General features: G+C 58.9%; 56 protein-coding genes, 5 tRNA genes and 1 pseudogene (1 of these 62 only partly in view). 27 read left to right on the plus strand and 35 right to left on the minus strand.

Translation table 11 applies throughout. From position 1 onward, the window contains the following. Nucleotides 1–15: the beginning of a protein-disulfide reductase DsbD gene (gene dsbD, locus B195_RS08355; RefSeq protein WP_003447258.1), read on the minus strand. It extends 1725 nt beyond the left edge of the window; only the first 15 of its 1740 coding nucleotides appear in the window; the start codon lies at nt 13–15; its stop codon lies beyond the left edge, outside the window. A gap of 163 nt (nt 16–178) precedes the next feature. Here dsbD and B195_RS08360 point away from each other — a divergent pair, with 163 nt between their 5' ends. From B195_RS08360 to cycA, 3 genes are all read left to right on the plus strand, one after another. Further along, nucleotides 179–856 (plus strand): response regulator, encoded by a 678-nt coding sequence (locus B195_RS08360; RefSeq protein WP_003447260.1) that lies wholly within the window; start codon nt 179–181, stop codon nt 854–856. Beyond that, a complete protein-coding gene (locus tag B195_RS08365) occupies nt 853–2178 on the plus strand; it encodes an ATP-binding protein (RefSeq protein ID WP_029612472.1) in 1326 nt (441 codons plus the stop codon). Before B195_RS08360 ends, B195_RS08365 begins: the two co-directional genes overlap by 4 nt. 329 nt (nt 2179–2507) lie before the next feature. Beyond that, nucleotides 2508–3914, plus strand: a complete 1407-nt coding sequence (gene cycA / locus B195_RS08370) for a D-serine/D-alanine/glycine transporter (protein WP_003447275.1) — start codon at nt 2508–2510, stop codon at nt 3912–3914. On the opposite strand, the gene B195_RS08375 is transcribed toward cycA, so the two are convergent. The 11 genes from B195_RS08375 to B195_RS08425 form a co-directional block, all read right to left on the minus strand. Continuing rightward, nucleotides 3911–4825: a metal ABC transporter solute-binding protein, Zn/Mn family gene (locus B195_RS08375; protein WP_003447277.1), complete on the minus strand. Its 915-nt coding sequence runs from the start codon at nt 4823–4825 to the stop codon at nt 3911–3913. The genes cycA and B195_RS08375 overlap by 4 nt on opposite strands. Continuing rightward, the gene (locus tag B195_RS08380; RefSeq protein WP_003447279.1) at nt 4826–5725 is read right to left on the minus strand and encodes a metal ABC transporter permease; all 900 of its coding nucleotides are present in this window, start codon (nt 5723–5725) and stop codon (nt 4826–4828) included. Next, complete coding sequence (locus B195_RS08385) at nt 5725–6477, minus strand: metal ABC transporter ATP-binding protein (protein ID WP_003447281.1); 753 nt, start codon at nt 6475–6477, stop codon at nt 5725–5727. Before B195_RS08385 ends, B195_RS08380 begins: the two co-directional genes overlap by 1 nt. Next, the gene (locus B195_RS08390) at nt 6474–7406 is read right to left on the minus strand and encodes a metal ABC transporter substrate-binding protein (protein WP_003447296.1); all 933 of its coding nucleotides are present in this window, start codon (nt 7404–7406) and stop codon (nt 6474–6476) included. Before B195_RS08390 ends, B195_RS08385 begins: the two co-directional genes overlap by 4 nt. 26 nt (nt 7407–7432) lie before the next feature. Beyond that, nucleotides 7433–7987 (minus strand): DUF6162 family protein, encoded by a 555-nt coding sequence (locus B195_RS08395; protein WP_003447298.1) that lies wholly within the window; start codon nt 7985–7987, stop codon nt 7433–7435. Beyond that, nucleotides 7984–8289, minus strand: a complete 306-nt coding sequence (locus tag B195_RS08400) for a hypothetical protein (RefSeq protein ID WP_369826388.1) — start codon at nt 8287–8289, stop codon at nt 7984–7986. Before B195_RS08400 ends, B195_RS08395 begins: the two co-directional genes overlap by 4 nt. A 26-nt stretch (nt 8290–8315) precedes the next feature. Continuing rightward, nucleotides 8316–8858 (minus strand): hypothetical protein, encoded by a 543-nt coding sequence (locus B195_RS08405; protein ID WP_003447302.1) that lies wholly within the window; start codon nt 8856–8858, stop codon nt 8316–8318. Continuing rightward, nucleotides 8855–10063 (minus strand): PepSY domain-containing protein, encoded by a 1209-nt coding sequence (locus tag B195_RS08410; RefSeq protein WP_003447303.1) that lies wholly within the window; start codon nt 10061–10063, stop codon nt 8855–8857. Before B195_RS08410 ends, B195_RS08405 begins: the two co-directional genes overlap by 4 nt. A gap of 214 nt (nt 10064–10277) precedes the next feature. Further along, nucleotides 10278–11222: a siderophore-interacting protein gene (locus tag B195_RS08415; protein WP_003447304.1), complete on the minus strand. Its 945-nt coding sequence runs from the start codon at nt 11220–11222 to the stop codon at nt 10278–10280. A gap of 115 nt (nt 11223–11337) precedes the next feature. Next, a complete protein-coding gene (locus B195_RS08420) occupies nt 11338–12663 on the minus strand; it encodes an Nramp family divalent metal transporter (protein ID WP_003447307.1) in 1326 nt (441 codons plus the stop codon). A gap of 21 nt (nt 12664–12684) precedes the next feature. After that, on the minus strand, nt 12685–13635 hold the full coding sequence (locus B195_RS08425) for a 2-hydroxyacid dehydrogenase (protein ID WP_003447308.1): 951 nt from the start codon (nt 13633–13635) through the stop codon (nt 12685–12687). Nucleotides 13636–13837: 202 nt separating this feature from the next. On the opposite strand from B195_RS08425, the gene gltX reads away from it, so the two are divergent. The 8 genes from gltX to B195_RS08465 all read left to right on the plus strand — a co-directional run bounded on the left by gltX (nt 13838) and on the right by B195_RS08465 (nt 18305). Beyond that, on the plus strand, nt 13838–15319 hold the full coding sequence (gene gltX / locus B195_RS08430; protein ID WP_003447309.1) for a glutamate--tRNA ligase: 1482 nt from the start codon (nt 13838–13840) through the stop codon (nt 15317–15319). Between the two features lie 264 nt (nt 15320–15583). Further along, nucleotides 15584–15659, plus strand: a tRNA-Ala gene (locus B195_RS08435). Between the two features lie 77 nt (nt 15660–15736). Next, nucleotides 15737–15812, plus strand: a tRNA-Glu gene (locus B195_RS08440). Between the two features lie 50 nt (nt 15813–15862). Then, nucleotides 15863–15938 (plus strand) — tRNA-Ala (locus tag B195_RS08445). A 77-nt stretch (nt 15939–16015) separates the two neighbouring features. Further along, a tRNA-Glu gene (locus B195_RS08450) sits at nt 16016–16091 on the plus strand. A gap of 171 nt (nt 16092–16262) precedes the next feature. After that, nucleotides 16263–16697, plus strand: a complete 435-nt coding sequence (locus tag B195_RS08455) for a thioesterase family protein (protein ID WP_003447310.1) — start codon at nt 16263–16265, stop codon at nt 16695–16697. Between the two features lie 73 nt (nt 16698–16770). Next, a complete protein-coding gene (locus tag B195_RS08460; protein ID WP_003447311.1) occupies nt 16771–17730 on the plus strand; it encodes a tRNA-dihydrouridine synthase in 960 nt (319 codons plus the stop codon). Nucleotides 17731–17852: 122 nt separating this feature from the next. After that, nucleotides 17853–18305, plus strand: coding sequence for an Hsp20 family protein (locus B195_RS08465; protein WP_003447312.1), 453 nt, complete (start codon nt 17853–17855; stop codon nt 18303–18305). A gap of 280 nt (nt 18306–18585) precedes the next feature. Here the strand turns inward: B195_RS08465 and pbpG are convergent, their stop codons facing one another. Next, nucleotides 18586–19524, minus strand: a complete 939-nt coding sequence (pbpG, locus tag B195_RS08470) for a D-alanyl-D-alanine endopeptidase (protein ID WP_029612469.1) — start codon at nt 19522–19524, stop codon at nt 18586–18588. A 330-nt stretch (nt 19525–19854) separates the two neighbouring features. On the opposite strand from pbpG, the gene B195_RS08475 reads away from it, so the two are divergent. Next, nucleotides 19855–20796, plus strand: a complete 942-nt coding sequence (locus B195_RS08475) for a class I SAM-dependent methyltransferase (RefSeq protein WP_003447314.1) — start codon at nt 19855–19857, stop codon at nt 20794–20796. A 126-nt stretch (nt 20797–20922) separates the two neighbouring features. Here the strand turns inward: B195_RS08475 and B195_RS08480 are convergent, their stop codons facing one another. Then, entirely contained in the window at nt 20923–21441 is a 519-nt protein-coding gene (locus tag B195_RS08480) for a Dps family protein (protein WP_003447315.1), read from the minus strand. Between the two features lie 207 nt (nt 21442–21648). Between B195_RS08480 and B195_RS08485 the strand changes: the two genes are divergently transcribed. Together B195_RS08485 and B195_RS08490 are read left to right on the plus strand one after the other, a co-directional pair. Beyond that, nucleotides 21649–22344: an AzlC family ABC transporter permease gene (locus B195_RS08485; protein ID WP_003447316.1), complete on the plus strand. Its 696-nt coding sequence runs from the start codon at nt 21649–21651 to the stop codon at nt 22342–22344. Further along, a complete protein-coding gene (locus B195_RS08490) occupies nt 22341–22652 on the plus strand; it encodes an AzlD domain-containing protein (RefSeq protein ID WP_003447318.1) in 312 nt (103 codons plus the stop codon). The genes B195_RS08485 and B195_RS08490 overlap by 4 nt, the downstream gene beginning before the upstream one ends. On the opposite strand, the gene B195_RS23045 is transcribed toward B195_RS08490, so the two are convergent. From B195_RS23045 to B195_RS08505, 3 genes are all read right to left on the minus strand, one after another. Then, entirely contained in the window at nt 22600–22794 is a 195-nt protein-coding gene (locus tag B195_RS23045) for a hypothetical protein (RefSeq protein ID WP_081481304.1), read from the minus strand. The two genes, B195_RS08490 and B195_RS23045, sit on opposite strands and share 53 nt — an antisense overlap. A gap of 101 nt (nt 22795–22895) precedes the next feature. Continuing rightward, complete coding sequence (locus B195_RS08500) at nt 22896–23090, minus strand: hypothetical protein (protein WP_003447320.1); 195 nt, start codon at nt 23088–23090, stop codon at nt 22896–22898. A 166-nt stretch (nt 23091–23256) separates the two neighbouring features. Next, nucleotides 23257–23607: a hypothetical protein gene (locus B195_RS08505; protein ID WP_010656145.1), complete on the minus strand. Its 351-nt coding sequence runs from the start codon at nt 23605–23607 to the stop codon at nt 23257–23259. 229 nt (nt 23608–23836) lie between these two features. Between B195_RS08505 and B195_RS08510 the strand changes: the two genes are divergently transcribed. Next, complete coding sequence (locus B195_RS08510; RefSeq protein ID WP_003447322.1) at nt 23837–24655, plus strand: shikimate 5-dehydrogenase; 819 nt, start codon at nt 23837–23839, stop codon at nt 24653–24655. 39 nt (nt 24656–24694) lie between these two features. On the opposite strand, the gene B195_RS08515 is transcribed toward B195_RS08510, so the two are convergent. The 6 genes from B195_RS08515 to B195_RS08540 form a co-directional block, all read right to left on the minus strand. Then, nucleotides 24695–25369: a YceH family protein gene (locus B195_RS08515; RefSeq protein WP_003447323.1), complete on the minus strand. Its 675-nt coding sequence runs from the start codon at nt 25367–25369 to the stop codon at nt 24695–24697. A 113-nt stretch (nt 25370–25482) separates the two neighbouring features. Further along, nucleotides 25483–26799 (minus strand): MFS transporter, encoded by a 1317-nt coding sequence (locus B195_RS08520; RefSeq protein ID WP_003447324.1) that lies wholly within the window; start codon nt 26797–26799, stop codon nt 25483–25485. A gap of 203 nt (nt 26800–27002) precedes the next feature. Further along, nucleotides 27003–27641, minus strand: a complete 639-nt coding sequence (locus B195_RS08525; RefSeq protein ID WP_003447325.1) for an N-carbamoylsarcosine amidohydrolase — start codon at nt 27639–27641, stop codon at nt 27003–27005. Nucleotides 27642–27651: 10 nt separating this feature from the next. Then, on the minus strand, nt 27652–28356 hold the full coding sequence (locus B195_RS08530) for an Asp/Glu racemase (RefSeq protein ID WP_165439683.1): 705 nt from the start codon (nt 28354–28356) through the stop codon (nt 27652–27654). 87 nt (nt 28357–28443) lie between these two features. Then, nucleotides 28444–29256, minus strand: a complete 813-nt coding sequence (locus B195_RS08535) for an alpha/beta fold hydrolase (protein ID WP_003447327.1) — start codon at nt 29254–29256, stop codon at nt 28444–28446. After that, nucleotides 29253–30401: an FAD-dependent monooxygenase gene (locus B195_RS08540; RefSeq protein WP_003447328.1), complete on the minus strand. Its 1149-nt coding sequence runs from the start codon at nt 30399–30401 to the stop codon at nt 29253–29255. Before B195_RS08540 ends, B195_RS08535 begins: the two co-directional genes overlap by 4 nt. A 331-nt stretch (nt 30402–30732) precedes the next feature. Here B195_RS08540 and B195_RS08545 point away from each other — a divergent pair, with 331 nt between their 5' ends. The 4 genes from B195_RS08545 to B195_RS08560 all read left to right on the plus strand — a co-directional run bounded on the left by B195_RS08545 (nt 30733) and on the right by B195_RS08560 (nt 36619). Next, nucleotides 30733–31767 (plus strand): 2,5-dihydroxypyridine 5,6-dioxygenase, encoded by a 1035-nt coding sequence (locus B195_RS08545; protein ID WP_003447329.1) that lies wholly within the window; start codon nt 30733–30735, stop codon nt 31765–31767. Nucleotides 31768–31908: 141 nt separating this feature from the next. Continuing rightward, entirely contained in the window at nt 31909–32373 is a 465-nt protein-coding gene (locus B195_RS08550) for a MarR family winged helix-turn-helix transcriptional regulator (protein ID WP_003447331.1), read from the plus strand. Between the two features lie 179 nt (nt 32374–32552). Continuing rightward, entirely contained in the window at nt 32553–33041 is a 489-nt protein-coding gene (locus B195_RS08555) for a (2Fe-2S)-binding protein (protein ID WP_003447333.1), read from the plus strand. 14 nt (nt 33042–33055) lie between these two features. Continuing rightward, nucleotides 33056–36619 carry a molybdopterin cofactor-binding domain-containing protein gene (locus B195_RS08560; RefSeq protein ID WP_003447334.1) on the plus strand — a complete coding sequence of 1188 codons (3564 nt, stop codon included), beginning with the start codon at nt 33056–33058 and terminating at the stop codon, nt 36617–36619. Here the strand turns inward: B195_RS08560 and B195_RS08565 are convergent. Further along, nucleotides 36613–37272 carry a TetR/AcrR family transcriptional regulator gene (locus B195_RS08565; RefSeq protein ID WP_003447335.1) on the minus strand — a complete coding sequence of 220 codons (660 nt, stop codon included), beginning with the start codon at nt 37270–37272 and terminating at the stop codon, nt 36613–36615. The genes B195_RS08560 and B195_RS08565 overlap by 7 nt on opposite strands. 108 nt (nt 37273–37380) lie before the next feature. On the opposite strand from B195_RS08565, the gene B195_RS08570 reads away from it, so the two are divergent. The 3 genes and pseudogenes from B195_RS08570 to B195_RS23055 all read left to right on the plus strand — a co-directional run bounded on the left by B195_RS08570 (nt 37381) and on the right by B195_RS23055 (nt 39715). After that, nucleotides 37381–38577, plus strand: a complete 1197-nt coding sequence (locus B195_RS08570; protein WP_003447336.1) for an XdhC family protein — start codon at nt 37381–37383, stop codon at nt 38575–38577. Beyond that, a pseudogene (locus B195_RS23050) lies at nt 38561–39070 on the plus strand (NTP transferase domain-containing protein); the annotation flags it as partial. The gene B195_RS08570 and the pseudogene B195_RS23050, both read left to right, overlap by 17 nt. A gap of 135 nt (nt 39071–39205) precedes the next feature. Continuing rightward, a complete protein-coding gene (locus tag B195_RS23055; RefSeq protein WP_003447337.1) occupies nt 39206–39715 on the plus strand; it encodes a DUF1993 family protein in 510 nt (169 codons plus the stop codon). Between the two features lie 92 nt (nt 39716–39807). On the opposite strand, the gene sstT is transcribed toward B195_RS23055, so the two are convergent. Then, nucleotides 39808–41031, minus strand: coding sequence for a serine/threonine transporter SstT (gene sstT, locus B195_RS08580; RefSeq protein ID WP_003447338.1), 1224 nt, complete (start codon nt 41029–41031; stop codon nt 39808–39810). A gap of 368 nt (nt 41032–41399) precedes the next feature. Here sstT and B195_RS08585 point away from each other — a divergent pair, with 368 nt between their 5' ends. Then, nucleotides 41400–42557, plus strand: coding sequence for an MFS transporter (locus B195_RS08585; RefSeq protein WP_003447339.1), 1158 nt, complete (start codon nt 41400–41402; stop codon nt 42555–42557). Here B195_RS08585 and nhaR read toward each other — a convergent pair. Next, nucleotides 42554–43459: a transcriptional activator NhaR gene (gene nhaR, locus B195_RS08590; RefSeq protein ID WP_003447340.1), complete on the minus strand. Its 906-nt coding sequence runs from the start codon at nt 43457–43459 to the stop codon at nt 42554–42556. The two genes, B195_RS08585 and nhaR, sit on opposite strands and share 4 nt — an antisense overlap. 129 nt (nt 43460–43588) lie before the next feature. Here nhaR and B195_RS08595 point away from each other — a divergent pair, with 129 nt between their 5' ends. Together B195_RS08595 and B195_RS08600 are read left to right on the plus strand one after the other, a co-directional pair. Continuing rightward, entirely contained in the window at nt 43589–43828 is a 240-nt protein-coding gene (locus B195_RS08595; RefSeq protein WP_003447352.1) for a hypothetical protein, read from the plus strand. A 30-nt stretch (nt 43829–43858) separates the two neighbouring features. After that, nucleotides 43859–44614 (plus strand): TerC family protein, encoded by a 756-nt coding sequence (locus B195_RS08600; protein WP_003447353.1) that lies wholly within the window; start codon nt 43859–43861, stop codon nt 44612–44614. A gap of 96 nt (nt 44615–44710) precedes the next feature. Here the strand turns inward: B195_RS08600 and B195_RS22980 are convergent, their stop codons facing one another. Further along, a complete protein-coding gene (locus tag B195_RS22980; RefSeq protein ID WP_003447354.1) occupies nt 44711–44878 on the minus strand; it encodes a hypothetical protein in 168 nt (55 codons plus the stop codon). Nucleotides 44879–45101: 223 nt separating this feature from the next. On the opposite strand from B195_RS22980, the gene B195_RS08605 reads away from it, so the two are divergent. Further along, a complete protein-coding gene (locus B195_RS08605) occupies nt 45102–45782 on the plus strand; it encodes a peptidase C39 family protein (RefSeq protein ID WP_177412992.1) in 681 nt (226 codons plus the stop codon). Between the two features lie 109 nt (nt 45783–45891). On the opposite strand, the gene B195_RS08610 is transcribed toward B195_RS08605, so the two are convergent. Continuing rightward, nucleotides 45892–47175, minus strand: a complete 1284-nt coding sequence (locus B195_RS08610; RefSeq protein ID WP_003447356.1) for an FAD-binding oxidoreductase — start codon at nt 47173–47175, stop codon at nt 45892–45894. Between the two features lie 184 nt (nt 47176–47359). Between B195_RS08610 and B195_RS08615 the strand changes: the two genes are divergently transcribed. Then, nucleotides 47360–47436, plus strand: a tRNA-Val gene (locus tag B195_RS08615). Nucleotides 47437–47545: 109 nt separating this feature from the next. Here B195_RS08615 and B195_RS08620 read toward each other — a convergent pair. The 7 genes from B195_RS08620 to B195_RS08655 all read right to left on the minus strand — a co-directional run bounded on the left by B195_RS08620 (nt 47546) and on the right by B195_RS08655 (nt 54994). Beyond that, complete coding sequence (locus B195_RS08620) at nt 47546–48682, minus strand: tyrosine-type recombinase/integrase (protein ID WP_003447357.1); 1137 nt, start codon at nt 48680–48682, stop codon at nt 47546–47548. Then, nucleotides 48682–48915 carry a hypothetical protein gene (locus tag B195_RS08625; protein ID WP_003447360.1) on the minus strand — a complete coding sequence of 78 codons (234 nt, stop codon included), beginning with the start codon at nt 48913–48915 and terminating at the stop codon, nt 48682–48684. Before B195_RS08625 ends, B195_RS08620 begins: the two co-directional genes overlap by 1 nt. 550 nt (nt 48916–49465) lie before the next feature. Next, on the minus strand, nt 49466–49738 hold the full coding sequence (locus B195_RS08635; protein WP_003447362.1) for a hypothetical protein: 273 nt from the start codon (nt 49736–49738) through the stop codon (nt 49466–49468). Nucleotide 49739: 1 nt separating this feature from the next. After that, nucleotides 49740–51512 (minus strand): S-type pyocin domain-containing protein, encoded by a 1773-nt coding sequence (locus B195_RS08640; RefSeq protein WP_003447363.1) that lies wholly within the window; start codon nt 51510–51512, stop codon nt 49740–49742. A gap of 809 nt (nt 51513–52321) precedes the next feature. Further along, a complete protein-coding gene (locus tag B195_RS08645; RefSeq protein WP_003447364.1) occupies nt 52322–52705 on the minus strand; it encodes a LuxR C-terminal-related transcriptional regulator in 384 nt (127 codons plus the stop codon). Nucleotides 52706–53124: 419 nt separating this feature from the next. Beyond that, a complete protein-coding gene (locus tag B195_RS08650) occupies nt 53125–54213 on the minus strand; it encodes a type I restriction endonuclease (RefSeq protein ID WP_003447365.1) in 1089 nt (362 codons plus the stop codon). Nucleotides 54214–54238: 25 nt separating this feature from the next. After that, entirely contained in the window at nt 54239–54994 is a 756-nt protein-coding gene (locus B195_RS08655; RefSeq protein ID WP_003447366.1) for a S24 family peptidase, read from the minus strand. Between the last annotated feature and the right edge of the window lie 29 nt (nt 54995–55023).

A 55023-nucleotide genomic window follows, 5' to 3' on the forward strand; every position in this document is an offset into this window, starting at 1 on the left:
CATCAACAAACGCATCTTTAAAACCTTAAGCAATCACAAGTGGCGCTACAGTGCTGGCAACCCATTAACTGATTATTAAACGTTGTACAGTCAGTTGGCCCGCCATCGGCCCTTTAACGGCATAATCGGGCCTTAATCCTGTCGCCTTTTAATCGGCCACATTTACGCGGGTATCAGCATGCATGTACTGGTTTGCGAAGATGACGAACTGATCGCCAGCGGCATTGTGGCCGGGCTCACGGCTCAGGGCCTGACGGTGGAGCACGTAGGCACCGCAGCAGCGGCTAGGGCCATGCTCAAAGTGGCGGAGTTCGATGTGATGGTGCTCGACCTCGGCCTGCCGGATGAAGACGGCCTCAAGCTGTTGCAACAGCTGCGTCAGCAAGGCTTCGAGCTGCCGGTACTGGTGCTCACCGCACGGGACTCGGTGACTGACCGGGTCGATGGCCTGCAGGCCGGAGCCGATGATTACCTGCTCAAGCCCTTTGATCTGCGCGAGCTCGCGGCCCGTTTGCACACCCTGTTGCGCCGGGTGGCCGGGCGCAGCGTCAATCTGATCGAGCATGGTCAGCTGAGCTATGACCCCAGCAGCCGCGTGACCCTGCTTGCCGGTCAGCCGGTGGACTTGTCACGCCGGGAGCAGGCGCTGCTGCAAGCCTTGCTGCACAACCGTGGTCGGGTGCTGTCCAGCGAGCAGCTCAAGGACAGCATCTATGGCTTTGGCGACGAACTGGAGAGCAATGCCCTGAACGTACATATCCATCACCTGCGCCGAAAGCTGGGCAATGGCATTGTCGAAACCGTCCGTGGTCTGGGCTATCGCCTGGGCCCGGCCGATGGTGTCGGGCAGCCATGATGAGTATGCGACTGCGTTTGAGCCTGACCATCGGCTCGGCGTTCGTGCTGGTCTGGGCCCTGGCCGCCGCCTGGATGCTCAGCGACCTGCGTCAACAAATGATGTTCTCCCTTGATCAGCGGCTGGTGGCATCGGCGCGGATGGTGGCGGGGTTGCTGGAGCAGCTGCCGCAATTACCGGTCAAAGGCGAGGGCACCCATTTCAGCGCTGAACAACTGACCATTCCGGGTGGCATGGCCTGTCAGGTCAGCTCCCTGCGCGGCGAGATTCTGGCCCGCAGCCACAACAATCCGGACCAGCCAATGCAGTCCGAGGCGGCCGGTTTCCATGATCAGGTAATCGATGGTGCCGTGTGGCGTACTTTCACCCTGGACCGCGGCGATGTACGCATCACCACCGCTGACCGTCAGGTCGAACGCGAAGCGCTGAATCTCTCGGTATTGCTTGCGGCCTCGGTGCCGGTGGGCATGGCGTTGATGGTTTGCCTGCTGTTGTTGTGGCTGGGTATCGGTCAGGGGCTGGCGCCTCTCAAGCGCATGCGTGAAGCCTTGATGCGCCGCGATGCCGATTCGTTGCAGCCCTTGCAGATCGAACCGCTGCCCAGTGAACTGAAACCGCTGCTCGACTCCCAGAACCAGCTATTGTCGCGCATCGCCAAAGCCATCGAGCGCGAGCGTCGCCTCACGGGGGATGCTGCCCATGAACTGCGCAGCCCGTTGACTGCGATCAAGACCCATCTGCAAGTGGCGCGCATGACCGAAGGCGCCGCGCGTGACAAGTCCCTGGCCCACGCTGAAGCCGCCACTGACCGCTTGCATCGAACCCTTGAACAATTGCTGCTGCTGGCGCGGGTGGAGGGCAGTTTGTCGTTCGATGACGGTGTGCTGTGTTCGGCCGAGCAGGTGGCACGCCTGGCCATCCACGATGCCGCGAGCGGGGCGGCCGAGCGCATTGACCTGCAACTGCCAGAAGGGTTGCCGGGCACGGCACTGGAGGTGCCTTCGGTACTGGCCATTGCCGCATTGCGCAACCTGTTGGACAACGCCCTGCGTCACACCCCGGCAGATACCCAGGTCGAACTGCAACTGCGGGTTGAGGGCCGCTCGGTGCATTTTGTGGTGCGCGACCACGGGCCGGGCATCCCCCCGCAAACCCTGCAACACATGACCCAGCGCTTCTGGCGCAATGGCAACAGCAACGGCTGTGGCCTGGGGCTGGCCATTGTGCAGGCGATAGTCGAGCGTTGTGGCGGCGACCTGAACTTCGACAGTCGACCGGACGGGTTGCGGGTTGACTTGCGGATGCCGTTGAAAACCCCTTGAGCTGCCTATGTGAGCCGGCTTGCCAGCGATATTGGCACCTCGGACTATCTGAACGTGCCGGTGACCCCATCACTGGCAAGCCAGCTCCCACAGGGTAAGGGGCTGGCTTTTTTTCAAGGGTTTTATTGATCTGAATCTTGTCGCTCAGCGATTTTTCTGGAACGATCCCTCCCTCCAATAAACGCCCGGGACAGCGCTTTAACAGGCGCTTGTGCAGTGTTTCAGACGCTGCCAAAGCATGCTCTCAGCCCTTCTTTCAGGCCGATAAACACCGTGTTTATCCGGTTTGCGGACCCCGTAAAAGACCAAGAACTCAAGGTAGAAAAACAATGAAGGATTCAACGCTGAATCACCGACCGGACGGGGAGGAGCCTGAACTCAAACGCAGTCTGTCCAATCGTCATATCCAACTGATCGCCATTGGCGGTGCCATCGGCACCGGCCTGTTCATGGGCTCGGGTAAAACCATCAGCCTGGCCGGCCCCTCGATCATTTTTGTTTATATGATCATCGGCTTCATGCTGTTTTTCGTCATGCGCGCCATGGGCGAACTGCTGTTATCCAACCTCAATTACAAGTCCTTCATTGATTTTTCGGCCGACCTGCTGGGCCCCAGGGCCGGCTATTTCACCGGCTGGACTTACTGGTTTTGCTGGATCGTGACAGGCATTGCCGATGTGATTGCGATTTCCGGCTATACCCAGTTCTGGTTCCCGGACATCCCGCTGTGGTTGCCGGCCATCGCTTGCGTGGCGCTGCTGCTGTCGTTGAATTTGATCACGGTGAAAATGTTCGGTGAACTGGAGTTCTGGTTTGCCATGATCAAGATCGTGGCCATTTGCGCGCTGGTCTGCACCGGCCTGTACATGGTGGTTACCGCTTTCCAGTCGCCGACCGGCAACACCGCCTCGGTGGCCAACCTGTGGAATGACGGCGGCATGTTCCCCCATGGCCTGATGGGCTTTTTCGCCGGGTTTCAGATTGCAGTCTTTGCTTTTGTCGGTATCGAGCTGGTGGGTACAACTGCCGCCGAAACCAAGAACCCTGAACGCAACCTGCCACGGGCGATCAACTCAATTCCGCTGCGCATCATCATGTTTTATGTGTTCGCGCTGATTGCGATCCTGGCCGTTACCCCCTGGCGCGATGTGGTCGCCAACAAAAGCCCCTTCGTCGAACTCTTCATGCTCGCCGGCCTGCCTGCAGCCGCGGGCATCATCAACTTTGTGGTACTGACCTCTGCGGCTTCATCGGCCAACAGCGGGGTGTTCTCCACCAGTCGCATGCTGTTCGGCCTGGCGCTGGAGGGCGAAGCGCCGAGCAAGTTTAAAAATCTTTCCCGACGGGCAGTGCCCTCCAACGGTCTGATCTTTTCCTGCATCTGTTTGCTGGCGGGTGCGCTGGTGATCTATCTGGTGCCGAACCTGATGGACGCGTTCACCTTGATCACCACCGTCTCGGCGACCCTGTTCATGTTTGTCTGGACCATGATCCTGCTGTCCTACCTGGCGTACCGCAAAAAAAGCGATCACCTGCACCAGGCATCGCGCTACAAAATGCCGGGCGGCAAGTTGATGGTCTGGGTTTGCCTGACCTTCTTTGTCTTCATCCTGGTACTGCTGGCCCTTGAGGACGACACCCGGCAGGCGCTGTATATGGTACCGGTATGGTTTGTGGTACTGGGCCTGGCCTACCGCTCTGTACGGCGCAACAAGATGCTGACCCAGGACCGCTAGTCTGTAGTCGTTGTCAGTACTTTCACAATTGCGTCGATGTTGCCTTGCAGTTCCGCCACCGGATCGGCGCCATCGGCGCTGACCACCACCAGTTCACTGCCGCCTTCGGTCACCGCAGCCTGCAACGCTGCGGACGCCGGGCGGTGGTCCAGTACCAGGGCTACGTCATTGTCCTCAAGGGTCTGGCTCAAGGCCTTGAGTGCCTCGGGCGTCCATGGCTCATCGCCTTTGTGGTGTACCTCGACACGCTCCAGGTTGAGCCCGCCAATCAAGTAGTCCAGGCGGTCCGACAAGCTCACCACGCTCAAGTTGTCGGCCCCGGCCAGTCTGGCTTCGCTATCGGCGCTGAGTTTGAGCAGGCGCTGTTTGAGGCTCGCCAGATTGGCTTCAATTTGCCCTTTGGCGGACGGCGCCAGGCGCACCAGGTCTGCCGCGATCACGTCAGCCATTCGTCCCATATTGTTACTGGCCAGCCAGGGCTGACTGTTCAGCCCGTCGGGGTGATTGCCCGGCTGCAGGGCGATGCCTGGCAGGCTGCCGTCCACCGGGCGGGCGGCGTCGACCTCAACGATGCGGATATTGCTGCGCCGCGCCATGGGGTAGAGCGGGTCGTCGCTCCACACCGAGCGCAGGCCGATCACCGCATCGGCATTGAGCGCCAGCTGGTGCAGGGCCGATGCGCCGCGACCGCTGAAGTAAGCGCTTTGGCGACTGCCGGGCAAGTTGGCCGCCGCCGCCCGTTCCAGGGCGATGTTGCTGTCCTTGACCAACAGTTGGCCCAGCCCGTAGGTAATCGGCAGGCTGGCGAGGATTTGCAGCGGCGCGCCGCCGCCCGTGTCGGCCGCCTGCAGCGGGGTGCTGAGCAGGCCGGTGATGGCCAGTGCCAGAGTCAGTTTGCGTAGGCTAGACATTTATCCAATATTCCCTTTCAGGCTGGGTACCACGCCACGGGCGATGGCTGCCAGGGCGAAAGCAATACCGGCCACCAGAATGATCGCGGCGCCGGACGGAATGGGCAGGTCGAACACGATGGGCAGCAAGATGCCGCACAAGGTACTGAGGGTTGCGATCAACACCGAAATCCAGAAAAAGCCTTTCAGTGACTGGCTGAGCAAGCGTGCCGCCGCCGCCGGAATCACCAGCAGGGCGCCCACCAGAATGGCCCCGATCACCTTGACCGCCGCGACGGTAATCAGGGTCACCAGAATCACGAACAGATAGTCCAGGGTCTTGACCGCCACCCCGCGCACGGCAGCCAGTTGCGGGTTGAAACTGGCGAGCATGATGCGGTTGTACAGCGTCAGACTCAGGCCAAGAACCAGCGCGCCGACTATGGCCAGCACCAACAGATCGTTGCCGTTGACCGTCAATACCGAGCCAAACAACACGTTTTCGAGGATGTGCACGTTGATCTTGCCCGCCAGAATCAGCAGCAGGCTGGCACCCAGTGCCAGGGACACCGAGAGGAACACCCCGATCAGCGTGTCGGGGGCCAGGCCGGTGCGGTTGCGCAGGTAATTGAGTGAAATGCCGAACAACAGGCAATAGCCGAACAGGCTGCCATAAGGGCCGGTATAGGGTTCGCCGAGCAATATGCCGATGGCCACCCCCGTCAGCGCAGCATGGCCTACGGCTTCGGAGAAAAAGGCGAAACGCTTGACCACCACCAGCGTACCGAGGCCGCCCAGCACCGGGCCGATCAGCAACCCGGCAAGCACGGCGTTGACCACAAAACCGTAGGCCAGAACCTCTGGCAGATACCCGGCCGAAGCCCAGCCCTGAACCATCACACGGAATGCTTCGTAGCTCATCAAAGGGTGCTCCCGCGGGTTGCCGGATGGGTCGAAAACAGGCTCAGCAAGCGCTCCGGGCTGAGGGTTTGTTCCGGTGGGCCATCGAACAGCACCTGGCGATTAAGCCCGGTGACGCGATCGGCCAGACGCTTGACGGCCGCCAGGTCGTGCTCGATCCACAGTACCGTCACCCCGCTGGCGCGCCAGTGCGCCAGCAAGCGTTCAAAGACCTGAGCCCCGGCTTCATCCAGGGCCGACATCGGTTCATCCAGAACCAGCAGTTGCGGGGCCGGAATCAGCCCCTGGGCCAACAACACGCGCTGGCGCTCACCACCGGACAACGCGCCCATGCGCCGCTTGCGCTTGTCCTGCATGCCCACTCGCTCCAGTGCCTCGCCAATGGCCGGGGCGACCTTGGGCGACAGTCCCATAAAGGCCGGGCGCCGCTGGCACATGGCAGCCATAAAGTCGTCGACGGTCATCGGCAAGCCGCGATCAAACTCCAGTGCCTGGGGCACGTAGCCGATCAGCCCCGGCTCACCGGGCCAGTTCAGGCCCAGGCGGCCCTGGTGCGGCATTTGCCCGAGCAGGGTTTTGATCAGCGAGCTTTTGCCGCCGCCGTTGGGGCCGACCAGTGCATGCACGCTGGCGGGGCGAATGCTGAAGCTGACGTGGTCGAGGATCAGGGTGCGCCCCAGGGTCAGGGACACTTGATCAAACTCGATTCCGGGCCCGCTGGCGGTAACACTCAGGTGTTCGGCGGCACTCATGCTCCGGCCTCCTGGATGGCCCTGACCACGGTGTCGAGGTTGCCGGTCATTTCTTTTTCGTACTTGTCGGCGCTGTAGTCGCCATAGGAAATATGCGACAGCGGGTACAGCCTGACCCCGGACTCGCGTTGAATGGTGTCGACATAGCTGGACGGGAAATCCATCTCGGAGAAGATCACTTTCACATCCAGCTCCCGCAGTTGATCGATGGTTTTCTTCAGTTGGCTGGGGCTTGGCTCGATGCCGTGCGCCGGTTCGACCACGGCGGTGACTTCAAGGCCGAATTCGCGCAGCAGGTAGTCATAGGCGGCGTGCACCGTGGCCACCCGCAAATCAGCGTTGGGTGCCTCGGTCAGCTTGGCCAGTGCGTCAGCGCGCATCTGGCGCAGGCGTTTGCCGTAGGCGCGGGCATTGGCGGTGTAGGTTTTGGCGTTGGCCGGGTCGAGCTTGCCCAGTTCGCGGGCGATGTTATTGACCTGGGCAATCGAGGCGCTGATCGAGAGGAAGGTGTGGGGGTTGACCACCTTGCCTGCGCCTCGCGCAGCGTTGCCGGTGGCGGCCAGCAGCGGCACATTCTGGTTGGCTTCGATGACCGCGATCTGGGGTTTTTCGCTGGCTGCAATCATGCGGTCGGCGAAGTCGTCATGCCCCACGCCATTGAGCACAATCACATCCAGTGTGCCGATGCGTTTGATGTCTTCGGCCCGGGGCTCGTAGGCATGGGGGTTGAAGCCGGCGGGAATCAGCGGCACCACTTCGGCCTTGTCGCCGACGATATTGGCCACGTAGCTGTAGTAGGGATGCAGGGTGATGCCGATGCGCAGCGGTTTGGCCAGCGGGGCGTCGGCAGCTGCCAGGGGGGTAATGCAAAAGGCCAACAGGCCGGCCAGCAGCAGGCTGCGGCGGCGCAAAACAGATGCAATGGACATGACAAGCCTCAGGTAAAACGGTGGGTTCAGTGCCGATGCTGGCGAGTAACCCCGGCATCGAACTGCGCGATCACTTGCTGCCAGCCGCTGCGGTTCAGGGCGGCATCGCTGAAGTCGGTCGGGGCGCTGGCGCCGGGATTGCGGTTTAGCCACACATCCGGATCGGTGCCTATGCGCAGCAAAAACGAGCCCGCCACCCCAGGGTCGGGACTGATGCCCAGATAGGCTTTATCCCCCAGCAATTGCCAGGCGTGGCTGCCCCGGCTGACGGAGCTGGCATCGATGGCAAAGGGCGCAAAGCCTTCTGCGCCCAGTTGCTCGGGTTGTGCCAGGGCGCCGGACTCTTCACTGAGCAGCAGAATCTCGTCCAGGGTCACTCGCAGGTCGGCGTAGATGCCCTGTTCGGCGGCGCTCAGATCCCGCCGTGCATCCAGCTGGTGGGCGGCCACTGCAGTCACTTCCAGGGATTCATGACGCCAGGCCACCACTGAGCCGGCCACGACCAGAATCAGCAGGCACAAGAGCAACACATACAGGGTTTCATGCCCGGCCCCTTCGGGGCGTACGACTTGAGTAGTCATGGGGTCTCGATATCGGCTTGATCGATTTCAACGATGTGCCCGGGTCCCGCGTCGAACAGCACGTAAAACTCGGCATCCGGGCGCTTGAAGGTCATGCTCGAGTCCGGCCCCAGCTTGCCCGGTACCAGGATGGTCTCGTCGTAGCCGATCACATCCAGGGTCACTCCCGGCGCGCCGCTGCCATCGGAAAACCCGCCGGTACAGCGGATTTGCCCGTCTTCGACGCTTTTGCACTCGCACATCGGGTTGTGGGCCAGGGCCTGGCCGCTGAGGCCCAGCAAAGCCAGGAGCCCGGCTGTCATGGCCGGGCGTATGAACAGTCGCGAATTCATTGTTTAGCACCTCGTTGGGCCAGCCAGGCCATGGTTGCCGGGGAAGCCTGACTCAGGGGAATGGATGCCTGATGCATCGAGCCGTCCCACCCTTCAAGGGTGATCCACAGCTCGGCGTCGGCCCTGGTCCGCTCGGGGATCGGCAGCGTGGCGCCCATGCGATACGGCGTACCGAAGAAAATCACCCCGGCGGCCCGCAGGCTGCGCGGCTTGCCAATGCGCAGGTAAGCAGCCTTGACCTGATCGATGGAGCTGTCGCTCAGCGCCGCGTTAAAGCTCTTCATGTAGCCTGCCGGGCCATCGGGGCGCGGGCCTTCATTGCGCAGTTCAGCCAGTTGCAGGCTCCACGGCCCTACCTGCACCGTGCCCACGTCACGCTCGCCCAGGCCGCTGTCACCCCGGAACAGCGAAGCATCGGCAAAGTATTTGGGCATAAACCCCAGCGGCACCAACAGCAGCAGGATGTTTATGTGAAAGCGCCATTTGTGCCACAGCCGGCTCAGGGTGGAAGGGGGCTGTGCAGTCACTGTCTTGCTCATGCATTGGCCTCTGCGGGTTGTTTTTTATGGGGGCTGGCGGCCAGGCTTGCTGCCGGGCGCGGGGATTTATGGCTGCGTTTAAGGGCGTTGGCGGTGGCCAGTGCGGTCCGTTTGGTCCAGATCAGCAGGCCGCTCAACACCATCATGCTCAGCACCAGGCCGAAGAAGAACCAGATCAGCTTGACCCACAGGCCGCCGAAGTCGCCGGTGTGCAGCGGCCGCATCGATTCGGTTACCAGTTCCAGGCCGGAGCGGTCGGCGATCATCCGCGAGCCTTCTATCGCGCCGTTGTACGGGTTGATTTCGGCGGTCTGGAACAGCAGCGGATACCAGCCCGGGCCGCCCACTTCAATATGGCCGTAGGCATTGCCCGGCAAGCTGACAAAGCTGGCTTCGAAGCCGGGAATTTTTTCCGCGGCAATCTTCACTGCCTGGTCGAGGCTGATCTGCGGTGCGGGCTGACCGTTGGCCATGATCGGCACATCCTGGCGCGCCACCACGGGGGGGATGCCTTCCGTGGAGATGGAGATCTGGTTATCAAACAGAAAGGCCTGAATCAGAAACCACAGGCCGGTGATGGAAATCACTGCAATAAACCAGATCGACCAGACGCCGCACAGGCGATGGAAGTCGCCCCAGAAAATCCGTGCCCCATGTTTGAAGCGCAGATTGGGTTTGAAAAAACCTTTCCAGAACTTCTTGTAGACCACCAGCCCGGTCACCAGCGATGCCAGCAATGGCAGGCCGAGAAACGACACCAGGTACCAGCCCCAGCTGTAGCCATTGGTAAAGGGCACCAGCCACCAGCCGTGCAGGGCCCGGGTGAATTGTTTGAAGTTGAAACTCGGGCTTTCGCCCTGGATGGCGCCGGTGTACGGGTTGATGTACAGCGAAGGCGAGCGACCGTCCGGGTAGACCACGTCGGCCACCAGTGCGAAATGCGATTCATCGGGACGGCTGATGGACTGCACTGCCAGTTTCGGTTCGGCCTGGTGAATCGCGCTCAGTATCTGCTCGTAAGTGAGCAGCGGCGCATCATCTGACGGTTGGCTGGCGCGGGCTTCAGGGGTGGCCAGCCACACTATCTCCTGGCTGACTACGGCCAGGGTGCCGGTGACACAGACAATCAGGACAAAAAACCAGATGGGCAGGGTTAGCCAACTGTGGACCAGGAACCAGAGCTTTGAACGGGATTTTTTGGACATGGGAAACGACTAACTCGCAGCTGGGCGGGTACTTGATCGCTATTGAGAAGCGATTGCTTATCCATGTAGGACGGATGAGCCGCGGAAAACCCGAACCCCGAGTTGTAATAAATTATTTCTCCGGCCTCTTCCTGTAGGAGCGAGCTTGCTCGCGAGCCGTGTAAATGCCACTGAAGAGCTCGCGAGCAAGCTCGCTCCTACAGGTGTTTGGGGGTTACTCCAGGGAGCGTCCGAGTTTCCAGTACCCCATCAAGGTCAGGCTTTTGCGATCCAGCCCGCATTCATTAATGAAAAACCGCCGGATCGTCATCACTGCTGCCGATTCACCGGCGACCCAGGCATAAAACTCGCTCTGTTTGGCGCTGGCCCGTTCCCACAGGAGCTGGGTGGTCAGGTCGGGCTCTTCGAGTTCGCCCCCGGGTTTTGTTCTGATCAGCGGCAAACTGGCCAGTTCGCGGGCAGCCAGGGTCATGCCGTCGCCGTGCTGCTTGCCGAGGCTGGCGCGGGGCAGCCAGTGGATTTTGGCCTTTGGGCCGCACAACAGGGGCTGGCAGTCCGACTCCTGGGGAACCTCGATAAAGGCTTGCACCTTGGGCGGGTCCGGGTTCAGGGCGAGTTGTTCGAGAATCCCGGCAATCGCCGGCAAGGCGGTTTCGTCGCCGATCAACAGCACTTGGCGCACGCCTTCTGGGGGCTGCCATTCATAGCCGCCGGGGTCGGCGGCATAGGCTCCATTGGGAGCAACGATTTGCAGGCGGTCGCCGGGTGTTGCATGGGTGGCCCAGCGCGAGGCGGGGCCGGTTTCGCCGTGCAGGACGAAGTCGATGTCCAGCTCGCAGGTTTCCGGGCGCAGATTGCGAATGGTGTAGGTGCGCATTGGCGCAGCGCACTGCGCACTCGATTGGCGCCGTGCGGCTTGCCAGTCGCCATGTCTGGGCAGGTTGGGGGGCGTGCCATTGGCGCTCGGGAAAAACAGCTTGACCCGTTGATCCGGCCCCAGCGTGCGCATCAACCCCACATCGCTGCCGCTGAACACAAAGCGCTTGAGCGAAGGGCTCAAGGCAATGCTGTACTTGAGCCGGATATCGAACAGCTGGTAACCGGCGGGTTTACTGAGTCGTTTACGCAGGGATTGCACCAGCGTGGTGGCAACGGACATGGCAGCGCCTAAATAAACAGGAGTCATTAGATAGAACGACCCGTGTTGCGCTCAATTTAAAGGCTGATATCGAGTGGCCTGCATCGCAGACTGGCCAGCGATGCAGGAGGGCTGCTCAAGCCCCGAAGCTGAGCTGCGCGATCAGCCAGATATTGGCGCAACTGATCACGGCAAACAGGAACCAGGCCAGCAGCCGGGTCGGCAGGCGGTTGGTGAACGGCCCCATGAGTTTCTCGTCGCCGGTCATGCGGATCAGCGGGTACAGGGCAAACGGCAATTGCAGGCTGAGTACCACCTGGCTGAGGATCAGCAGTTTGCCAACGGCGTCGTCCCCCATCAGCCAGACCCCGAGAAATGCCGGGATCAGTGCCAGGCCACGGGTGATCAAACGGCGCTGCCAGCAGGGAATCCGCAAGTCCAGATACCCTTCCATGATGACCTGGCCGGCGATGGTGCCGGTGAAGGTCGAGCTTTGCCCGGAGGCCAGCAGTGCCACGCCGAACAGGACACTGGCCATGGCGCCGCCCACCAGTGGGTCGAGCATGCGGTAGGCGTCCTGGATCTCGACCACGTCGCTGTGGCCGGTTTGGTGAAAGGCCGCTGCGGCCAGGATCAGAATCGCGGCGTTGACCAGCAGCGCCAGGGCCAGTGAGCCGATGGTGTCGATGCGCGACAGGCGCACGGCGTCCAGTTTGCTGGCGTAATCGGTGCCCGTCAGGCGGGTCTGTACGATGGAACTGTGCAGGTACAGGTTGTGCGGCATGACGGTGGCGCCAATGATGCCGATCGCAATGTACAGCGGTGCTGCCTCGCTGATCGCTGACAGGGACGGTTTGAAACCTTCGAAAACGTCCGGCCAGTAAGGTTTGATCAGCAGCAGTTCGACAAAAAAACACATGCCTATGGTCAGCACCAATGCCAGCATGATCGCTTCCAGGCGGCGGAAGCCTTTGCCTTGCAGGGCCAGGATCAACAGGGTGTCGAAGGCGGTGAGGGCGATGCCGAAGGTCATCGAACAGCCCAGCAGTAAATGGAAGGCCAGTGCACAGCCGAGCACTTCGGCCAGATCGGTGGCGATGATTGAAATTTCTGCCAGTACCCACTGGGCCCGTGCCGAGCGCTTGCTATAGCGTTCGCGGCACAGTTGCGCCAGGTCGCGGCCGGTGGCGATGCCCAGCCGTGAACACAGGCACTGCACCGCCATGCCTGCAAGGCTGGCCAGCAGGACCACGAACAGCAAGTTGTAGCCGTAACGCGAGCCCGCCTCGATGGCGGTGGCCCAGTTGCCCGGGTCCATGTAGCCAATGCTGATCAGCAGCCCGGGTCCGGCAAAGCGCAATGCGCGTTTCCAGAATGGCGCCCTGGCATCCACGGGAACGCTGCCGCTGACCTCGGGAGGGCAGAAGGGCGCAGTGGCGATTTTCGGCAGGCTGAATTTCAAGCGCGGGCTCCGCTGTCATGGTCAAAGAGGCGCGGGCAAGCCCACGGGCGTCAGTACCGGTTGCCCGGAAAAAAATGCCACCAGGTTGTTAACGACCATCTGCACTGTGCCTTTAGCCGCTTCTGGCGATTGACCGCCCATGTGCGGGGTCATCACCACATTGCCCAAGGTCTTGAACGCATCCGGGACCTGGGGTTCGTGATCGAATACATCGAGCCCGGCCCCGGCAATTTGGCCGCTGCTCAGCGCAGCGATCAGGGCATCGGTGTCTACGACACTGGCGCGGGAAATATTGATCAGGTAGCCGTCGGGTCCCAGGGCATCGAGCACCGGGCCGTTGACCAGATGCCGAGTGTCGCTGCCGCCCGGAGTGGCCACTATCAGGAAGTCCACGGCGCCGGCCAGTTCGGTCAGGCTGGCGCACCAGGTGTAGGGTGTGTCGGGGCGGGGCTGGCGGTTGTGGTAGCTGACACTCATGTCAAAACCGTTGGCGGCGCGTTTGGCGATGGCTTGCCCTACGGCGCCCAGCCCCAGGATGCCCATGCGCTTGCCGGCGAGGGACGGCAAGCGCAGTTTGTTCCATTCGCCACGACGGATGCCGGCATCGGCCTGGGGGATGCCGCGTACCAGTGACAGCAGGAGCGCCATGGCATGGTCGGCCACCGACGAGGCGTTGGCCCCGGCGCCGTTGGTCACGGTGATTCCCCGGTTACTGGCAGCCTGCAAGTCCACTTGCTCATAGCCGGCGCCGATCACGCAGATGATCTTGAGCAAGGGCAGGGCGGCCATCTCTTCGCCAGACAAGCCCAGGGGGCCGCGGGTCAGCACTGCGTCGATGCGTGCCCCATGGCTGGCAATGGCTTCGGCGCGGCTGAGGGGAGTGGGGGCAAGGATCAGCTCAAAACCTTCGCTTTCGAGCAATGGCAGGTAATCGTTAACCGTTTCAACCAGCACCAGTACTACTCGGGACATTGGGCGTCTCCAGTCAGGGGGATCGAGGATGGGCCGAGATTAGCACCCCTGCCGGTGGGGTTTCCCCGTATCAATTCGATACAAAGGCTCTATTCGCGCTTTTTTCCGCCCTGTGGCGTCACCGGTCAGTCCCGCGCTGGAGCCGGGCAGGGTCGGCCTGTTACCATTCGCCCTTTGTTTTATCTCTACTTCGAGACCGCCCATGACCACCGTTCGCACGCGCATTGCGCCATCGCCTACCGGCGACCCCCACGTCGGCACCGCTTACATCGCTTTGTTCAACTACTGCTTTGCCAAGCAGCATGGCGGCGAGTTCATCCTGCGGATCGAAGATACCGACCAGTTGCGTTCGACCCGCGAGTCCGAGCAGCAGATCTACGACGCCTTGCGCTGGCTGGGTATCACCTGGAGCGAAGGCCCGGATGTTGGCGGCCCCCACGGTCCTTACCGGCAGAGCGAGCGCAGCGAGATCTACCAGAAGTACACCCAGCAGCTGGTGGACATGGGGCACGCATTTCCGTGCTTCTGCACCAGCGAAGAACTGGACCAGATGCGCGCCGAGCAAATGGCCAAGGGTGAAACCCCGCGCTACGACGGTCGTGCGTTGCTGTTGTCCAAAGAAGAAGTGGCCAGCCGCCTGGCTGCCGGCGAACCCCATGTAATCCGCATGAAGGTGCCGACCGAAGGTGTATGCGTGGTTCCGGACCTGCTGCGCGGTGACGTCGAGATCCCGTGGGATCGCATGGACATGCAAGTACTGATGAAGACCGACGGTCTGCCGACGTACTTCCTGGCCAACGTGGTGGATGACCACCTGATGGGCATCACCCACGTGCTGCGTGGTGAAGAATGGCTGCCGTCGGCTCCCAAGCTGATCCTGCTGTACGAGTACTTTGGCTGGGAGCAACCGCAGTTGTGCTACATGCCGCTGCTGCGTAACCCGGACAAGAGCAAGCTGTCCAAGCGCAAGAACCCGACTTCGGTGACGTTCTACGAGCGCATGGGTTTCATGCCTGAAGCGATGCTCAACTATCTGGGCCGTATGGGCTGGTCGATGCCGGACGAGCGCGAGAAGTTTTCGCTGCAGGAAATGGTCGATAACTTCGATCTGTCCCGGGTCTCGCTGGGCGGGCCGATCTTCGATGTCGAGAAGCTGTCCTGGCTCAACGGTCAGTGGTTGCGCGATCTGCCGCTGGAAGAGTTTGCCAGCCGCGTTCAGCAATGGGCGTTGAATCCTGAGTACATGATGAAGATCGCGCCGCTGGTGCAGGGTCGTGTTGAAACCTTCAGCCAGATCGCACCATTGGCCGGGTTCTTCTTCGCCGGTGGCCTGCAGCTGGATGCCAAGCTGTTTGAGCACAAGAAGCTGTCCAACGAACAAGTGCGCCAGTTGATGCAATTGATTCTGTGGAAGCTCGAAAGCCTGCGTCAGTGGGAAAAAGACCCGATTACCGGCTGTATTCAAGCGGTGGTCGAGTCTCTGGGGCTGAAGCTGCGCGATGCGATGCCGCTGATGTTCGCTTCGATCACTGGCCAGGCCAGCTCGGTGTCGGTACTGGATGCCATGGAGATCCTTGGACCGGACCTGACCCGTTTCCGTCTGCGCCAGGCGCTGGATCTGCTGGGCGGCGTGTCGAAGAAAGAAAACAAAGAGTGGGAAAAGCTGTTTAACGCGATTGGCTGATCCTGGGTTATCTGTAGTGGCTGCCGCAGGCTGCGACGGGTTGCGCAGCAGCCTCCGGTGCTGTGGTGGTCCTGCTGACCCACCGCAGCCTGGGGCGGCGACTACAAGTTTTACTCTCAGGAGCCGTGTTTTCGGGGGTAGAAGGGTAAGTGGTTGTTCTCACGGCAAATTTTTTTAAAAAAGTTTGAAAATAAGTTTGACAGCCTACCCTTCCAGTCTTAATATGCGCCCCGTCCACACAGCAACACGTAACAGTGACTGTCTGGGGCTATAGCTCAGCTGGGAGAGCGCCTGCATGGCATGCAGGAGGTCAACGGTTCGATCCCGTTTAGCTCCACCAAATTTACAGTTCAATGCCTGGCCACACCGGCATTGAATCGATCAGCACTCAGCGCTGATCAGTGTTAGAAGGTTTGTGTCCCCTTCGTCTAGTGGCCTAGGACACCGCCCTTTCACGGCGGTAACAGGGGTTCGAGTCCCCTAGGGGACGCCAGTTTTACAGAAGCATCACGCAAGTGTTGCTCCGCCGCCAGGCGATAAATCGGGGCTATAGCTCAGCTGGGAGAGCGCCTGCATGGCATGCAGGAGGTCAACGGTTCGATCCCGTTTAGCTCCACCAATTTACAGTTCAAGGTCTGGCCACACCGGCCTTGAATCGATTACTGCTCAGCAGTGATCACTGTTAGAAGGGTTTGTGTCCCCTTCGTCTAGTGGCCTAGGACACCGCCCTTTCACGGCGGTAACAGGGGTTCGAGTCCCCTAGGGGACGCCACGATTACCCGCTCTGCGGGATTTATAAGGGTCATTCGGTTATTGAATGGCCCTTTTGTTTGTCTGCGATTTGGCAAAACTCCGACCTTTTCCCTTCGTCTGTATCCGCCCGCGCCTTCGTGCTGACCGGGTGCGTTACACTGCGGCCTTCATTCGCGTATGGAGAGACGGCATGAGTTGGGATCTGGCAACGCCATTCATCATTGATCTGCAAGTGCAGGCCGACGATATTGACGGGTTTGGCCATGCCAATAACGCTGCCTATGTGGTGTGGCTGGAACGTTGTGCCTGGCGGCATTCGCAGCGTCTGGGGCTGGACCTGAGTGCCTATCGTCGCCTCGATCGGGCAATGGCCGTGGCCCGCCATGAGATCGATTATCTGGCCAGCGCCTATGAAGGTGACGAGTTGCAACTGGCAACCTGGATTGTCGATTGTGACAAGCGCCTGCGCATGACTCGGCACTTTCAGCTGGTGCGCCCTTGCGACGGCGTAACCCTGCTGCGCGCACAAACCACCTTTGTCTGCATCGAACTGTCTACCGGCAAGGCCAAGCGCCTGCCGCCCGAGTTTCTGGAAGGTTATGGCCCGGCGGTCGTAACGGCCTGACAAGGGCGACAGCCTGATACCCGTTGGCCCCGGAACCCCGTAAACTGCCGCACGTTTTTTATGAGAGTCACCCATGCAAATTGCTTTGGCGCCGATGGAGGGGTTGGTCGACAACATCCTGCGTGATGTCCTGACCCGCACCGGCGGTATTGATTGGTGCGTCACCGAATTTATCCGGGTCACCGAACGTGTATTGCCAGAGGCGTACTTTCACAAGTTCGCCCCCGAACTCCAGCACGGCGCCAAAACCCGCGCCGGCGTGCCGCTGCGTGTGCAGCTTTTGGGTTCTGATCCGGCCTGTCTGGCGGATAACGCGGCATTGGCCTGTGAGTTGGGATCAGGGGTGATTGACCTCAATTTCGGCTGCCCGGCCAAAACCGTGAACAAGTCCCGGGGCGGAGCAGTATTGCTCAAAGAGCCCGAATTGCTGCATGCGATTTTGTTGCAGGTGCGGCGCACGGTGCCAGCGCATATCCCGGTCACGGCCAAGATGCGGCTGGGCTTCGATACGCCTGACAGTGCCAATGAGTGCGCGATTGCCCTCGCCGAAGGGGGCGCCAGCCAGATCGTGGTGCATGCCCGGACCAAGATGGATGGCTACAAGCCGCCAGCGCACTGGGAATACATTGCCCAGGTGCAAGACGCGGTCAAGGTGCCGGTGTTTGCCAATGGCGATATCTGGTCGGTTGAAGACTGGCGCCGCTGCCGCGAAATCAGCGGGGCCGAGGACATCATGCTCGGTCGCGGACTGGTATCGCGTCCCGACCTGGCCCGGCAAATTGCTGCTGCAAAAGCCGGTGAAGAGGTGGTCGAAATGACCTGGGCCGACCTGCAGCCCATGATTCGCGACTTTTGGGCCCAGGCCGAGGCTCAGTTGACCCCGCGTTCCGCCCCTGGGCGGCTCAAGCAATGGCTGGCCATGCTGACCCGCAATTACCCCGAAGCCATGGTGCTGTTCAATGCCATGCGCCGCGAAACCGATTGTGAAAAGGTCAGGCATCTGGTCAATAACCCGCCTTCGGACGCTACCTGACACGGCAAAAAAAAATTCAAAAAAAACCCTTGAAATGCGTTTGGCGGTCCCTATCTATGGGGTACGCGATGCCGAAAGCGGGTCGCGTAAACCAATCTCGCTGAAATCAGGAGGATGAAATTATGAGCACTGCACTTTCCATGGCGCCTCTGTTCCGTAATTCTGTCGGCTTTGACCGTTTTAGTGATTTGTTTGAAACCGCATTACGCAATGATTCCAGTGGCGGGTACCCACCTTACAACGTTGAAAAACGTGGTGAAGACAGCTATCGCATCGTGGTGGCAACGGCGGGGTTCCAGCAAGATGATCTGGACCTGCAAGTAGAGAAAGGTGTGCTGACCGTGAGCGGCAGCAAACGTGAAAGCACCAGCGAAGAAGGCGTTACCTTCTTGCATCAGGGCATCGCCCAAAGGGCTTTCAAGCTGTCCTTCCGTCTCGATGACCATATCGAGATCAAGGGCGCAAACCTGAACAATGGTTTGCTCAGCATCGACCTGCAGCGGGTCGTGCCCGAAGAGGCGAAAGCCAAACGCATCCCTATCAACGGGGATCGGCAGGCTGCTCTGAACAACTGATTTGAGCAAGCGCCAGCCCGGGACCCCGTCTTTAAGGCGGGGTCTCTTGCTTTGGGCACCCTTGAAGAGTGGTACGCAGGCATTTGTTCCGACCCTCTCCCCGGGGCAGGTGCCTGCTTTAGTTGTCACTCGGCTCCAGTCGGGGCCGGGTATACAGTCCTGAATATCACGGCTCTGTCGCAAGTTTGCGGCTCGATGCCCATCGGACCCTGTACCTGGGTCAGCAAACATTGAATAAATCCTGAACCGGGCCCGGGGAGACGGGCCTGGTTGTCACGCATTACTTTGCGGCCTGATTCGCTGTGCCCTGGTAGTGCTTGAGATTTTTCTCGGCTTTGTAGCGCAGGGCTATATCAGGCACGCTGCCGCTCTTGCCGGTTTCTACCCAGTTGCGAATACGGCCGGCATCGGCAAAGTGGGTGTATTTGCCGAAGGCATCGAGAATCACCAGCGAAACCGGGCGATTACCCATTTCCGTGACCAGTACCAGGCAGTGTCCGGCCTGATTGGTGAAACCGGTTTTGGTCAGCTTGATGTTCCATTTGTCTTTATTGACCAGATGGTCGGTGTTGTGAAAACCCAGGGTGTAGTTGGGTTTGCGGAACGCCACGGTCTTTTCTTTGGTGGTGCTCAACTGGGTCAGCATCGGGTAATGCCGCGCTGCGGCCAGCAACTTGCTCAGGTCCCGGGCAGTGGACACGTTGCGCACCGACAGGCCGGTGGGCTCGACGTAATGGGTGCTCATCATGCCCAGGCTTTTGGCCTTGGCATTCATCGCCGCGATAAACGCCACATAACCGCCCGGATAATGATGCGCCAGGCTGGCGGCGGCACGGTTTTCCGAAGACATCAGGGTGATCAGCATCATTTCATGGCGCGACAGTTCGCTGCCCAGCTTGACCCGGGAGAACACGCCTTTCATTTCCGGGGTGTCGCTGATGTTGACCGAGATGTATTCATCCATCGACTGCTTGGCGTCGAGTACCACCATGGCGGTCATCAGCTTGCTGACCGACGCAATGGGGACAATGACATCAGGGTTGCTGGAATAAATGATTTTGTTGGTCTGCAGGTCGACCAGCATCGCGCTGCCTGAAGCGATGTGCAGTTGTGACGTATCCCTTGGAGCCGAAGTGGCTTCGTTCGCTGCGGCGATCGAAGGGGCGGCGGTGCCTGTAAGAACTAAAAATAGGCTCAGAATCGAAAGATGAATTTTCACGCAGAATGACTCAAGGATGGTTGGGAAGTGCCGATCTGTAACGGTTATTTGAAACGTATCGTTACATTTCGTGAGTATGGATCAATAATCGTTGAAATGCCTGATTTCGCAGGGACTTGGAGCATGTATTTCAGGTAAATCGTTATTTGTAGACTTTCTCTGCCCGGGCAACTTGTCGATCCGGTCGGCTGCCGCGGGCGAGGGTAGCAGCTCAAAGCTGTGCGCTGGCTGAACGCGAGTGGGGCCGGCCGGCGTTTGCTTTGGCCCGGGACACTTAAGAGACCGGCAATTGTGTAAAATGCCGGCCCTTGAAACTGACCGGCCGGCCCGATGACTCCTGAAGCGTTAAGCACCCTGCACCTGCACCTATTGACTGCCTTGGAGACTGCGCCCGACGAAACCCGGCGTTTGTTCCATGGGCGCGGACGGTGCTGGCCGGGACTTGAGCAATTGACGGTGGACTGGCTGCAGGGCGTGCTCCTGGTTTCGCTATTCAAAGAGCCTGAGCCGGCGCAGCTAGAGGCATTGAAGCACCTGCTGCTGAACCTCTCGCAATCGGCGGTATGGCAAGCCAGCGGGGCGCACACGCTGGTGATGCAGCACCGCTACACACTCAACAGTGACAGCGAATGGCTGGTCGGCGAAGCGATTGATGAGTGGACGCTGACCGAAGGTGGCTTGCGCTACCGCGTCGACCTGGGCCGCAAGCAGAACAACGGCCTGTTCCTTGATATGCGCTACGGCCGTGACTGGGTACGGGCCAATGCCGAGGGCAAGCGGGTCCTGAATCTGTTTGCCTACACCTGCGGCTTCTCGGTCGCCGCCATCGAAGGCGGCGCCCAGCATGTGGTCAACCTCGATATGTCCCGTGCGGCATTGAGCCGTGGTCGCGACAATCACCGTCTCAATGCCCATGACATGAGCAAGGTGAGCTTCCTTGGCCATGAGCTGTTCAAGTCCTGGGGCAAGGTGAAAAGCATGGGCCCTTATGATTTGGTGATCATTGATCCGCCTTCCTTCCAGAAGGGCAGTTTTTTGCTGACCAAGGATTACCAGCGGGTGGTTCGGCGCCTGCCGGAGTTGCTCACTGAGAACGGCACGGTGCTGGCGTGCATGAACGATCCGGCTTTCGGCTCTGACTTCCTGATCGACGGCGTGACCCTTGATGCGCCGAGTTTGCGTTTCGTGCAGCGACTGGAGAACCCGCCTGAGTTTCCGGACGCCGATGCAGAGTGCGGTTTGAAAGCGCTGGTGTTCAAACAAGGGGTTTGACCGGCAAAAAAAAGCCCGCGGGGGAGGGTGCGGGCGAAGGGTTCATTGAATGAGCAGGGCGAATATACAGCTCGCTGCCAGTCAGAAATGTGAAACATATTTCATGCTTTGTTAGCCGGTGCGGGCTTACTTGGTGCGCGACGATTCAAACAGGAACCAGACGCGGCGTTCGGCCTCGTCGATCCAGTTTTCCAGCAGGCTGGTGGTCGCCACGTCACCCAGTTCAGAACACATTTCGTGGGTCTCGCGCATGTAGGCGGCGAGCTGGATATTGTCTTCGCGCAACTCGGCCAGCATGTCGCTCGGGGTCACGAAGTCGGCGTCGTTGTCCAGCAGGCGCTGGAGTTTTTTGATGTGACCCACCGAGCGGATAGTGGTGCGCCCCAGCTTGCGCACGCGCTCGGCAATGGCGTCGGTGGTGGCAAAAATCTGATCGGACTGCTCGTCCAGCAGCAGATGGAAGTCACGGAAGTGCGGGCCTGACATATGCCAGTGGAAGTTCTTGGTTTTCATGTAAATGGCAAAGGTATCGGCCAGCAGGGCATTCACTTCTGCCGCAATGTTGATGCAGGCTTCATCGCTCAGCGCCGAAGGTGTCCGCAGATCGGCCTTTCTGCTTTCCTTGGCGGATTTCAGGTCTTTCATGATGGTTCCTCGTGGTGGCTGGAAATGGGGATGACGCAGGGTATCGGGCGTGTCTGTGCCGGCTGACTAAAGACCAGGAACTGCCTTTCGTCAAACGCACCCTGGAGCCGTCTACAGGTTGCGACCGGCGAAAGAGCAAGATTGTTCAATACTTTGGAACACCCTGCTGCGACCCTTTGCCACTGCTTATTGCCGGGATGTTTTTTGATGCCTACGACCCTTCCACGCGTCGCGTTCACCCGCGGTGCGATTGCTTGTCTTCCATTGACCCTGGCGTGTGCGCCCTGGGGGTTGCTGGCGGGTTCGACGGCAATTGATGCGCAATTGACCCCGCTGCAGAGTCAGGGTCTGTCGGTGTTTGTTTTTGCCGGGGCGGCCCAGTTGGTGGCCATTGGCATGATCAAGGGTGGCGCCAGTGTGATTTCAATCCTGCTGACCACCTTGCTCCTGACCTCGCAGCATTTGCTGTACGCGATGCATCTGCGCCCGCTGGTGTCGCCACTGCCGGTCAGGTGGCGGTTCGGGCTCGGGTTTCTGCTGACCGACGAATTTTTCGCCCTGGTCAGCCCCTATGACCAGAAGACCTTCAGTCGCTGGTACGCATTGGGTGTCGGGCTGTGCATGTACCTGGGCTGGAACCTCTTTACCCTGCTTGGGGTAATACTGGGCAAGAGCATTCCGGGGCTGGATCAACTGGGGCTGGAGTTCTCGATTGCCGCAACTTTTATCGCCCTGATTACACCCGTGGTGCGTAATGTGCCGACGGTGATCTGTGTCGCGGTCTCACTGCTGAGCGTGGTGCTGTTCAGTCACTGGCAGTGGGAGTCGGCGATTGTATTGGCGGGGCTGGCGGGCATGGCTGCAGGCTATGTGTGCAAGCGGCTGGGGGAGTACTTCGCATGATCTGGATGATTATCGCGGGGATGACCCTGATTCTGTTTTTCAACCGCTACCTGTTTCTGGAGCCGCGGTTGCCGATTCGCCTGAACCGGCGGGTAAAGGAGTTTCTCGGGTTTGCGGTGCCCGGGATGCTCACAGCCATTTGCGGGCCGATCATTTTTGTCAAAGATCACGGCCTCGACCTGGGGCCGGGCAATCCCTACCTGCTGGCCGGCCTGTGTGCGATAGGGCTGATGCTCTGGAGTCGCAACGTTCTGCTCAGTGTTGCGTTAAGCATGGGGCTGTTTTATCTGTTTCGCTGGTGGCTTTGATCTGGGCCGCAGCTCGCGTAGTGAAGGGACCGCTGACGGCAACGCCGTCACTGACCAGGTACCAGCAGGCCAGAAGGCCGTCGGCTCGAAGCCGGGCCGGTACTGCGCTACCGATGACAGACATGACATGAACTTTTGACATACAAACCTCTCTGCAAACAATGTTGCTAGCTTAAGGTCTGTGCCGGTGCGCAAATAATCATTGCGCGTGATAGTGGCCATTGATGCCAGTGAGGTCAGGGGCTAATCAACCACCTGGTCGAGCATCTGCATCACTTGCTGATCGCTGATGAGCCCTTCGCTTACAAGGTGCTGGGCCAGCAGCGACATGAGTTTCGCAGTGCGGTGGCCTTCGAGCTGCTTGAGCTCGGTGAGGGTGTTATAGACCTTGCTTGAAGTGCACAGGCCTGCGGTGCGGTGCGGGTTTTGTGTAGGCATACAGGTCGTCCTTGTTTTTATAAAGTGCTCTTGTTGGCTGTCCGGGTGCGGCGGACTGTTGACCATCATGCCGCAACCCGCAGCATGAGGCTGTCTCAGCCGCGACACCCATGACATCTAATCAGACCTGGCGCCAGCTTCACAAGCCTGCCGGTGAACCCGCTGCTTACCAGCGCGGCGGGCCGTAGTAGCCGCGGGGCGGGCCGTAATACACCGGATGCGGGCGACCATAGTAGCCCTGGTAATAGACCGGTTGTGGCGCCGGGACATAGACCGGCCGTGGCTGGTAATAGATCGGTTGCGGCTGGACATACACCGGCTGCGGCTGCGCATAGACCGGTTGCTGGATATACACCGGACGTGGTTGTTGTGCTGCCATGACCGAGCCTGCAACGGTAGCGCCGACCACTGCACCGACAACGGCTGATCCGGCATCCCAACCGCCATGGGCGCTGGCTTGGCCTGCGACAGCCAAAGCGCCGATAAGCAAAGCTACTTTGGGGATGGTACGCATCATGACGATTCCTCTGGTTTCAGTCCCGACTTTGGCCACTGGGCCACGTAAACATTGCGGGGATAACTCTATGACCACCTTTTTTGAAAAAACTGCGGAGCGCTTCGGTAAATATTGTGTAAGGTTTGCCCGGCGCTGAGACGTTTCAGCCCGGGCAGCAGCAATATGATCCAACAAAACTACCCACGCGGCTTGTGCCGTCGATCTGAAAGCAATCTGCAAGGAGATGAGCATGCAAATGAATCCGGATAAAGACACCCGACTGTGCATATCGCTGTCGGGCCGGCCGGGGAATTTCGGACTGCGTTTTCATAATCATCTATACGAGCAGCTGGGCCTGAACTTTTACTACAAGGCGTTCAGCAGCAAGGATCTGGCAGGGGCGGTGACCGGTATCCGGGCCCTGGGCATTCGCGGCTGCGGCGTGTCCATGCCCTTCAAGGAGGCCTGCATTGCGCTGGTCGATGAGCTGGATACCTCGGCCCGGGCCATTGCGTCGATCAACACCATCGTCAATACCGATGGCCACTTGAAGGCCTACAACACCGACTACATCGCCATAGCCCAATTGCTGCGCGATCATAAAGTCCCGCAGCAAACCACATTCGCCCTGCGCGGCAGCGGTGGCATGGCCAAGGCAGTGGCATCGGCCTTGCGTGATGGTGGTTATCGCAATGGTCTGATCGTGGCCCGCAATGAGGCGACGGGGGCGGGGCTGGCCAAAACCCTGGGTTATGCCTGGCAGCCGGAGCTGGGGGAGAGCAGGCCGCAGATGCTGATCAACACCACGCCCGTGGGCATGACGGGGGGCGCCGAGGCGAATGATCTGGCGTTTGCAGAAGATGCAATTGCGCAGGCAGAAATCATCTTCGATGTGGTGGCCATTCCGGCTGAAACGCCATTGATCCTTTGCGCTCGGGCTCAGGGCAAGCGGGTGATTACCGGCCTTGAGGTCATTGCGATCCAGGCCCTGGAGCAGTTTGTGCTGTACACCGGCGTGCGGCCCACAGCCGAGCAGTTCAAGGCCGCGGTGGCGTTTGCCCGTAGCTGAGTGAAGGAGCGGGCGCGTTATTTCGCCCGCTCTACGGATTTACTCGAGTTCCGCCAGACGTGCTTCGAGCGCGGCGATTCGCGCCTCAAGGGCTTCAAAGCGTTCCAGTGATACGCCGGCACTGGCGCTGCTGCGCTCGGCAGGTTGCTGGCGGGCCGAGATGATTGTTTCGATATCGGCCGGGTCGCCCAGAGCGTGCATGTAGCGGTCTTCGCGCTGGCCGGACTGGCGCGGCACCAGCAGCGCCAGATCACGGGCGATCAGGCGCTCCAGCTGGTGTTGCACTTGTTCGGTGTCTTCGAAATCGTGCATGCGTGAGCTGCGGGTCAGCAGCTCATTGAGGGTTTGCGGGCCCCGCAAAAACAGCAGCCCCAGCAGGATCACCTGGGCCGGAACCAGCTCCAGCGCCTTGTCGACCTTGTGTTCCCAGCGGTCGGCACGGCTGCCCATCACCAGCCGGGTAAAGCCGCGACCTTCCAGTGCGCGCAGGCTTTGTCCGACCTGGCCCTGGGTCAGGCTCATCACCGGCTCGCGGCTGGTTTTCTGATTGCAGGCCAGCAGCAGGGCGTTGAGGGTCAGTGGATAAGTTTCAGGGTGGGTGGCCTGTTTCTCGATCAGGGAGCCGAGAATGCGGATCTCGATGCTGTTGAGACGAGGTCCGGTGTCAGATTCGATCTGCGGGTTTTCTGTGGACTGACTCGCTGGGGATTCCATTTCTCTTCTCCATTTTTAGCCAGCGGCCATTGTGGAGTCTTTTGCCCGTTAGAGCGACTGTCTTGATTGGCCCCGCAGGGGGCTGGCCCGGGCAGTACCTGCGGGGAGGGCGGTTAGCGGTTGACCAGTTTGGCCGGCAGCGCAATCACCAGCAGGCTGCTCAGTAGCAGACAGCCGGCAAAGAACCACAGTGCGCCGGCACCGCTGCCGGTGACGTCGATGGCAATGCCCATCAGCGAATTACTCACCAGCCCGGCAATATTGGCCAGCGAGCAGGCCAGGGCGAACCCGGTAGCGGCGGCCCGGCCCTTGAGAAAGGTCGCCGGCAAACTGAAGAACACCGGTACGGCCCCGATGATGGCGGCCGAAGCAATGGCGAACAGCAAAACCGTGGCAAACACGTTGTGGTTAAAGAAGGTGGTGGCGGCCATGGCTGCCGCACCAATCAAAAAGGGCACGATGATATGCCAGCGCCGTTCGCGACGACGGTCCGAACTGGCACCGATCATCAGCATGCCAACCAGGGCGGCGGCACTGGGCAGTGCGGTCAGCACACCGATATGAAAGTTGTCGGCCACCCCAGCGTTGCGAATGAAGGTCGGCATCCAGAACGCCATGGCGTAGGCGCTGAGCAGGATGGAAAAGTCGATGCCGCCGAGCATCCAGACCTTGAGGTTGAAAAAGCCGTCACGGAAGCTGTGCTTGCTGTTTTTGCCCTCGACGTCATCCAGGCGCAGTTCGCCTTCGAGCAAGGCTTTTTCTTCGTCGTTCAGCCATTTGGCTTTGTGATGGTTATCCGGCAGTACCCAGAACGTCAGGATGCCGAGCAGCACGCTGGGTACGGCTTCGACGATAAACAGCCATTGCCAGCCGCGCAGGCCGGCGGTGTTGTCGAAGGCGCCCATGATCCAGCCCGACAGCGGCCCGCCGATCACGCTGGAAAGCGGCATGCCGATCATGAACAGGGCAATGATGCGCCCGCGCCGATAGGTCGGAAACCAGGTGGTCAGGTAGTACAGCACGCCCGGCAGAAACCCGGCTTCGGCCGCACCCAGCAGAAAGCGTACAAAGTAGAACTGGGTCGGGGTGGTGACCAGCATGGTGCAGGCCGACAGCAGGCCCCAGGTAATCATGATCCGGGCAATCCAGACCTTGGCCCCGACCTTCTCCAGCGCCAGGTTGCTCGGCACCTCGAACAGGATATAACCGACGAAAAACAGGCCCGCGCCAAGGCCGAATGCGGTCTCGCTGAAATGCAGGTCTTGCAGCATTTGCAGTTTGGCGAAGCCGATGTTGATCCGGTCCAGATAGGACGCCAGATAACAGAAGCAAAGAAAGGGGATCAGTTTCCAGGTGATCTTGTGATAGAGCACCTTGACGGGATCTGCCACGGGGGTCGCAAGGGTTGTTCCAGCATTTGCAGAGGGCATGTGTGTCTCCTGGCGGTGACTTATGTTTGTTTTTGTGTAGCCGCGATCAGTGCTTTGGCAGGCTCGTAAAGCGGCTTCCAAAGGCAGTGTCAGAAGACTGGGCCGGCCCTCCTCGATGCTCGGAGTGAGGCCTTGCCCAGTTGTGGCGACCGGTGCTCTGCGGCCCGGTTCTATGGCGGATTTCCCTGTCTGCCGGATGTTACTCAAACGCTTTTGGCGAATTGCTCCATGGCCTCCCGTTTGCTCACCACATCGCCATATTTACTGTCGATATCGAACAGGTTGGCTTCATGCGGCGCGCTGTGCCGGTCACCGACACACTCGCGCACAACGATGGTGCGAAAGCCGTGTTGCACGGCATCCACTGCTGTTGCGCGGATGCAGCCACTGGTGGAGCAGCCTGCGAGGACCAGGGTGTCGATACCCTGGGCGTGCAACAGCGATGCCAGGCTGGTGCCGAAAAACGAACTGGCGTATTGCTTGCTGATCACCACTTCATCCGCATTCGGTGTGACCGCTTCGCAGAAGGCGGCCAGCGGGTTGCCCTCGACCATGTCTTTCATCACCGGGGCTTTTTTAAGCCAGATCCCGCCGTCGGCAAAATGCCCCGGGTGGTAGCGGATATTGGTATGCACCACCAAAACTCCGTGGTCACGGGCGCAGGCCAGCAGCCCGGCACTCTCGGCGACAGCGCTGACCACGCCCGGGGCGAACAGGGGGGCGCCCTCGCGGGTATAACCCTGCATGAAATCCACCATCAGCAAGGCCGGCTTGTTGCCAAAACCGATGCGCTGGCCCCATACGCCCTGATAGTTGGCGTCGGCACTTTGTTCCTGGCTCATGACTTTGCTCCTATTTATAAGCGCCCGAAAGCAGCGCGCCGGCGCCCGGCACTATGGGTTCCAGATCGAGGGCCTTGAGCATGGCGTAAGTGGTGGCAATGGCGGCAGTCAGTACCGGGATACCGGTTTGCGCTTCAACCTGGGGCACCACGGGCAAGGATTGCATTTGCACGCAGGCAGATAGCACGATCACGTCCACGCCTTCAAGGTTCATGCTGCTGACAATGGCCGGTAACCTGGCCGGATCATGCAGGGCCACTTGCAGATTGTCGGGGATCTCCAGGGCGCGCCAGTCCACCACTTCAAACCCTTCCTCGCGAATGTAATCCACCACCAGCTGTGTCAGCGGCTTCATGTACGGCGCCACGATGGCGATTCTTTTGGCGCCCATCACCTTGAGGCCGTCGATCAGTGCGCCGGCGCTGGTAATGACCGGTGCAGTGGCGTCGTTATCGGCCGTGGCCCGGGTCAGGCGCGCCTCGGATTTGCGATGGTAGCCCAGGCCCATGGCCATGATCGCCACCAGGCAGGCGTAGCCCAGTACGTCGACTTTGGCGTCGGACAGTTCGATGGCGCAGCGGTCGGATTCGCCGTCCATTGCTGCCAGTTCTTCCTTGCGCACCTGTTTCATGCGCATGCGGCTGGAGTGGAAGGTGAAGCGTTCGGGGCGGATCAATTGGCGTGCGGTGAGCATCGCCGGAATCTCGGTTTCCATGGTGGTGTTGGAGCTCGGCACAATCTGGCCGATGCGGTAAGGCTTGATCACAGAGTGTCTCCTTAAAAGCGTTGCGCAGAATGCGGATCAGTGGCGGGCGAGGAAGTCGCGGCATGCGCCGAGAAAACCTTCAAGGTCATCCCAGGGGATCATGTGCCCGGCGTTCGGCACCCGGGCTATCTGGATCCGTGGCTGCAGCTCGAGGATTTGCGCTTCGTCGGCGGCCTGTATCACTGCGCCACGCCCGGCGACCATCAGCAGCGCGGGCACGGTGAGTTTTGGCAGGTCTTGATGGAAGTCCACGTCATGGAAATCGTTGAAGGCGCGAACGATGGCGGGCTCATAACAGGTGTGCAGCCATTCGGCGCGCAATTGCAGTTGCTCCAGGCTCCAGGTGGGGCAGAAGGCGCGCATGGCCTCGGCGTCCATGCCTTGTTCGGCCTGGCGGATCGAGTCCACGTACCACGCCAGTTTGCTGGGGTACTCGCGTCGACCCGGGCCGGATACCGGAGGATCGATCAGCACCAGGCTTTTCACTGCGCCCGGATTGCGTGCGGCACTGCGTACGGCAAAGCGTGCGCCCATGGAGTGGCCGGCCAGGTGATAGCCATCAAAGCCCATGGCCCGGGCGAAAGCGCTGATGTCGTCCGCGCAGGTATCGGCGCTGTAATCCAGTTCGGGGCCGGTGGAAGACAGGCCGCGCCCCCGTACATCAAGTACATAGGTGTCGTAATCGGCGCCAAGGCGTTCGGCGACAAAGCCCCAGGTAATGGCCGGGCTGGTGATGCCCGGGATCAGCAGCAACACCGGTTTTACCGAGTCGTGCTGGCCGCCGTAGCGCAGGTAATGCTGGCGAATGCCATTGGCCTGGACATTGCCGCCCTCTATGAATGTGCTCATGCCGGTACTTCCGACTCAAGGGAGTGGCTGTACAGGTCGTAGCCGTAGACCCAGGCCGGATCTTCCTGGGTGCGCAGCCAGGTGTTGGCGTTGGACACGGCCTGGACCCGCGAGGCGCGATCCTTGCGGTTGGCTTCGTACAGTTTGAACGCGGTGCGGTAGTCACCCAGGCCGGTTTCCTGCAGGCAACGGGTCAACATGGCGGCATCTTCGATGGCCATGCCGGCACCCTGGGCCATGTGCGGCTTCATGGGATGGCAGGCATCGCCCAGCAACACCAGGCGTCCGCGGCTCCACAGCGGCAGTGGATTGCGATTGAGCAGCGGCCACTTGGTCACGCTTTCACTGGACTCAATCAGCGCCTGAACGGTGGGGTTGTAACCCTCGAAAGCCTGGTACATCTCTTCGCGGCTGCTGTCGACGAAATTGCCCTGGAAGTCCCACGCCTCATGGGGAACCCCGGTGACGTAGTAGTACTCGTCGCGCTTGGCGGTGGTGTGATAGACCATCATGTGGCGGTCGTGGCTCCACCACTTCACACAGTTCTCGAAGTCGAGGTTGTATTTGCCCAGGGTTTCGCTGCGGATCAGCGCGCGATGGGCACCCCAGCCGCTGTAGAGCGGTTTTTCTGCGCCGAGCAATTCTTCGCGGATTTTTGAATTGATGCCATCGGCACCAATCACGATGTCGGCTTCGGTGCTGGTGCCGTCGCTGAAGTGCAGGCGTACCAGCGAATCGGTTTCTTCAAGGCGGGTCAGGCATTTATTGAAGTGGGTGGTGCCCGGCGCGATGGTCGACATTTGCAGCGCATGCAAATCGCCGCGATGCACCGTGATATAGGCGGCGCCGTATTCTTTGCGGGCAAACTCGCCCAGCGGGATACGCGACAGGTAGTCGCCGCTGGCACCGTCCCGGCTGAACCAGAAATCGGGGTGCGAGCCCATGTCGCTCAACTTCTGTTCGATGCCCATGCGGCGGAAAATTTTCATGATATTCGGCCCCATGTGAATACCCGCGCCAATGCGGGAAAACGCGGGGGCCTGCTCATAAATATCGACCTGGAACCCGGCTTTTTGCAGCAGCGTGGCCGCTGCGGCGCCTCCAAGACCTGCGCCGACGATGGCGATTTTTTGTTTTACGGGCATGCAAGGCTTCCTTTTTCTAGAGCGGGAGCGGTTGCCGGGACCATGGGCCTCGGCCAGACATTTACAGTGTATACGCTATTAATTTTCAAGCTGTATAGCCCCTCAGAAAAATAAATAATTTGCCTGAGGGCTGTTTTCAGCCTTGAAAGCCACTAATTGTTGGGCTCTAACTGTTGTGTGGTTTTTTTGGCTTTTCGGAAAATAATGTTCATCAGTTATTAAATAGTGTGTACGCTTTAGTTGAGCGGCTGAAACGCTCTGCCTGATTTGGTACGACGGGCAGTTCGGCGTTTGCCCCCCCCTGCAGCGATTCGATAGAGAGGATGAGTAAATGCCGGTGAGCGACTGCGAGTTGACGCAAATGTTTGAGCACGTGTTGCAACTGTCCCGAGTGGACGCGACCCAGAGTGTCGCAGTGCTCAAAAGCCACTATTCCGATCCGCGTACGGTGCGGGCCGCCATGGACGCCGCCCAGCGTCTTGGGGCCAAGGTCTACGCCGTGGAATTGCCCTCGTTCAATCACCCGACGGCCATGGGTAATGACATGACGGCTTACTGCGGGGACACCGCGCTCACGGGCAACATTGCGGCGCAACGGGCGCTGGAGGCGGCGGATCTGGTGGTCGATACCATGATGCTGCTGCATTCGCCGGAGCAGGAGCAGATCCTCAAGACTGGAACCCGGATTCTGTTGGCGGTTGAACCCCCGGAAGTGCTGGCGCGGATGCTGCCGACCCTGGCCGACAAGGAGCGGGTGATGGCGGCCGGAAAACTGCTGGAGCAAGCGCGCTCCATGCATGTCAGATCCAGGGCAGGGAGTGATTTCAAGGCGTTGCTGGGGCAGTACCCGGCCGTGACCGAGTATGGTTTTGCCGATGAGCCGGGGCGTTGGGACCATTGGCCCAGCGGTTTCCTGTTCTCCTGGCCGAATGAAGAAACCGCCGAAGGCGTGCTGGTAATCGATGTCGGCGATATCATCTTGCCGTTCAAGAACTATTCGCGAGAGCGCATCACCCTGGAAATCGACAAGGGTTTCATTACCTCGATTCATGGCGGGTTCGAAGCCGAGTATTTGCGCGACTACCTGAAGTATTTCAACGACCCGGAGGTGTACGGCATTTCCCATATCGGTTGGGGTTTGCAGCCGCGCGCCCAATGGACGGCGATGGGCCTGCACGACAAGAACGACGGAATGTGCATGGATGCGCGGGCATTCGAGGGTAACTTCCTGTTTTCCACCGGGCCCAATACCGAAGTCGGTGGCACGCGCAAGACCCCGTGCCATCTGGATATCCCGTTGCGACATTGCGATATCTATCTTGATGATCAGGCGGTGGTTGCCGGCGGTGTGGTACTGGCCCGCTAAACCAGGCCCGCCCGGGTCAGGGGCCGGTGTTGTGGGAGCCGGCTCCTGCCTGGGCGTTGCGACACGGATTGAGCATTACCCCGATCATGGCCCCACAGGTTAAGGTCATGACCTCTCACCCTTGAATTGAAAGAGGCCGTTGTGCCGGATACGAAAGACAAAAAACCAGGCCGTCAGGCCGCTTATGATTTCTGCGAACAGCCAGGCCATTTGTTGCGCAAGGCCTATCAGCGCAACATGGCGATTTTTCAGCAAAATGTCGGCAACTCGCAGTTGACTGCGGTGCAGTTCATCACCCTGTGTGCCGTTCGGGATCACGGGCCCAGCTCCTTGAGTGAGCTGATCAAGGCCACTGCAGTCGATCAGGCAACCATTCGCGGCATAGTCGAGCGTCTTCAGGCCCGCGGCCTGATCACCCTCAAGCCCGCCGTGCAGGACAAGCGCAAAGTCATCGTCAGCCTCACCCCGGCGGGTGAGCAATTAGTGCGCGAGACCGAGCCCCATGCACTGCAAGTGAGCGAGCTGACCATGAGCAAACTCAACCCGGCAGAGCGGGTCGCACTCCTGTATTTGCTGCGCAAAATGGTGGATGAAGGCAGCGAATAAGCTTTCCCCAACCTTGTGGCATCGTTCTTGCTCTGGCTTGTATGAAGTGTTTACTTCATCAAAACCGGAGTGAATCAGGGTCTGCCTGTGCAGGCCTTTGTTACGCCTGTTTCATGAAGTAAACACTTAATAAGATCCGCCTCCAACAGTGCGGACGATGTTACTTGGGGAAGCCTTGAATGAGCGATCACACCCTTGCGCCTGTCAGAACGGTAACACTGCACGTCAACGGCCAGCCTGTCGTGGTCAGTGCCATGGCCGATACCCCGCTGTTGCTGATCCTGCGCAATGACTTGCAGCTCAACGGCCCTAAATATGGCTGTGGTCTGGGGGAGTGCGGTGCCTGCACGGTGATCATTGACGGGGTGGCTGCCCGCTCCTGTGTCTTCCCGTTGTCCGGTGCCGAGGGGCGCACCATTACCACCCTTGAAGGCCTCGGCAGCCGGGCGCAGCCGCACCTGGTGCAGCAGGCCTTTATCGATGAGCAGGCTGCGCAATGCGGCTACTGCATGAACGGCATGATCATGACCGCCAAGGCGCTGCTTGATCGCATTCCCCACCCCAGCGAAGCGCAAGTTCGAAACGAACTGTCAGCCAACCTCTGTCGCTGCGGCACCCATCTCGAAATCATTCGCGCGGTCATGCTTGCCGCCCGTCAAATGCCCTGAACGGATTGATGACTATGACCCTTACCACGCTCACCCGTGATCAGTTGTTGGCCAAGTCTGGCGTCTTGCTGGTGGTTGATCAGATTCAGCCGCCTTCAGGTCCCGTGGCCAAAGGCGGTGTTCCTGTACTCAAGCCCAGGGAGCTGGGGCTGTTCATTGCGGTAAACGATGACGGGCAGGTCTATGGCTTCAACGGCCATGTGGACCTGGGTACCGGCATCCGCACGTCGCTGGCGCAGATCGTGGCCGAAGAGCTGGACCTGGCCCTGGAGCAGGTATGCATGGTGCTGGGCGATACCGACAGCGCGCCAAATCAGGGGGCGACCATTGCCAGCGCCACGATCCAGATCACTGCCATCCCTTTGCGCAATGCGGCAGCCGAAGCGCGACGTTTTTTGCTGGATCTTGCAGCCCGGCGTCTGGGTGTCGAGCCGCAGTCTTTAGTGATGGACAGCGGGGTGATAACCAGTGCGGACGCTCGCCAGCTGACATTTGCCGAACTGGTGGCCGGGGAGCGCCATGTGCTTGGCATTTCCGGCGATGCGCCGCTCAAACCCGTGGAAGACTACCGGCTGGTAGGCAACGCCTCGGCCCGGGTGGACATCCCGGCCAAGGCCAGCGGCGAGCTGACCTATGTGCATGATATGCGCCTGCCCGACATGCTGCATGGCCGCGTGATTCGCCCGCCCTATGCCGGGCTCGACAGTGGCGAGTTTGTCGGCACAAGCCTGCTGCACGTGGACGAGTCGTCCATTGCGCACATTCCGGGCATCGTCAAAGTGGTGGTGATCGGTGATTTTATCGGCGTGGTTGCCAAGCGTGAAGAGCAGGCCGTGAAGGCGGCGCAAGCGCTGAAAGTCAGCTGGAAAGCCTGGACGCAAAAACTGCCGGACATGGATGATGTGGCGCAGGCCATCCGTGACAACCCCCGGGTCCGGCGTGTGGTGCTGGACAAGGGCAACGTTCAGCAGGCGTTGGACCAGGCCAGCGAACGCATGCCCCGCACCTATTTGTGGCCTTACCAGATCCACGGCTCCATCGGCCCGTCCTGTGGCCTGGCGGATTATCAGGAACACCAGATACGGGTGTGGTCGGGCACGCAAAACCCGCACCTGTTGCGGGCGGATCTGGCATGGCTGCTGGAGTACCCGGAAGAGCGGATTGAGATCATTCGCATGGAGGCAGCGGGTTGTTACGGGCGTAACTGCGCCGATGACGTGTGTGCCGATGCCCTGTTGTTGTCCCGGGCGGTGGGCTTGCCGGTGCGGGTGCAGCTGACCCGGGAGCAGGAGCATGTGTGGGAGCCCAAGGGCTCGGCGCAATTGATGGAAGTGGATGGCGGCATCAATGCCGATGGCGGGGTCGCCGGTTATGACTTTCAGACCAGCTACCCCTCCAATGGTGCGCCCACTCTGGCCTTGCTGCTGACGGGCCGCGTCGAGCCGGTGGCGGCAATGTTCGAGATGGGCGACCGCACCTCCATCCCGCCGTACGATTTCGAGCACCTGCGGGTGACCATCAACGACATGGCGCCCATCGTGCGGGCGTCGTGGATGCGCGGGGTTTCCGCACTGCCCAACACGTTTGCCCACGAGTCCTATATCGATGAACTGGCGTTTGCCGCCAAGGTCGATCCGGTCGAATACCGCCTGCGCTATCTGCACGATGAGCGCGCTGCCGAACTGGTCAGGGCCACGGCCGCGCGAGCCGGGTGGGTGGCCCGCACCGAGCCCATGCAAACCCCTGAACAGGACAATATTTTGCGTGGCCGCGGTTTCGCCTATGCGCGGTATATCCACAGCAAGTTCCCCGGGTTCGGGGCGGCGTGGGCGGCATGGGTCGCCGATGTGGCGGTCGACAGGCTCAGCGGTGAAGTTTCGGTGACGCGGGTGGTCATCGGGCATGACGCCGGGATGATGGTCAACCCGGCGGGTGTCCGGCATCAGATCCACGGCAATGTGATCCAGGCCACCAGCCGTGTGCTCAAAGAGCGGGTCACGTTCGAAGAGTCGACCGTCAGCAGCAAGGAGTGGGGCGCCTATCCGATTTTGACGTTCAAGCAGGTACCGAAAATCGACGTGCTGATGATGCCCCGTCAGCACGAACCACCCATGGGCGCCGGGGAATCAGCGGGGGTGCCGAGTGCGGCGGCGATCGCCAATGCCATTTATGACGCCACCGGGATCCGCTTTCGCGAGCTGCCGATTACCCCCGAACGGGTATTGGCTGCACTCAAACTTTCCCAGGACGAAGCCGCTGCCGGCGCCGATCCGCAGCCAGTCAAAGGCAAGCGCTCCAAGTGGTGGTTTGCCCCCCTGATTGCCGGTATCGGCGCCCTGGCCGGCATGGCCGCCACTGCATTGCCCTGGCGTGCAGAAATCGCCCCCATTACACCGCCCGTGGCGGGCACCTGGTCGGCGGCCACGCTGGAGCGGGGACGACTGCTGGCGGCGGTGGGGGATTGTGCGGTGTGCCATACCGCACCGGGTGGCGTGACCAACGCCGGGGGGCTGGCGATGCAAACGCCGTTCGGCACCCTGCACAGCACCAATATCACCCCCGACCCCGAGACGGGCATCGGCAAGTGGTCTTACACAGCGTTCGAGCGGGCCATGCGCGAAGGCATCAGCCGGGACGGCAAGCACCTGTATCCGGCCTTTCCCTATACCTCTTTTCGCAATATCGATGATGCCGACATGCAGGCTCTGTATGCCTATCTGATGTCGCAGGCGCCGGTCAGCCAGCCGGCCACAAGTAATGCCATGCAGTTCCCTTTCAACCTGCGCCCGCTGATGGCGGGCTGGAACGCGATCTTTCTGCGTTCAGGGGAGGTCAAGGCGCAGCCGCAACGCAGTGCACAATGGAACCGCGGTTCTTATCTGGTCAATGGGTTGGGCCACTGCGCGGCCTGTCACTCGCCGCGCAACCTGATGGGCGCGCAGAAGGGCGGCAGCGCCTTTCTGGCGGGCGGCATGGTCGATGGCTGGGAAGCCCCGGCGCTCAATGGCCTGTCCAAAGCTCCAACCCCCTGGACCGAAGATCAGCTGTTCAGCTACCTGAGCACCGGCTACACCGACGCCCATGGCGTGGCGGCCGGGCCCATGGGGCCAGTGGTCACCGAGCTGGCGAAGCTGCCCGACAGCGACCGGCGCGCCATGGCGGTGTACCTGGCCTCACTCAGTGGCGATGCCCTGGCGCAACCCGAACCCGGCCCGGCGGCCCCCCAGGTCAGTACGCTGGCATTGAGTAACGGTCAGCGGGTGTTCGAGGGTGCGTGCCAGGGCTGCCACGCCGATGGCCTGGGCCCGAAACTGTTTGGCGTCAGCCCGTCATTGGCGAGCAACAGCAACCTGCACAGCGCCTTGCCCGACAACCTGTTGAAAGTGATCCTGCAAGGCATTCCCGTCCCCGCGACGGCGGACCTCGGCTATATGCCCGGCTTCAAGGACAGTCTGTCGAATCGCCAGATCAGCGAGTTGACGGCCTATCTGCGCCAGCGTTTCGCCCCGTCCGAGCCTGCATGGCAGTCACTGGAACAAAAGGTGGCGCAGATACGGGCCAATCCCGGGTCTCATTGACCGTTCGCGGCGCCGGGCAGGGTCATGACCCCGCGTATGACCAGATCGCTGATAAAGGCCAGCCAGTCCTGTTGCTGGCCTTTATCGGCGAGGTCCTGACCCAGGAACGAGGTGAGGGTGTGTTGGTTGGAGTTATAGAAGTAGCACAGCGAAGCGATCATCAAATAGACATGGTTGATCTCCACATCGAGGCGAAAAATGCCCATGCGCTGACCGGCTTCGATGATTGGCCTGATCACGCCCACGGTGGTGGCCGACAGGCGCCCGAGCTCGCGCGACTGGCGGGCGTGCTTGCCTTTATGCAGGTTTTCAATGGTGAGGATGGCGACGAATTCCGGGTGTTTCACGTAGTAGTTCCAGAAAAACGCCACTTGTTCGCGCAATGCTGCCACGGGGCTGGACAGGTCCGGGCGGCAGGTACTTTCGGCCAGGTTGAAGGCTTCGTAGGTGTGTTCCAGAACCTGGACGAACAGATTTTCCTTGCTGGAAAAGTAGTAATAAATCATCCGGTCGTTGGACTCGGCTTCTTTGGATATCTGTTCGATGCGCCCGCCGGCATAGCCGTCGCGGGCGAATACGGTCACGGCGGCCTTGAGAATGCGCGCCTTTGTCTGGTCGGCCTGATGAGCCCGGACACCGGTTTTTTTGTTCACGCTGTTGTCCTCCACGATGACGTGTTGCGCGGCGGCTGAAGAAAAAACTGACGAAAAACTGCAGTCGATGGTACGGCAATTAACTGGATAAGGTTGGGAGCGGCGCTCATGTCTGACTTGTATGGTTTGCTCGATGCTCTGGACCAGGCCGACAGTAACAATGTCGCCGTGGTACTGGCCACCGTGGTCAAGGTTGAAGGCTCGGCTTATCGGCGCCCGGGCGCCAGGATGCTGATACCGCGGGACGGGCAGGCGGTGGGTACGGTCAGTGGCGGCTGCCTGGAGCAGGAGCTGGTGCGCAAGGCCTGGTGGCTGACCGAGTCCGGGCTGCCGGTGATTCGTCGCTACAGCACCGCGGCCCACGACGAGGATGACAGCGATGAAGAGGGGGCCGCGCTGACCTTTGGACTTGGCTGCAACGGCACGGTGCATGTGCTGCTGGAGCGGCTTGAAGCAGGCGCCCCGTCGCTGCTGACCGATGTCCTGCAAGGCGTGCGAGCCACCGGTCAGCCGGCCGCGCTGGCAACCATACTGGCGGCAGGGGCCGGCAGCGGGGCGAGAATGGGGGCGCGGATGGGGCTGACGGCGTTGTCGCGAAGCAGCCAGGGGTTTTGCTGTGACGTGCTTGAAAGCCGGGTCCAGGCCGATTTACTCGCCACCCTCGAGCGCAAGAAATCGTCGCGGATGATTTATGCAAGCGGGGCGCAGGCCGTTGAAGTGCTGCTGGAATACATCCCTGCGCAGCGGCGGCTGGTGGTGTTCGGCGCAGGTAACGACGCCCAGCCTCTGGTGCGGTTTGCCGTGCAACTGAACTGGCAGGTGCATGTGGTGGACGGGCGGGCGAATTTTGCCCGGGCCGAACGCTTTGCGGGGGCCAGGGAGGTGCTGGTGGCGTCGATTGACCAGCCGTTCGCGTTGCGCACTCTGGTTGATGGGGCGGCGGTGGTGATCATGACCCACAGTTACCGTCAGGACCGTTTTTGGCTCCAGAGTGTTCTGGCCTGCGCCCCGGCCTATATCGGGCAACTGGGGCCCAAAGAGCGCACCGAGCGCCTGCTTGACGAAATGGGCGGCGGTGCAGCTGCAGCCCGTGCTGAGCTGCACTATCCCATGGGGCTGGATCTGGGCGGCGATACCCCGCAAAGCGTCGCCCTGGCCATCGTCAGTGAAATCACGGCCTGCCTTAATCAGCGCGAAGGCGGGATGTTGAGGCTGCGCAAGGCCAGGATCCATGACCCGGCAGATGCACAACACGCAGCGCTGTCAGCGCGCTCACCGGAGGCAAGAGATGCCCGTCGCCAGTGAGCCGGCCGGGGTCGTGGCGGTGGTACTGGCTGCGGGGCTGAGTCGACGCATGGGGGCCAGCAATAAGTTACTGCTGCCGGTTGCCGGCCAGGCGATGGTCAGGCATGTGGTGCAGGCCGCGCTGGCATCGCGCTGTGGGAAAGTGCTGGTGGTCATCGGGCATGAAGCCGGGAATGTTCGTCAGGCCTTGTCCGGTCTGCCGGTCGAATTTGTGCTTAATCAGGATTACCGGGAAGGCATCGGCTCTTCGGTGCGCGCCGGTGCCAGTGCGGTCAGTGACCGGCAGGCGGTGATTTTTTGCCTGGCAGACATGCCCGGCGTCACGGCCGGGGTCATTGATCAGTTGGTCGATGCCCTGCACGGGAATCCCGGGGTCATGGGGTGTCAGGCCAGTTACCAGGGCAAGCGCGGCAACCCGGTCCTGTGGGCCAGCGAGTGTCTGCCGCGGCTAAGAGAGTGTGGCGGTGATGAAGGTGCCCGCCCGCTTTTACGCCAGTATCGCGAGCAAGTCATTGCGCTAGAGACGTGCAGTGAATGGGTGATGGTTGATCTTGATACACCCGAAGACTACAGGCGTGTCTATAATCGCCCCACATCCCGTTCCCGCCCACAGACTGTCGAGACTTTCATGACTATCTCTCTGTACGCTGCTTCCATTCCCGTGTTCAAACAAATGCTCAACGCCCTCAGCGGTGTGCTGACCAAGGCTGAGGCGCACGCCACGGCCAAGAACATCGATCCAAGTGTTTTCCTGCAAGCGCGTCTGGCGCCGGACATGTTCCCGCTGGTGCGTCAGGTGCAAATCGCGGTTGATTTCGCCAAGGGTGTTTCGGGCCGTCTGGCTGAAATCGAACTGCCGAAGTACGACGACAGCGAAGTGACCTTTGCTGACCTGCAAGCGCTGATCAGCAAGGTTCTGACGTTTGTCGACGGGATCAAGCCTGAGCAGATCGACGGCAAGGAAGGCATCGAAATCATCACCCGTCAGGGCACGCCGAAAGAAAAACGCTTCACCGGCCAGGCTTACCTGCTGACCTACGGCCTGCCGCAGTTCTTCTTCCACGTGACCACTGCTTACGCGATCCTGCGCCACAATGGCGTTGAAGTCGGCAAGCGCGACTACATGGGCGCGTTCTGATCGCAATACAGTAATCGCTGACGAGGAGCGAGGCTGCGATCGGGCAACCCCCGAACCGCGATACCTCGTCAGCGCTTACATCGCCGGCGTCATCAGGACGCCGGTTTTTCCTCGGCCATGCAGGCCGCCGCAGTAAAGAGTACGTCGGTGGACGAGTTCAGCGCGGTTTCGGCGGAGTCCTGCAGGATGCCGATAATGAAGCCCACGGCCACCACTTGCATGGCAATCTCGCTCGGGATGCCGAACAGGCTGCATGCCAGAGGGATCAGCAACAGCGAACCTCCCGCCACACCCGATGCGCCACAGGCACAAATGGCTGCCACCACGCTCAGCAAAATCGCGGTCGGAATGTCGACTGCAATGCCCAGGGTGTGAACTGCGGCCAGGCTCAAGACCGTGATGGTGATCGCGGCACCTGCCATGTTGATGGTCGCGCCCAGGGGGATCGATACCGAGTAGGTGTCTTCATGCAGACCCAGACGCTCGCTCAGTGCCATGTTCACGGGAATGTTGGCCGCCGAACTGCGGGTGAAGAACGCGGTAATCCCGCTTTCGCGCAAGCACAGGAACACCAGCGGGTACGGGTTGCGGCGCAGTTTCCAGAAAACGATCAACGGGTTCATCACCAGAGCCACGAACAGCATGCAGCCAATCAGCACGGCCAGCAGGTGCAGGTAACCCAGCAGGGCGCCGAAACCTGAACTGGCTAGCGTCGAGGCCACCAGGCCGAAAATCCCCAGTGGTGCAAAGCGGATGACCACGCGCACGATCAGGGTGACGCCATTGGACAGGTCGCTGAGTACGGTGCGGGTGGTATCACCGGCATGGCGAATGGCAATGCCCATGCCGATGGCCCAGGCCAGAATGCCGATGAAATTGGCGTTCATCAGCGCGCTGACCGGGTTGTCGACCACGCTCAGCAACAGGCTTTGCATGACTTCGCTGATCCCGCCCGGGGCGGCAATGGCGACATTTTCCGTCGCCAGTACCAGGTTCGAGGGGAACAGCATGCTGGCGATGACGGCCACGACGGCGGCGGCAAAGGTACCGAACAGGTAAAGCACCAGGATCGGGCGAATATGGGTTTCTTGCCCGTGCTTGTGGTTGGCAATGGATGCCATGACCAGCACAAACACCAGGATCGGCGCCACGGCTTTCAAGGCGCTGACGAACACCTTGCCGATAAAGGCCACCGAAAGTGCAGCAGCAGGCGCAAGCCAGGCCAGCAAAATACCGGCAATCAGGCCAATCATGATCTGGGTGACCAGGCTGGTGCGTGTGAGCTTTTGCAGCAGGGTAGGTGGAGCGTCAGTCATAAGGGTATCTCTAGTTGTTTTGGGCCGTGCACTGAACAACGTTGGAGCGATCTGCAACAAACGGGCAGGCAGATCGATGTCGGTCGGCGGGTTAAAACCTGTTGAGTAAAGCAGGGTCGGCAGCTGAGGTTAATCACCCGTGCCGAGTGGTCTGTCCGGCAGAATCCTGGCGGGGGCGGACTTTAGCATAGTGCCGGAGGCGCTTCGCGCTTCAGAGGCAATCTGCCACACCCGCGCCTGCTCTTCTCTGCAGGGGAGCGGCGTGTTCTTGGGTTTACTCATTCTGTTACTATTGCCCATCCTCACTTATCTTTAAACCGGCGGGCCTGAATCGGCTTTCGCTGGCGTTGCCGTTTCTGGAGCCCTTCATGCTGTTGCCCATCCTGCTGCTGTCTGCGGCCGGTTTTACCGTGCTCACCACCGAGTTCATCATTGTCGGCCTGCTGCCCGCAATTGCTCGTGATCTTGAGGTCAGCGTGCCCCAGGCCGGTTTGCTGGTGACCCTGTTCGCCTTTACGGTCGCGGCCCTGGGGCCGTTTTTGACCGCTTACTTTGCGCGTTTCAAGCGCAAGCCGCTGTTTATTACGATCCTGTTGATGTTCGCCTTCGCCAATACCCTCGCGGCGCTGGCCCCCAATATTTGGGTGATGGGCTTTGCGCGGTTATTGCCGGCTTTGGGCTTGCCGGTGTTTTGGGCCCTGGCCAGCGAAACTGCGGTAGACATAGTAGGGCCGGAGTACGCCGGGCGGGCGATTGCCAAAATCGGTTTCGGGATTGTCTGCGCAACCGTATTCGGGATCCCGGTCGGCACACTGATCTCCGATGCCTGGGGCTGGCGCAGTGCGTTCTCCATCCTCGCGGTGGTTGCACTGGCCAAGGCCTTGCTGCTGTGGCTGTACCTGCCGGCGACCCACGTGGTGAGGGCCAACGCCAGCCTGCGCTCGCAGCTGGGCATGTTGCGCAGCCCGCTGGTGATTGGCCATATCGTGCTGTCGGTGCTGGTGTTCAGCGGCATGTTTACGGCCTACACCTATCTGGCCGACATCCTGGAGCGTCTGGCGGGCTTTGATGGCACCCTCGTTGGCTGGTGCCTGATGGGCTTTGGCGCGGTGGGCTTGATCGGCAACTCGTTGGGCGGGCGCATGGTGGATCGCCATCCGCTCATCGCATCGATGGTGTTTAGCGCCTTTATGATCGGCGCGCTGCTGGCGTTGGTGCCGAGTATTCACTCTTCGCTGGCTCTGGCAGCGGCGCTGGCGATTTGGGGGATTACCCAGTCGGCGCTGTTTTTGGTCAGCCATGTCCGGCTGATGAAGATTGCGCCCCAGGCCCCTGCGTTTGCCGCGTCGTTGAATATTGCCGGGGGCAACCTGGGTATAGGTTTGGGGGCGATGGTCGGCGGCCGGGTGATTGACAGCTACGGCCTGGGCAGCCTGGGCCTGGCTGCCGCCGGTTTTATCCTGCTGTCGATCGTGCTCGCGCTGGTGCTGATGTCTGCAAAGCCACGGGCCGCGGCCTGCGCTTAATCGCTGGCCGGGGTGAACAACTCGCGTCGAGCGCCCTCGGTAATTGCAACGATGCCAGGGTGCCGGCTCTTGCGCTCGACAGTGATGGCGTAAAACGATTCGGTGACCGCCTCGGTCTGGCCGATCAGCTCCACATCGAATTGGCGCATCACTTCCTGGGCGATCACGCTGGGGGCGATAAATACCCCGATGCCGGACTGACCAAACGCTTGCATCAAGGCACTGTCATCGAACTCACCGACGATTCGCGGCTGGATTTTCTGTTCTGCCAGCCAGCGCAGCAAGCGGCTGCGGATCACGGTTTCAGGGCCGGGGATCAGCAGTGGGGCGCCGTTCAGGCAATGGGGGAAGTTTTCCCCATAGTTGCGGGCCAGGGTGGCAGTGGCAAAAAAACTGATGCCGCATTCCCCCAGCTTTTGGCTCAAGCCTTTGATATCGAGGTGGGAGGGCATCGGGCTGTCGGAAATCACCAGGTCCAGACGTTGAATGGCCAGATCCGCCAGTAGCCGGTCGAGCTTGTCTTCGCGGCAGGTAATGCGGATCGGCTTGTCCAGCTCCATGGTGGGAGCGATCAGGCGATAAACAATCGACTTGGGCACCACATCGGCCACACCCACCCGGAACAGAATCTGCTGCTCCTTGGGGGCCATGCGCAGCATGCTTTGCAGGTCGTTGCCGAGCTGAAAAATCTGCTCGGCATAAGGCAGGACCTGACGCCCGGTCTCTGTCAGTTCCAGCTGGCGGCCGACCCGGCGAAATAACGGCAAGCCGTAGGTGTCTTCCAGCAGGCTTATTTGCCCGCTGATGGTTTGCGGGGTGAGGTTCAATTGCTCGCAGGCTCGAACAATGCTGCCGGTTTTGGCGACCACCCAGAAGTAATGGAGCTGGCGATAGTTAAGCACGCTGAATACTTCGTAAAAATCGAAGTATAGCCCTTAAAAATACGAATTTTCCTGAAGTATTTATCTCTCTAGAATCCCGCGTTATTCGCGAGCCATGCAGTGGGCCGCCGTTTTAGAGAGGAAAGCGAGATGAGCATGAAGAAAGCAGGTGCATTGGCATTGGTAGCAGCAGGCCTGCTACTGCTGGGCGGTTGTGATCAGGCGGAAAAAGCGGCGCAACAAATGTTGAGCAAAACCGCTGAAACGGCCAAGCAGGCGATTGATGACACCCACAAGGCGGCAGAACAGGCACTCAGCGAAGCCACCGGCTCTCAGGTGGAAAAAGAACAGCCTGAGCAAGAACGCAAAGAGTCGTCCCAAGCGATTTAACTTGTCTTAAACCAGAGTCAGAACACACCTATGGAATATCTTTTACAACTGGCGGCCAGCCCCGCAGCCTGGGTCGCGCTGGCCACGTTGATCGTGATGGAAATCGTGCTGGGCATCGATAACCTGATCTTTATCTCGATTTTGACCAACAAGCTGCCTGAGGCGTATCGCACCAAGGCGCGCCGTATCGGGATTGGCATGGCGTTGATCCTGCGTCTGGGCCTGCTGGGCACTATCGCTTACATCGTGCAGCTGACGACGCCCGTGTTTGAAGTGCTGGGCCAGGCTTTCTCCTGGAAAGACATGATCCTGATTGCCGGTGGTCTGTTCCTGGTGTGGAAGGCGACCAGTGAAATCCACCACAGCATGAGCCCTGAGGTCGAGGATAAAACCACCGGCGTCTCGTCCAAGGTGGCGCTGGGCTTTGCGGCTGCTATCGGGCAAATCTTGATGCTGGACCTGGTGTTCTCCATCGACAGCATCATTACTGCGGTGGGCATGACCGAGCACTTGCCGATCATGGTGATTGCCGTAGTGGTAGCGGTGCTGGTGATGTTGCTGGCTTCGGAGCCTCTGGCCAAGTTCATCAATGAGAACCCGACCGTGGTGATGCTGGCGCTGGCCTTCCTTATCATGATCGGCATGACCCTGATCGCTGAAGGCTTTGGTGCTCATGTACCCAAGGGCTATGTATATGCCGCGATGGCATTCTCCGCCACGGTGGAAACCCTCAACATTGTGGCGCGGCGGGTTCGGGAAAAACGCCAGGCTGCTCTGCTGAAGTAATCTGCAGCTGTAACTCAAAGGCCGTCCACCCTGTGCAGGGGGACGGCCTTTTTTGTGGCAGGGTTTTTGTCGCGGTCACAACCAGACGCCACCGCCCTAGTGGGCGTTTGCAGTACCAGTCACGGGTTTTTCAGGCGGGACTTGCAGCTTGGGCTGTACCTGCGGGTGATGATGACGGCTGATGCGCATCAGTCCCCAGAGCATTGCGGCGGCAACGGCCAGCCAGCCGGTGATTAGCAGGATAATGGTCAATGTCGGGCTCATCAGTGCCTCCTTTGCCCACAATGGGCACAAACACACACTAAGCAACTGACAGTCTAGCGCGGGTAGTGTTGCAGTCTATTGACCAAAGGTCGTGCTGGACCAACTGATTTGTTCTATCCCGGTGATCTCGCTGGAGCTTAAGGCTATACCTGCGCTTGATGGCATCCTATGATCGACGGCCATGCCGGGCCTCGGGGCCGGTGCTCATTCAAGGCGAGGGAATATGCAGGCAGTGACGGGATCAAGATCGGTGCGGCTGTGGTTGCTGGCGGTACTTGCGCTGGCGGTGGTGGGGTGTGCCAGTGTCGAGCCGCCTGAGCTTCGTCGCCTGCCGGAACGGGTCGAACTCAATGGCGTGCCATTTTTTCGCGGCAATGCCAATCAAAGTGGTCCGCAGGTGCTGGCCAGCATGTTTGGCGAGCAGCGCATCAGAATTACCCCGGGCCTGCTGCTCAAACCATTGAAGCTGCCGGGTGCCGAAGCATCCCTGCAAGACAACATGCAGCAACTGGCGGCGGGGTACGGGTTACTGGTGTATCCATTGGACACCTCCCTTTCGGCGCTATTGGCCCAGGTGGCTGCGGGTTATCCGGTGATGCTGCGCTTCAGCGACGGTACAGTCTGGTCTGAACCGCGCTACGCAATGTTGGTGGGTTATAACCGCACCAAGCACACCGTGCTGTTGCGTGCCGGTATGGAGCGGCGACGGCTCATGGACTTCAACAAGTTTGAGTCGGCCTGGAAAGATGCCGGAGGCTGGGCGGTGCTGATTCTGTCGCCCGAGCAACTGCCGGCCAATGTCGACAAGGCGCGCTGGTTGAAAGCGGCCAACGACCTGTCCCGCTCGGGTCAGGAACAGGCTGGAGCCCGGGCCGTCAAAGCCCTGGAGAACTCGGGGAAATAACGGTCACAACCATCGTCTGGGAGGCGGGCTGGCCCGCGATGGCCTCACGGGGGCCATCAGCGGCGTCTGCATCGCCGGCCAGCCAGCTCCCCGGGTTGCACAAGGTAAATTAAAAGCCGTACTTGTCACGCAGGCTGTAGTACCACGCCCCCAAAGCGGTCAGCGGTGTACGCAACAGCTGGCCGCCGGGGAAAGGGTAGTGCGGAAGATCGGCGAAGGCATCGAAGCGCTCGGCCTGGCCGCGCAGGGCTTCGGCCAGCACCTTGCCGGCCAGATGGGTATATGTCACCCCGTGACCGCTGCAACCCTGCGAGTAATAGATGTTGTCACCGATACGGCCCACCTGGGGTAGACGCGAAAGAGTCAGCAGGAAATTGCCGGTCCACGCGTAGTCGATCTTCACATCCTTGAGTTGCGGAAAGGCTTTCAGCATCTTCGGGCGAATAATCGCCTCGATATTGGCCGGGTCTCGCGCGCCATACACCACGCCGCCGCCGAAAATCAGGCGCTTGTCCCCCGACAATCGATAGTAGTCGAGCAAGTAGTTACAGTCTTCGACGCAATAGTCTTGTGGCAGAAGGGTCTTGGCCAGCTCATCACTCAAGGGCTCGGTAGTGATCACCTGAGTGCCGCATGGCATCGATTTGGCTGCCAGCTCGGGCACCAAATTACCCAGATATGCGTTGCCGGCAACGATGATGAATTTGGCGCGGACCTTGCCTTGAGGCGTATGCACCACCGGGTTGGCGCCGCGCTCAATGCGGATGGCCGGTGATTGCTGGTAAATCGTACCGCCCAGTGACTCAACGGCTGCGGCTTCGCCGAGAGCCAGGTTGAGTGGATGAATATGGCCGCCACTCATGTCCAGCAGCCCGCCCTGATACTGGTCACAGGCGACCACTTCACGAATCCGGCGCTGATCCAGCAGCTCCAGTTGCGTATTGCCATAACGCTCCCAGAGCTTCTTCTGGGCCTCCAGATGACCCATCTGCTTGGCAGTGATGGCGGCAAACACACCGCCGTCTTTCAAGTCGCACTGAATTTGATATTTGGCCACCCGCTCGCGGATGATCTTGCTGCCCTCAAACGCCATTTGCCCCAACAGCTGCGCCTGCTTGGCCCCCACCGTCCGCTCGATGACATCAATGTCACGGCTGTAACTATTAACAATCTGCCCGCCATTGCGACCAGACGCGCCGAAACCGACCTTTGCGGCTTCCAGAACCGTGACCCTGAACCCGCTCTCCAGCAAAAACAGCGCGCTCGACAGCCCGGTATAGCCAGCGCCGATGACACAGACGTCAGTCTCGATCTCCTCCTGCAGGGCGGGGCGTTCGGGAACCGGATTGGCAGAAGCTGCATAGTAAGACTGGGGGTAGGGGGTGTTCGACATTCTGCAGCCTCTGTTTAATATATTTGACGAGTAAGGGCGATGCTACCTGAGTTGAAATCCAGCGGCTAGCCACCTGCGGAAGCGGTTTTTTGCGTCTCCTATAAATAATTCGACTATTCATAGAGTTAGCTGCAAAAAAGGTGTTGACACCCCTCCGCAAATCTATAGAATGCGACCCCACAGCAGGCACGTAGCTCAGTTGGTTAGAGCACCACCTTGACATGGTGGGGGTCGTTGGTTCGAGTCCAATCGCGCCTACCAAACAAAATCCGCTCTGCTGGGCGGTCTAGAAGGGCTCACCGAAAGGTGGGCCCTTTTTTGTTGTCTGCGATTTGCAAAACTTTTGCAAAACTTTTGCAAAACCGCCACCTCAGAACGCCAAATCAGCTCCCACCTCCAGGTACTCGATACCTTTCTCTGTGTGCCCGTCCTGATAGTGTTTGGTCATCTTCGCGTCCGCATGACCCATCAGCGCCTGGATGTATTCCTGCGGGAAACTCTGCTGCTCGTACAACCAGGCACCCAAAGCGCGGATCTCGTGAAAGGTGGGTCGTTCGGTAGTCGGAATATGGTCATACGCATGCGCCGCGTCCCTGGCCTTGCTGAACTCGTTGCTCAGATAGTTGGGAGTGACAGAGGTCCAGTGATCCTTGGCGGCTATCTGCTCACGCCTTCTTGCCTTGGGCCTGTAATGGATTAGGTAGGGCGAAGCCACAGGAGAGCGCATGCACTCGCTCACAACCTCTCGTAGAGCCTTGCCCATCTTGATCTGCAAGTGAACGGGGTTGTCATAGCCCTGGGTTTTGCCGGGCGACACCTTAATCGTGTTGTTTTCAAGGTCCACCGAAGACTTGAGCCACGAAACGATATCGTCACGCCGCTGCAGACTGGCCAGTGCCAGGCGTATGGCGCGTTTCAGCCAGATCGGCGTGGTGTCCGCGTCCACAATCGTCATCAGGCTCACCAGCGTGTGTCGCTGACGCTTCTTCTCGGCTTCCTTTTTGATCAGTGTCAGCTCGGCCACGTTGCGCTCAGCCAAGCCTTTGGCCACCGCGAAGGCAAAAACCTGGATCAACAAACCGCGGTGCTTGGTGTAAGCGTTGTTGCTGAAACCGTCCAGGTACTCCGCGATGCTAAGTACATCGAGCTGGCCGACCAACTGATCCCCCAAGTCCTGCCGGTAGCGCTCAAGCTTGAACTGGATTTCAACCAGAGTACGGGCGGCATAGCCGCGGTCTTTCAGCCATTCGGCCTCAAAGCGCTCGACCAGGTTGCGCATCGTGGGCAGGCGATCTCCTGTCAGGATCATGAGCAACTCACCGTCACCGGCCATCACAGGGGCCAGCTTTGCATTGGCTGCCCTGGCCAGCTTGATGGCGTCCTCCAGCGGGCGGTTGATGCTGGTCATCAGGCCGGTGATGGGGTTGCGGTACCGCCAGTATTTGCCGTTGGGGTAGAGGTTGGGGGGAAGTTTGCGGTTTTTGATTGTGCGAGGCCGAGAAGCCATTACCCAAGCTCCAGCATTTGAGCGAGCAGCGGATCGCTCGACCCCATAATTGCGGCCTGCAGGTCTACGAAATACATCCCGCCTTTTACCTCTCCCAACACTTCGCCTTCCTCTATCCATTTTTTGAGTTGTTGCAGGCTAGGCTTGCCGCCTGCGTAGCGCAGCTTTCTGAATTCACTGGCCTCCATTAAGCGTGGGAGGCGGGCAGTGATCTGGGCAATGATCTTTGCCATGTTGATTCCATTCTCTGGGGGGAGTTTATGAAGTGAGTGGATTCTTTCGGAAAGCCCAGTCGTGGCCGCACTGACGACAGCGGCCGAGTAGGCGCCCTGTTGCTTTAAGTTTATCCGTAGAGCTGACGGTGCTGATCTTGCCGGCAAGCACCTCGTAGCTGACTAAGTTGATGAATTCTTCGTTAATCTGAAAGTACCGCCCGCCGCAACGGGTGCATCGGGCGTCGATACGTTCGCCAATATTTTTTGTAAGCATAGAGATGGCTCCATATCGCCCACAGGCGGCAGTGCCTGGTGGAGTTGGCTAAATATCTTGTCATTTGTTCGAGGGTTTCTCGGATGTAAAAGTTAAAGCTCTGTAGCGTGTGTTGCGGATTATTTGGCCGTGCACTGGGAAAGGAAGTTTGGTTTGATATGTTTTTAAAATGGTTTTTGGTTGTTTTGGGTTGCGTGAAAAATAAAAGCACAAAGTGTGCTAGGTTTTTTGGTGGTGTGAATTATAAAGTTAAAGAAAACCCAGAGTGTCTGGGTTTTCTTGGGAGCGTGCTATTTACTTGATGGGGTGTTTTTTCTTGGTAATGAATGCTGGCTCTTTCCAGTTAGGCCCTTTTCTGTAGCCTCCGTCTGCATGCTCAATCAAGCCTTCCAGCGTCATGGCCTCAACGAGCTTTAAGAGTTCAACATTGTTAGAGATATTTGCCCAGTTATTTCTGCTGTAAAGTCTATCCAGAGCAGGGTATGAGATAATTTTTTCATTTCTAGTGGCGAAAAGAATAACGTCTCGTGGGCTTTCTGCAATAACTACTTCATTAATGTCGTTCATTTTATTCTCCGTATACTTGTTTATTTTCAGCAGTTATTGCATCTGGTGTATAGAATAAATCAGAAGAATCTTTGAGTTTGAAGTCTTCTAGAGTTGCAGAGTGAGCGTTATTCCATACGTTTCCTTCAATGCCGTCGGCAACCCCAAGAGACCTGTATCGCTCAAGCTCCCTCAGTTCGTGCGTGTAAAAGCGTTTGTCGACGTCAGTGATAGCAATTTCGCCTTTTAGGATTTTTCCGAGACGCTCAATCATGATTTTATTAGCATCTGAGGGGGCGAATCGCCCCGTATGCAGTTTTACCAGATTTATGCCGGTTTTTGTGACCGAAGCTTTCTTCCAGTCGAGATTTTGGGTTGGGCCACCAGCTTTGTCAGGGTTGTACATGCGTCCGCTGTGCTGGCCTTTGGTGGTTGCACCATCATAGGGGGAGCTAAACACTGCATAAATAGGCTGCAGTCCAGAGTCGACTGGGAAGCAATAAATACAATCTTGAAGATCCAATTGGTCGACAGCTGGCAAGGCTTGAGCTTTTACCTCAATTGGAGTCAGCGTCAAGCCGGTGTAAACGGGGACATCAATGGGGGTTATAGGCGTTGTTGAGGAGCTGTTGCTTGGCGAGGCAATAGGGAATACTAAGATGCGTGGTGGGGTACTCGTCGTGGTGAAGGTGTAAGCATTTAGCGCCCTGTCGAGCGTCAGAAGTCTTACAGGGACATTTGGCGATACTCCGCCACTGGCTTGTGTAGCAATGACCGAATACTTTGTAGAATCTCCGTAAATTCGATACGGAACTTTCACAGTTCCCTTTGCCAATGCGACCTTTAACCATTTTGCAGCAAGATTTTTAGTCGGATGATTGACAAGAATGCTTGCGGGGAGTGTCAGAGTAGTTTTTGCGCGGTCTGGTGGGTAAAGATCGCTATTACCAAGGTTGGATGGCCAAAACAATGTGGCAAACGGAATCCATCGACTCGCTACACTTGCAGTGGTTTCCAAGGTCGCAGCGCGCTTCAGTGATTCAAATAATGCTACAGCGGCTTTCAAGACTGCATCCAGTGTCAGCGTCGAGCCTGGTGATAGAGCAACAGATCCCGCCATTGCACTCAGTTGAGCGGCTCCGGTCGCTGTAATAGTGGAGGTATTAAGCAAAAGTGATAGTGCTGTGGATTTAGCTTCAAGTTGATCAATAAGTTGAGCAATGATTTTGGCGTTCTTAGCCGCTCTGTAAGAAGATTCGTAGCTATTTAGTATTTCATTGGTGCGTACAGGGAACTCACGAATAACAAGCCCCATAGATTTAATACCAATATCTGACCGTTGCGACTTGGAAAGTACCAGGGGGTCTCCCCCAGAGAAAGTGTTAGCGATTCTGATGGTGGCTTCGAGGTTCTGTTTTCGCGAACTGATGAGATTTTCGATAATCGTTTTATTGCCTGCAAGGCTTTGTGGGGTTTTGGTGTTGCTGGTACCTGCCGCAGCGAGATCTTGCTTAACCAGAGTATTCAGTGGGGTAGTGGATTTTGCATAAATTGCTTCAACATGATCTTGTACTAGTTGGAGTTGCTGAATTATGCGCCCGCGCAGATAATGTAGGTTCAGCCCTGCTGTCATCTGACTAAGTTCGGTTTGGCTCATGCCTCTCCATTCGCTACCAAAGTTGCTTGTGGTTCCTATATTTCCTCTTCCTTTCATACTCATGCTTGTGCCGCCTGCCATTCCATCCATACCAACGGGTGGTTCATTAGCAACAATATGAAGTGCAGCAATTTCCATAATGGATTCCTATAAGAAAGGGGGTTACTTTGTTTTTTGGGTCTTGTAAGGATTGATGCTTTTTTTTGAATTTGTTGTTCGTGTGTCCTTATATTGCGGTTCCTACGTTTGGGAGGTCGCTGCATGAATTGTGTATCGATGCATATTCGATATGTTGTAGTTAGGATTGGGTGCGGCGAAAGTTATGTTTTACGGATCTGTTAATTCGACTTATCTGTGAACACCATAAAATATGATGACGGTCATTATTGTTTCGATGCGTAATGCCCAAATGCGAAGTTGTTTCCCCCGCTTGGCTTGACGATAAAGCGAGGTGCCAAGGCGGGTGGGGGGGTAGCTTTTGATAGAGCTCGGCAGTGGCCTGCCGTGTGCGTTCGCGCAACCCCTCAAGAATTGCGCGGCGCTATGCATTGTCGATCCTCGGCAGAGTTGCGGTCATTCGTCAGTACTCAGGCATTGCGCTGACACCTATGGGGGCGCGATGGAGTGCTAAGGAATAAACGCAAGACTTATTAAAAAGCTAAGTCGGAACTAGGCTGTGTTGCACTCTTGAAACGCCATCGTATGTAAGAGCCTGGCTTTTTGGGCGTGTCAGCCACGGTTTATTAGTGCATGGCTGGATCCTTCGTGTGTTAGTCGCAGGGATAGTGGGGGTGATGCAGGTGTCCAGTCTCTGTTGAGTTGGCGTCCGCATCGGTCTGTACTCAGGCTGGTAAGTGCCTAAGATCAGACCGATACGGCCTGGTGCTGGGGAGTACCAGGTGCTCGGGCAGTTAGCGACAGGCTGTCGTGGCGCTGGTTGGATAGAGTTAAACGACCAGGTCAAACGAGTCGGCGCGTCGTACAAGTCGCAACTCGGAGCCGCGACGTTCAGAAGGTCTGCGATCCCGTCGAGCCATTCCGTTGTCAGCTAGGCCTTGCATCGTCATCACTGCAACGAGCAGCAGGCAGAGCGGGGTGATGATTTGTCGTCGCATCGCTTCGGCCACCATCGCGCCTTGGCGGTGAACCCCGAGCTTGAACATGGCGCAGGCCAGTCGCTTGACCACCGTACCCGGCGCAATGTCGAACGCCCTGGCGATCTCTTTTGCTGTTAGTCCTTGGGCAACTGAAAGCACGAACTGCAGTTCCCGCGGCGCAAGGCCTCGGCCAAGGTGGCCTTTCCATGCACCATCTACGATTGTCGATTCCATGATGTCTACTCGGTTGTTTTCCCGATGCACCCGGCAAGCCAGGTGCAACAGTGAAAGTGTCCGTGAAGCGAACAGGCTCGCTAATGGCGAAAGCCTGGGGTTCTTGCTCACCGTCTTACCGAGGCTGATACGGCGACACTCAGGGAGGCTCCAGCCTATGAGTGCGCTAACGGCCTTTCCCGTCCGGCGTTTTGTAGCTGTTGGTTGTTAAAGAGCGTTCCGGTTACCCGAGTCCTGTTGAGGGGGCTATCGAGCCTGTTTGGCTGCTCGATGAGGCGAAGATAAGCCAATGCCTATTTTATGTAAATAGGCATTGGCTAATTCTTTTCCTGTGGACGTGAAAAAGCCCGCAGAGGCGGGCTTCGGTTTGTTGCTGGAAACAGGCGCTCGGTTGGCTGGTTTGCCCAGCCAGGCGGGCTTCAGCCGTACAGCTTGGCTGTCGACTTCAAGGCGTCGGTATGCAGAAAAATATCGTCCAAAGTTTCAATCGGGTGCCGAGTTTCTTTTTTATCAGCATCGAAAAGGCCGAGGTATTTTTGCGCACGGTTGAAGTGGAGGCGGGCGAGGGGCTTTCTGTTGTTGTCATCAAGAAGAATGCCGAAATAACTCTGGGTGTCACGAGCAACGATGCGCTTGGCATCAACCTCGGTACGCACAATCGCTTTGACGATGTTGTAGCCTTCGGTTTCTTCTTCAGTCGTAACAATCAGATCTTTCTCTTCATCTGCCGGGAGTTCAACTTCTGGTGTAAGAGAGGGAGTCACGGGCTGACTTGAAAACACTGGCTGGGTGTTACCACTGATAGCGGATTTGAGGCGTTCGTTAATTTGGTCACCCAGAAATTGCGCTGTGGCCTTTCTGGTCAGGTGGCCGAACTGCTCACGGACTTTTTGAGTAATGACGCCATCGTAAATCCGCGAGGCGAAAAGCCTTACGAAATCATCGTCAGGCTCTTTGAATTGAGCTGCCAGGATACGTTTGATCTGGCCGACATATTTGAGCTCCCCTGCGGCGCTGATTATGGAGTCCACATCAAACGCCGATTTTGTCAGCTTTTGCAGCTCAGGGATGGCGTGCTCGTCGATGTTCAGGAGGTCGAGCTCTAGAAAGGGTTTTTCGTCCATTTTGTTCGGGGCGTCCAGGTCGGTGAAGAACTTGTAGACCTGGCCGTTTGTAAGAATGGAAATCCGTGCGCTTGTGACATGGAAGTAGCGGAAGAGCTGGCCTGCATGGTTAATGTTCAGCGGCTCGCCGATTTTCTTGCTTTCAATAAGGATCTGAATGGCGCCATCTTTCATAATGGCGTAATCAACCTTTTCACCTTTTTTCGTCCCTATGTCGGATGTGTACTCAGGTACTACTTCAAGCGGGTTGAAAACGTCATAACCCAGAATGGACTGAATGAAGGGCATGATAAAAGCATTTTTAGTTGCTTCTTCAGTTTGAATGGCTGCGCTCTGTTGTCTAATTTTTGCCGCTAATCCTGCGAGCTTTTCTTCAAATTCCATGATTCCCTCCCCAGGGAAAAATTTTCTACAGTTTGCGAGCATTCCATGCGAGAAGAACCCTTGCTTGGATATGGACGCGTTCGAGTTGAGCGCCTTCAATCACTATTGCCGGATAAATCGGGTTGTCAGAAATCATTCTCAGCGAGCCGCCGGTCATTCGCTGCAGTCGCTTGATGAATAGGTCGCCATCCAGGGTGAAGACGTAAATCGCGTCGGTACGAACATCTGTGATGCCGCGATCTACAAGTAAAGCATCCCCGTTGCGAAAGGTGCCTTCCATGCTGTCGCCGTCACCATCGATGATGGCGAGGTTTTCAAATTTAGAGAAGTTAAGGCCCTGACTCTTCAGCCAGTCAACGTGGACGGTGATGTCCCGGATAACTTCAATATTATGTTCAGGTGGTGCGCAGCCTGGCCCCATTGATGCAGCAACGTCGAAGTGGGGAATGGTGACGAAACTGATATCGGTGCTTTTTCTGCGGGAGCTGATAGGGATTACGTTGCTTTCCTTTTCGTCCCTGATGACATTGCTGTCAGCCGGGTTCGATATGGATAGAAACTCGGTCACACGATCGCTCAGGCCCCAGTGAGATGGCTTGGCCACATCTGAAAAGTAGTCCATGAGCTGCATGAGCTTGGACTTGTCTATTCGCCCCGTCTTCACCCAGCCCTGGACAGACGGAGGCGCCACGCCGAAATCTTCGGCGAGCTTCTTTTTTGAAACACCTTTGGCGAGTCGAGCTTGCTCGATGGCAGCGCCTAATTCTTTACCTGTAAGCATTGCCTAATTAAGCCTATCCGTAGGTTGAG

It is taken from the genome of Pseudomonas sp. Lz4W, assembly GCF_000346225.2.
Taxonomy (GTDB): Bacteria; Pseudomonadota; Gammaproteobacteria; order Pseudomonadales; family Pseudomonadaceae; genus Aquipseudomonas; species Aquipseudomonas paraversuta.

Coding starts and splice junctions, on each gene's coding strand:
- B195_RS08360 (WP_003447260.1), top strand. CDS start 179: ATGCATGTACTGGTTTGCGAAGATGACGAACTGATCGCCAGCGGCATT.
- B195_RS08365 (WP_029612472.1), top strand. CDS start 853: ATGATGAGTATGCGACTGCGTTTGAGCCTGACCATCGGCTCGGCGTTC.
- cycA (WP_003447275.1), top strand. CDS start 2,508: ATGAAGGATTCAACGCTGAATCACCGACCGGACGGGGAGGAGCCTGAA.
- B195_RS08375 (WP_003447277.1), bottom strand. CDS start 4,825: ATGTCTAGCCTACGCAAACTGACTCTGGCACTGGCCATCACCGGCCTG.
- B195_RS08380 (WP_003447279.1), bottom strand. CDS start 5,725: ATGAGCTACGAAGCATTCCGTGTGATGGTTCAGGGCTGGGCTTCGGCC.
- B195_RS08385 (WP_003447281.1), bottom strand. CDS start 6,477: ATGAGTGCCGCCGAACACCTGAGTGTTACCGCCAGCGGGCCCGGAATC.
- B195_RS08390 (WP_003447296.1), bottom strand. CDS start 7,406: ATGTCCATTGCATCTGTTTTGCGCCGCCGCAGCCTGCTGCTGGCCGGC.
- B195_RS08395 (WP_003447298.1), bottom strand. CDS start 7,987: ATGACTACTCAAGTCGTACGCCCCGAAGGGGCCGGGCATGAAACCCTG.
- B195_RS08400 (WP_369826388.1), bottom strand. CDS start 8,289: ATGACAGCCGGGCTCCTGGCTTTGCTGGGCCTCAGCGGCCAGGCCCTG.
- B195_RS08405 (WP_003447302.1), bottom strand. CDS start 8,858: ATGAGCAAGACAGTGACTGCACAGCCCCCTTCCACCCTGAGCCGGCTG.
- B195_RS08410 (WP_003447303.1), bottom strand. CDS start 10,063: ATGTCCAAAAAATCCCGTTCAAAGCTCTGGTTCCTGGTCCACAGTTGG.
- B195_RS08415 (WP_003447304.1), bottom strand. CDS start 11,222: ATGTCCGTTGCCACCACGCTGGTGCAATCCCTGCGTAAACGACTCAGT.
- B195_RS08425 (WP_003447308.1), bottom strand. CDS start 13,635: ATGTCCCGAGTAGTACTGGTGCTGGTTGAAACGGTTAACGATTACCTG.
- gltX (WP_003447309.1), top strand. CDS start 13,838: ATGACCACCGTTCGCACGCGCATTGCGCCATCGCCTACCGGCGACCCC.
- B195_RS08455 (WP_003447310.1), top strand. CDS start 16,263: ATGAGTTGGGATCTGGCAACGCCATTCATCATTGATCTGCAAGTGCAG.
- B195_RS08460 (WP_003447311.1), top strand. CDS start 16,771: ATGCAAATTGCTTTGGCGCCGATGGAGGGGTTGGTCGACAACATCCTG.
- B195_RS08465 (WP_003447312.1), top strand. CDS start 17,853: ATGAGCACTGCACTTTCCATGGCGCCTCTGTTCCGTAATTCTGTCGGC.
- B195_RS08475 (WP_003447314.1), top strand. CDS start 19,855: ATGACTCCTGAAGCGTTAAGCACCCTGCACCTGCACCTATTGACTGCC.
- B195_RS08480 (WP_003447315.1), bottom strand. CDS start 21,441: ATGAAAGACCTGAAATCCGCCAAGGAAAGCAGAAAGGCCGATCTGCGG.
- B195_RS08485 (WP_003447316.1), top strand. CDS start 21,649: ATGCCTACGACCCTTCCACGCGTCGCGTTCACCCGCGGTGCGATTGCT.
- B195_RS08490 (WP_003447318.1), top strand. CDS start 22,341: ATGATCTGGATGATTATCGCGGGGATGACCCTGATTCTGTTTTTCAAC.
- B195_RS23045 (WP_081481304.1), bottom strand. CDS start 22,794: ATGTCAAAAGTTCATGTCATGTCTGTCATCGGTAGCGCAGTACCGGCC.
- B195_RS08500 (WP_003447320.1), bottom strand. CDS start 23,090: ATGCCTACACAAAACCCGCACCGCACCGCAGGCCTGTGCACTTCAAGC.
- B195_RS08505 (WP_010656145.1), bottom strand. CDS start 23,607: ATGATGCGTACCATCCCCAAAGTAGCTTTGCTTATCGGCGCTTTGGCT.
- B195_RS08510 (WP_003447322.1), top strand. CDS start 23,837: ATGCAAATGAATCCGGATAAAGACACCCGACTGTGCATATCGCTGTCG.
- B195_RS08515 (WP_003447323.1), bottom strand. CDS start 25,369: ATGGAATCCCCAGCGAGTCAGTCCACAGAAAACCCGCAGATCGAATCT.
- B195_RS08520 (WP_003447324.1), bottom strand. CDS start 26,799: ATGCCCTCTGCAAATGCTGGAACAACCCTTGCGACCCCCGTGGCAGAT.
- B195_RS08525 (WP_003447325.1), bottom strand. CDS start 27,641: ATGAGCCAGGAACAAAGTGCCGACGCCAACTATCAGGGCGTATGGGGC.
- B195_RS08530 (WP_165439683.1), bottom strand. CDS start 28,356: ATGGAAACCGAGATTCCGGCGATGCTCACCGCACGCCAATTGATCCGC.
- B195_RS08535 (WP_003447327.1), bottom strand. CDS start 29,256: ATGAGCACATTCATAGAGGGCGGCAATGTCCAGGCCAATGGCATTCGC.
- B195_RS08540 (WP_003447328.1), bottom strand. CDS start 30,401: ATGCCCGTAAAACAAAAAATCGCCATCGTCGGCGCAGGTCTTGGAGGC.
- B195_RS08545 (WP_003447329.1), top strand. CDS start 30,733: ATGCCGGTGAGCGACTGCGAGTTGACGCAAATGTTTGAGCACGTGTTG.
- B195_RS08555 (WP_003447333.1), top strand. CDS start 32,553: ATGAGCGATCACACCCTTGCGCCTGTCAGAACGGTAACACTGCACGTC.
- B195_RS08560 (WP_003447334.1), top strand. CDS start 33,056: ATGACCCTTACCACGCTCACCCGTGATCAGTTGTTGGCCAAGTCTGGC.
- B195_RS08570 (WP_003447336.1), top strand. CDS start 37,381: ATGTCTGACTTGTATGGTTTGCTCGATGCTCTGGACCAGGCCGACAGT.
- B195_RS23055 (WP_003447337.1), top strand. CDS start 39,206: ATGACTATCTCTCTGTACGCTGCTTCCATTCCCGTGTTCAAACAAATG.
- sstT (WP_003447338.1), bottom strand. CDS start 41,031: ATGACTGACGCTCCACCTACCCTGCTGCAAAAGCTCACACGCACCAGC.
- B195_RS08585 (WP_003447339.1), top strand. CDS start 41,400: ATGCTGTTGCCCATCCTGCTGCTGTCTGCGGCCGGTTTTACCGTGCTC.
- B195_RS08595 (WP_003447352.1), top strand. CDS start 43,589: ATGAGCATGAAGAAAGCAGGTGCATTGGCATTGGTAGCAGCAGGCCTG.
- B195_RS08600 (WP_003447353.1), top strand. CDS start 43,859: ATGGAATATCTTTTACAACTGGCGGCCAGCCCCGCAGCCTGGGTCGCG.
- B195_RS22980 (WP_003447354.1), bottom strand. CDS start 44,878: ATGAGCCCGACATTGACCATTATCCTGCTAATCACCGGCTGGCTGGCC.
- B195_RS08605 (WP_177412992.1), top strand. CDS start 45,102: ATGCAGGCAGTGACGGGATCAAGATCGGTGCGGCTGTGGTTGCTGGCG.
- B195_RS08610 (WP_003447356.1), bottom strand. CDS start 47,175: ATGTCGAACACCCCCTACCCCCAGTCTTACTATGCAGCTTCTGCCAAT.
- B195_RS08620 (WP_003447357.1), bottom strand. CDS start 48,682: ATGGCTTCTCGGCCTCGCACAATCAAAAACCGCAAACTTCCCCCCAAC.
- B195_RS08625 (WP_003447360.1), bottom strand. CDS start 48,915: ATGGCAAAGATCATTGCCCAGATCACTGCCCGCCTCCCACGCTTAATG.
- B195_RS08635 (WP_003447362.1), bottom strand. CDS start 49,738: ATGAACGACATTAATGAAGTAGTTATTGCAGAAAGCCCACGAGACGTT.
- B195_RS08640 (WP_003447363.1), bottom strand. CDS start 51,512: ATGGAAATTGCTGCACTTCATATTGTTGCTAATGAACCACCCGTTGGT.
- B195_RS08645 (WP_003447364.1), bottom strand. CDS start 52,705: ATGGAATCGACAATCGTAGATGGTGCATGGAAAGGCCACCTTGGCCGA.
- B195_RS08650 (WP_003447365.1), bottom strand. CDS start 54,213: ATGGAATTTGAAGAAAAGCTCGCAGGATTAGCGGCAAAAATTAGACAA.
- B195_RS08655 (WP_003447366.1), bottom strand. CDS start 54,994: ATGCTTACAGGTAAAGAATTAGGCGCTGCCATCGAGCAAGCTCGACTC.